The organism is Streptomyces kunmingensis (assembly GCF_039533535.1).
GTDB lineage: Bacteria > Actinomycetota > Actinomycetes > Streptomycetales > Streptomycetaceae > Streptomyces > Streptomyces kunmingensis.
Genome location: NZ_BAAATS010000002.1, coordinates 57,672 through 115,225 on the forward strand (window position 1 = coordinate 57,672; position 57,554 = coordinate 115,225).

A 57,554-nucleotide genomic window follows, 5' to 3' on the forward strand; every position below is an offset into this window, starting at 1 on the left:
CTCTTCCACACCTACGACCTCGACCACTACCGGGACACGGTGCGCGGCTTCTACCTCGACTTCGAGGACCACGCGCCCGGCCCGCTGCTCTCCTCGACGGACGAAGTGGTGTCCGCGCTGCGCGAGTTGGACACGGTCGCGCCCCGGCACGCGGCGGCCTACGAGGCGTTCCGCAGCGCCTACTGCGATCTGGACGACGGCGGCGCGGCGGCCCGGGTGGCGGAACGGCTGATGCGATGACCTCGCAGGACGCGCTGACACCACGGCCGGCGGCCACGCTCACCCGCGGAGCGGTCCGAGGCGCGACCGCCCTGCGCGGCGGCCGTTCCTGGCGGCCCACGCCGTTCTTCGTGTGCGGCGGTCTTTTCTGGCTGGTGATGACGCTCGCGTACTGGCGGGTGCCGATGTGCTGCGACTTCGGCCAGCACGCGGCGGTCGTCGAACGCCTCAGGGCGTCCCTGCTCCATCCCCGCCACCCCATGGCCGACCTGCCGGGCGCGGGCAGCCCCTACTACTCCCCGTACGCGCTCGCCCAGGGCGTCTTCGCCCGCGCGACGGGCCTGGCGGGCTGGGAGGTCGTGAAACTGGCGGGCCCGCTCAACCTGCTGGTCCTGCTGAGCGGCCTGAACCGCTTCGTACGCACCCTGACGTCCCGCCCGTGGGCGCCGGTCCTGGCACTGCTCGCGATGGTGCTGCTGTGGGGCACCCGCACGGCCTGGTGGAGCGGCTACCTCGGGCTGCTCTCGATGACGGGCAACCTCGGATATCCGTCCACGTTCGCGATCGGCCTGACGTTCTGGGCGTGGGCGGGGGCGGCGAAGCTCCGGACGGGCGGGCCGTGGTGGGGATACGGCGGTCTGGGCGTACTGATGGGCGTCATCCTGCTGATCCACCCGATCACGTCGGTGGCCGCGCTCATCGGCCTCGGGGCCACAGCGATCCCGCCCCCAGGCACGCGAAACCGCGCGCGCAGCCACAACCGGGCGACACTGTCACCGCTCACCGGATGGCCGACGGCGCTCCTGGCCACAGCGGCGGTCACGTCGATCTGGCCCTACTACGACGTCCTGTCCCTCGTCGGGGACAGCAGCGTCGATCACATCCACCGCCAGCTCTACACCGAGATGCCCGCCCGGTTCTGGCTGGCCCTCATCGGCCTGCCGGCGCTCTGGCTGCGGTTCCGGCGCGACCGGCGCGACCCGCTGGCCGTCATGTTCGCGCTCGACGTCCTCGTGATCGCGTACGGCTGGGTCACGGGCCACTACACGTACGGCCGCATCCTGGGCCTGACGCTGGTCCCGCTCCAGTTCTCCCTGGCCATCGCGCTCGCGGCGCCCCGGCCCTGGGCCTGGCCGCGCCGCACCCTGGGCCTGTGCGCGGCGACGGGCGCGGCGCTCGGCTTCCTCACGGTGCAGGCCGGCGCGGTCGTCCCGCGCGGCTTCGACCAGCCGCCGATGTGGCCGACGTACGTCTGGGCGGCGCAGCACATCCCGCCCGGCGACGTGGTCCTGACCGACGGCTACCGGCCGACCCGCTCGCTGCCGGGCTACGGCCCGAACCTGCTCGCCCCGGCCTGGCCGGACCCGGCCCTGGACGAGCGGGAACGGGAGCGCCGTCTGACCGCGGTGCGCGCGTACCTCTCGCCCGGGTCCACCCGCTCGGAACGGACGGCCGTCGCGCGCCGGTACGGCGTCCGCTGGCTGCTGCTCGACAAGAGCCAGAGGCTGCCCGCGGAGGCGGTGATGGTGGCCTGGAGCCCCCGGACCGGCGAGGTGCTCGCACGGGTCGACGGGGGCTCGCCCAGGGAGAGTCGATGACTACTCGATGACGAGGTCGACGTCGATGTTGCCGCGGGTCGCGTTCGAGTACGGGCACACCTGGTGGGCCTGCTCGACCAGCTTGCGGCCCGTCTCGGCGTCGACCGAGTCGGGCAGCTCGACGCGGAGCACGACCGAGAGGCCGAAGCCCTCGCCCTGCTTGCCGATGGAGACCTCGGCGGTGACGGCCGCGTCGCTGACGTCGACCTTGGCGGAGCGGCCGACGAGCCCGAGCGCGCTGCCGAAGCAGGCCGCGTACCCGGCGGCGAAGAGCTGCTCCGGGTTGGAGCCCTGCCCGTTGCCGCCCATCGTCGTGGGGATGCCGAGCTGGAGGTCGATCACGCCGTCGGAGGAGACGGCGCGCCCGTCGCGGCCGTGGGTGGCGGTGGCGACGGCGGTGTAGAGGGCGTCCATGAGGGGCTCCTTGCGTACGTCCGTGAAGTTCTGACAGCCACAAGTAGAGCACGCAATTCAATTGCGCACAACTAAATGACGCGTTCGGTTACCCTGGAACCATGACCAGCACCCGCCCCGCCGCCGAGGACTTCCTCCGGCTCGACCGGCAGATCTGCTTCTCGCTGAACGCGGCCTCCCGCGCGTTCGGCGGCCTCTACCGCGTCCTCCTCAAGGATCTCGGGCTCACCTACCCGCAGTACCTGGTCATGCTGGCCCTCTGGGAGGAGCCGGAGAGCGAAGGACTCCCGGTCAAGCGCCTCGGCGAGCGGCTGCGCCTCGACTCGGGCACGCTGTCGCCCCTGCTCAAGCGCCTGGAGGCGAGCGGCCTCGTACGGCGCGAGCGCAGCGCGCGCGACGAGCGTTCGGTGAACGTGACACCGACCGAGGCGGGCGTCGCCCTGAAGGAGCGCGCGGTCGAGGTCCCGCGCAGCATCGCGCGGGCGACGGGCTTCGAACTGGACGAGATCGAGGACCTGCGGGAACGCCTGAACCGCCTGACGGAGGCACTGGACACGGCGACGCTCGGTTGAGCCTCCGGGCCCCTCGGGGCCCGGTTGAGCCCGCGGGGGCAACATGGGACATACGCTCCCACATCGTGACAGTCGACACGCGAGAACACTCCACCGCTCTCGAACCGGCCCCCGCCTCCCGGACCCTCCCGTCCCGCGCCGCGCTCCCCGTCCTCTGGCTGCTCACCCGGGCCGCGATGCTCCTCCTGCTCGTCCGGGACGAGACGCATCCGCTCGGGTCCGGCGGCGTCGCCCGCGAGGTCCACGGCCTGTACGCGCGCTGGGGCACCACCCTGGCCGACGGCACCTTCCCCACCGACGACCCGCTGTGGCAGTACCCGCCGGGAGCGGGCCCGCTGCTCCTGGTGCCCGGCCTGCTCCCCGGACTCACGTACTTCCAGGCGTTCGTGACGCTCACCCTCGCCACCGACGCGCTCATCACGTACGTACTGGCGCGCGGCGACCGCGACCCGCGCGGCGCCTGGCTGTGGACCGCGGGCCTCCCCCTCATGCTGCACATCCCGCTCGCCCGCTACGACATCGAGGTCACCGCGTTCGCCGTCCTCGCACTGCTCACCCTGCACCGCTCCCCCCGCCTCGCCGGCACGTTCGCGGCGCTCGGCGCCCTGGTGAAGGTATGGCCCGCGCTGACCCTGCTCGGCGTGGAGCGGGGCCGCACGACACGGCAGGCGTGGGGCGCGGCGCTCGCCGCGGCGGCCGCGATGCTCCTGGTCCTGGCGCTGGCCTTCCGCTCGCCGTTCTCGTTCCTGAGCGGGCAGAGCGGGCGCGGGGTGCAGATCGAGTCGCTCGGCGGGACGGCGCTAGCCCTCGCACGCCGGGCGGGCTGGCCCGGGCGGGTCCGGTACCAGTACGGGGCGATGGAGTACGTCGGACCGTACGTGGGTGCGGTCGCCGCGGCCTCGCTCCTACTGACCGGAGCGGCCTTCGCGGTGCTGTTGTGGTGGCGGCTGCGGGCCCGGCGGCACTCGGCGGCGACGCCGTACGACGCCGCGCTGTGCGCCGTACTGATGTTCACCGTCACCAGCCGCGTGATCAGCCCGCAGTACCTGGTCTGGCTGCTCGGCCTGTCCGCGGTCTGCCTCACCTCCCGGCACACCACGCAGCGCACGGTCGCGCTCCTCGTCCTCGCGGCGGCGGGCGTGAGCGCTCTCGCGTACCCGGTGCTGTACGCGGACGTGAAGGCCGGGACGTGGCTGGGCATCGCGGTGATGGCGGTGCGCAACGGCCTTCTTCTGGCCGGGGTTTGGGTGTCGTTCCGCTCCCTCTGGACTGCCACAAAAGCGTAAAACTCTCCGTATATTGAATAATTACTGGACAATCACCCCAAACCTCTAATATTCACCTTGTGAACTCCCACTCCCACTCCCGCTCCCTCACCGCTCCGGCGCCGACCGTCACCGTGATCGTCATCGGGTACGACGATGCCGTCCATGTCGCCGACGCGGTGCGCTCGGCGCTCGTACAGGGACCGGCCGTGCGCGAAGTGATCGCGGTCGACGACTGCTCCACGGACGGCAGCGGCGCCCTGCTCGACAGCCTGGCGGCCCACGAACCCCGGCTGACCGTCGTCCACCGCGAGACCAACAGCGGCGGCTGCGGCACCCCGCGCAACGACGGGATCGACCGCGCCTCCTCCTCGTACGTGATGTTCCTCGACAGCGACGACGTGCTGCCGCCGGGCGCGGTGGACGCGTTGCTCGACGCGGCCGGGCGGCACGGCGCGCAGGTCGCCGCCGGACTGTGCGTACGGCGCGAACTCCCGTCCGGGCACGAGGTTCCCTGGCAGCCCGAGCTCTACGCGAAGGCCGCCGTGATCGCCGGCCCCGACCGGCACCCGCGCCTCGTCCACGACACCCTCTGCGTCAACAAGCTGTACCGCACCGACTTTCTGCGCGAGCACGGGATCCGTTTCCCCGACGGCCGGTTCGTCTACGAGGACTTCGTGTTCACGGCGCGCGTACTCGCCGCGTCCCCGCGCTTGGCCCTGATCCCCGACCGCGTCTACCTCTGGCACGTACGCCGCACCGCCGAGAAGCTCTCCCTCTCCCTCGACCGGTCCGGCATCGCCAACTGGCAGGCCCGCCTCGACGCCCACCGCCAGTCCGTCACCCTCCTCCTCGACGCCTCGCACAAACGGCTCGCCCGCGCCGCCCGCTCCTACTTCCTCGACCACTCCCTGCGGATGTACGCACGCGAACTCGATCTGCGCGGGCCCGGGTACCGGGCCGAGTGGTGGACGCGGACCCGCGCCTACCTGGAGTCCTTCGACACCGCCGACTTCGAGGCGGCCCCCGCACCGGGCCGCGTCATCGGCCGCCTGATCCTCGCCTCACCGGCCCCCCGCGACCTGCCCCGCGTCAAGGAGATCGCCGCGCGACCGGCCCGCCTGCTCCCCCCGTACGCACGCGCCCCCGACGGGACGCCCGTCTGGTCGCCCGACCTCCCCCAGGTCTCCCTCGAACACCTGCTGCACCGCCCGATGGACCTGCTGCCGGTGACCGTCGACGGCGAACTGCGCCCCCGCGCCCGGGGCACCCGGCTCAAGCTGCTGCTGCACGAGCTGTACGGGCGGGTGGCCGACGCGGGGCCGCGCACGGTGGACGTGGAACTGGTGGACCGGCGACACGGCACGGTCCTCCAGCGCCGGACAGCGACGTTCGCCGCGCTGAACGGTGGCGGCGCGGAGGACGAGCTGTGGCTGGCGACGGCCCTCCTGGACCTCTCCGCGCTCGGCCGCCCCGGCACCTGCGACATCCGGCTCCGCCTGCACTTCGCCGACGGCAGCCACCGCGACGCCACCCCGCACGCCGTCCGCCGCCCCGGCCTGCTGCACCGCACCGCCGTACCGAGCCGCCGCCACGCCCTCCTCCTGGCCCACCCCCACGCCACTTACTCCGGCGCCTTGGCACTGCGTACGGCGGCGGGGTGGAGGGGGGCGCTTTCGGTTGCGCGACGCAGGGTGGCGAGACTGCTCCATTGATCCAGCCCCCAGTTAAGCCCCTCCGGCGATTGAGGAGCGGGGTCCGGGGCAGAGCCCCGCGCCCTCAGCCCCAACCCGCCCCCGGCGCTACCGCTCCAGATAGGCCAGCACGGCCAACACCCGCCGATGCCCACTGTCACTAGGCGGCAGCCCAAGCTTCGCGAACACGTTCCCGATGTGCTTACTGACGGCCCGCTCAGTGACAACCAGCGTCTCGGCGATCACCGCGTTCCCCCGCCCCTCAGCCATCAGCTTCAAAACCTCCAGCTCACGCGGGGTAAGCGTGTCGACAGGATCATCACGGCGCCGGTTGAGCAGCTCGGTGACAACCTCGGGGTCGAGCGCGGTACCACCACCCGCCACCCGCTCCAGCGCGTCCAGGAACTCATCGACCCGCCCCACCCGGTCCTTGAGCAGATAACCGACCCCGCCCGCGCCACCGCCGAGCAGTTCAGTGGCGTAGGACTCCTCGACGTACTGCGACAGCACGAGCACAGGCAGCCCGGGCAAAGCCTTACGGGCTTCCATCGCGGCCCGCAGCCCCTCGTCGCGAAACCCCGGCGGCATCCGCACATCGAGCACCGCGATGTCCGGCCGGTGCCCGAGCAGCGCGGGCAGCACCTCGGGCCCGCTCTCGGCGACGGCCACCACGTCGTGGCCCGCCGATCCGAGCAGCAGGACGAGCCCCTCACGCAGCAAGGCGTTGTCCTCGGCGATCACCACACGCACGGCAACTCCACCTCGATCACGGTCGGCCCTCCGGCAGGGCTCGACACCTTCAGGGTCCCGTCGAGCGCGGCGACACGGCGCCGCATCCCGAGCAGCCCGCTGCCCCCGGCCTCGTCGGCGCCGCCGCGCCCTTCGTCCCGCGCGCGCAGCGCCAACCCGTGTGCGGTGCGGGCGAGTTCGACCCGGGCACCGGCGGCCCCGCTGTGCTTGGCGGCGTTCGTGATCGCCTCGGCCACCACGAAATAGGCGGCCGCCTCCACCGCGGCGGGGGCGCGGCTGCCATCCTCGACGCCGTCGTCGCGCACCTCGACGTCGATGCCGCTGCCGGCCGCGAGGGCCCGCACCGCACCGACGAGTCCCCGGTCGGTGAGGATCGGCGGATGGATGCCGCGCACCACGTGCCGCAGCTCGGCGAGCGCCTCCTCGGCCTGGTCCTGGGCGTCGTCCATCAGTTTGCGCGCGGCGTCGGGATCGTGGCCGTACGCCCGTTTGGCGAGGCCGATCCGCATCGACAGCGAGACGAGGCGGGCCTGCGCGCCGTCGTGCAGATCGCGCTCGATGCGCCGCAACTCGGCGCCGTGCGCGGCCACGGCACCGGCCCGGCTGACGGTCAACTCCTCGATACGTCCACTGAGTTCGACGCCAGGCGCGGGAGCGAGCAGGGCGCTCGACCAGGTCGCGTCGAGCTCGGCGAGCCGGCCCACGAGCGGCAGCAACACGGGCGGCCTCCGCACCACCCCGGCCCACACACCGTCCACCACCACCGCCAGCGCCCACACCAGCAACGAGGCGTAGAACAACACCCATCCGTACACGAAGTGCGCGACGAGCCACCGCAGATCGCGCCAGGTACCCGGGTCGGAGACACCCAGCCGCACCCTCGTCCCCAACGGCCCTTCCAACGCCACGTACGCCTCCGGGACCACCCGCCCCGTCCAGGCGGCCACCCGGCGCCGCTTGAACCCGGCGATCCGGCGCAACAACAGCACGGTCTCGGGCAGCACCCCGGCCCCGACGACGAGCAGCGTCACCACAGCGGTGAACAGAACCAGCGCCACGAACAGATACGACAGGATCGCGAGCCCCGCCCCCACGGCCAACTGCTCCGTGGCACGCCCCGCCCGCCGCACCGTCTCCCCCATGCACCCAGGCTAGATCCTCTCCGCCCGGGTCGGAGGTGTAGCGGGCTACACCTCCAAGCCGGGAGAACACCCCATGGCCCGCACCACACCGGCTACGACATCGTGGATCAGGCAGCGAAGACCGGGCACCGAGCCCACGGACCCCACGGGGAAAGGAACACCACCATGAAGGCCCTGCTCTGGCTCATCCTGAGCGTCGCGCTCATCGTCAACGTCTCCACCAGCTTCGCCTTCGACGGCGTCCAGCAGGTCCTCATCAGCGTGGGCACAGGCCTGGCCGCGCTCGCCTCGGGCGTGGTGCTGTTCGTGACGCGCCGCCGCCGCGACTACGCGTGACCTCAGCCTGCCTCACCGTCGTCCTCCACGAAGAGCTCCGCGACATCCACAGCGGTGACGGAACGGTCGAGCCACAGATCCAGGGTGTCGAGATCAGCACACGAGGCGATCCGCTCCCGAGCCTCATCGCTGACAAGAACGCCCCGCTTCTCAAGAATCCTGAGAACCGCCTTGGCCTCACCCTGGGCACGCCCCTGGGCACGCCCTTGGACGCGACCCTCGTCCCGGATCTCTTCCGACATGTCGGAGTTGTAGAAGGAAAGATCGACAGCCATCAGATGCCTCCACTGTTGTGCTGCGGGGCGCTTGCTCAGGCCCTTCGCAACGAATTCGATGAGCGGGTTCGTCGGGCCCTCGGGGTCGTCCCGCAGGGCGGTGGAGAGTGCTTTCAGTATGGCATCGACTCTCTCATCGGCGGCGTGCGTGATCGCCGAGAACGCCGCGAGTGTCGGATCCTTGCGCGCCTCGGCCGCACTCGTGATGCGAGGCATGTTGTGGGGCCCGATGACAAGGGGCTGAACGGTCAGGCCAGGGATGGCAGGCGGCCCGCTGGACACCGGCTGTGCCGCCCACTCGGCGGTCCGCCGGTCCTGGCACACGACGAGGAGCGTCGTAGGCCGCCGGTACTTCGACCAGAGGTACGCCACGTAGTACGCCCACGTCGCGGGTTTGTCCGGGTGCTTCTTTCCCTGCGCCTCGACCGCGAGAAGATACGGGCCGAATTCCTCTGTCTCCATGTTGAGCAGCGTGTCCACGCGCCGCTCCAGAGGGTCGCCCTCCGTCAGGTCCGTGGGCATGACCGTGACTTTGGTGGGCGCGGGAACCTTCAGTCCCAGCAGCCGTGACACCCGGGTGAAGAGATCCGGGTCCTGCTGGAAAATACGGTGCATCGCCTCATGGGGCGGGCTGACCATGGGTGCTCCAGGGGCCGGTGGCATGTGCCGCGAGCATAGAGATCCAACTCAGCTTTTATGCACATAAGTTGAGCACGTTCACCGCTGGGAGTGAAAGTGCTCCACGAACCGGCGGCATAGGCTGACGCGATGCCACGGAAGTCGCCGCCGTCCCGCCCGCAACGCGCCACCGGGACCGTCATCGGCTCCGCGGTCGGCGACGCCCTCGGCGGACCGTTCGAGTTCGGTCCCGAAGGGGTGTTCTCGGCGCGGTTCCCGCCGGAAGGCGGCCCGGACGCGGGCGAGATGGCCGGGGGCAGCGGCTGGGACCCCGGTGAGGCCACCGACGACACGCAGATGGCGGTCCTGGTGGCCGAGTCGCTGCTCGACAACGGCGGACTGGCACCGGCCGATCTCTTCGCCCGCTTCCAGCGCTGGGCCGCCGCGGAACCCAAGGACATCGGCCTGCAGACCGAGGACGTCCTTGGCAACGGCCTCCCGTGGGACCAGGCCGCCGCGATCCACTTCCAGGTGACGGGACGCGCGGCCGGCAACGGTTCGCTGATGCGGGCCGCGACCTCCGCCGTGTACTTCGCGCCGCACGGCACGGACGCCACCATGGATGCCGCCCGCCGCATCGCCGCCCTCACCCACGGCGACCGCGCCGCCTGGGAAGGCACCGCCGTCCTGCACGAACTCGTGCGCCGCACACTCGACGGCGCCGACCCACTGACCGAACTCCCCGGCATCGTGGCCCTCGTCCACCCCGGCCACCGCGACCGCTACGCCACCGTCCTCGCCGCCGACTGGCACCCGGACCGGGCCACGGAGTTCAACGGGGCGGTCTGGCCGTGCCTGGGCTCGGCGGTGTGGGCGCTGCGCACGACCCGGTCGTACGAGGACGCCCTACGCGCCGCGATCGACCTCGGCGGCGACACCGACACGGTCGCCGCCGTCACGGGAGCGCTGGCAGGCGCGCTGTACGGCGTCGACGCCATACCCGGCCGCTGGACAGCAGCGCTGCACGTACCGTTGCCGGGGTTCGACGGCCGGGTTCTGCGCCTGCCTGAACTCACCAACCTGGCACGGCGGTTGGCCGAACGGAACGCGTGAGGCGGCCTCCCGCCCGCTCCCGGTGGTCCCCAGCACTGTCATCCCATGAGCGCCGCCTCGAACTCCCCGCGCCGGTCCGCCTGCCACGCCTGCAAGCGGTCCCATCCGCCCCAGCCTCCGCGCTGCGCCAGTGCCTCGATGAAGACCGGATCACCGTGCGTCACGCGGCGGGCGACGAAAGCCCGGCAGACCTCCGTGGCCTGCTCGATGACGGCGGGGAGGGCGGCCCGGTCGGCGGCCGGCAGGCCGTAGGCGCCGGCGAGTACGGCCAGCCGCCGCGCCACGTCGAGCCCTTCCGGGTAGGTACCGGCGGCGGAGAGCGGGTCGCGCACCGGGATCCAGTAGCGGGCCGTCATGGCGACGTCCCAGACCGCCCGGCCCGGCGCGGCCGTGTCGAAGTCGATGAGGGCGATCGCGCGGCCGTCCCGGAAGATGACGTTCTCGGGACAGACATCGTTGTGGCACAGGACCGGCCCACCCACCGGATCGGCGAAGTCCCGGGACCAGTCCGCGTCCGCGGGAATCTCCGTCGCCGCGTCGTGCATCCTCCGCAGCAGCACACCGACCGACCGCAACACCTCGTCCGTCATCGCCCACGCCGGGAACGGCGGCAGTGCCACCTCCCCCTTGATGTACGTCAGTTGCTCGCGTCGCCCGTCCGCGCTGCGACCGACAGGCAGCGGCGCCCCGTCGAACCCGCGGCGACGCAGCGCGGCCAAGTGGGCGTGGAGCGCGTCCGCATGCGGTGGCGCCGGCCGGTCCACGACCTGGCCCCGCCGGAACACGGCCCCCGCGTTGGCCAGCCCGCCACTCAACGGTTCCACGTCCCCGGACGCCAGGCCCTCGACGGACGTCATTCCTTCCGCCCGGTGACCGCCACCGTCACACCCAGGCCCACCATCGCCAGGCCGCCCGTCCCGCCGACCATCGCGAGGCGCCGCGGGGAGCGGGCGAACCAGGTGCGGGCCGTGGACGCCGCCAGGCCCCAGACGCTGTCCGAGGCCACCGCGATGACGTTGAAGACCAGGCCGAGCAGAAGCATCTGGAGCGCGGCGTGACCCGCCTCCCGGTCGACGAACTGGGGCAGGACCGCAGCGAAGAAGACGATCGTCTTGGGGTTGGCGACACCGACCACGAAGCCCTCCCGGAGAGTACGCAGCGTCCCGGCACCGGGATCCGCATCGTCCCCGTCACCCTTCTCGAACACCGTTTGCAGCGACCGGCGTTGGCGTATCGCCCTGACGCCCAAGTAGATGAGATACGCCGCACCGACCAGCTTCAGCGTGGTGAACACGACGATCGAGCGTTCCACGACCGAGCCGACACCGAGAGCCACGGCGACGACGAGGGCATACGCCCCGAGCGTGTTGCCGACGACCGTCGTCAGCGCGGCGCGACGCCCCTGAGCGAGGGCCCGCCCGATGACGAACAGGACGCTTGGCCCGGGAACCAGGATGAGAAGAAACGACATCGCCGCGAAGGCGAGCAGACGATCGGTCGACATCAGAGTCATGGCATCCATGGAGCCACGAAACCGTTCGCTGCTCCACTCATATCCCGCGCCCAGGCCGCCTGAACACCCCTGCGGCTCGGCGCTTGCGGCTCGAAGCTCAAACGTTGCAGGTGTGCGCGATGAACGCCGTCCAGGCAGGTGCGGCTGTGGTGAACGTCGGGCTCTGCGGGCCCAGTTTCGAGTCGCGGATGTGGATGCGCTCGGGGGCGCGGGCGGCTTCGAGGCAGTTGGCTCCTTGGCTGTCGCTGTAGCTGGACTTGAACCATGTCAGGCGGTCACTCACAGTTCCTCCGCCACCTTTCTGATGAACTCGGCCGATTCCTCAGGGCTGAGGGCATGCATGCGGATCATGCCATGGGACGTCGCGAGCGAACTGGCCTTGTCACCGTCGGCATACAGCACGCTGGTCTCCGGTCCTTCTACGTACGCGTACCGCTCATGGTCGACCGTCTCCAGCAACGCGATCGCACCGTTCAGCGCCACACCGTACGCACGCCCATACGGCAGCACCTGAATCGTCATGTTCCGCAACTCGTGCCACTTCAGCAGCTGTTCGAACTGCTCCGTCATGGTCTCCCGGCTGCCCACCACCGTACGCAGCACCGCCTCGTACAGCACGAAGCTGAACGCAACGACCTTGCGCTCGGTCAGCGCCGTCTGGCGCTTGATGCGCCCCGCCACACGCTCCTCGACGGTCTCGTCATCAAGCGGTGGGCAGCTGTCGCTGATCAGCGCGTGCGCGTACTCCCGCGTCTGCAACAACCCGGGGATGAGCAGTGGCTCGTACGAGCTGAACGCGATCGCGTCCTTCTCCAGTGCCAGAAACTCTTGCGAGCGCTCCGGGTGCGCATCCGGCTTCAGAAACTCCTGCGCGGCAACGATCTTCCCGCCTGCGCAGCACAGCTGGTCCGCGACCTGGAGAAGCCGGAGCGTGGGTTTACGTCTCCCGTTCTCCATGGACTTCACGTACTCAAGGCCGTAACCGGCCTCGTCCGCCAGCGCCTCACGCGCGACGCCCGCCCCTGTCCGCCACAGCTTGATCTGACTTCCGCAGTAACGCCACGCGTTCGAGTCGGTCGACACGCACACCTCCGCTGGCCCAGTAGGTACTCGACAGGTACAACTACTCGCCGTACATGTGTCGTTACTACCGAGGCTACTCGGCGAACGGAACGGTGGACGCATGCAGACGACAGGCCGCCCCGCGCCGGCCCTCCCCCAGGACATCGAATGGCGCCTGCCGCGTCACGCCCGGAGCGTCGGCCGCGTACGGGCGCTCTTTCGGGAGCAGGCCGCGTCCTGGGCGCTGTCCGACGACGTCACGGACACGGCCGAGCTGCTGCTGAGCGAGCTGACGACGAACGCGTACCGGCACGCAAAGGCCCCCGCGGGGCGGGAGATCTGGGCGCGGGCCGTGTTGACGAACGACCCGGGCCGTCTGCTGCGGCTGCTCGTCACCGATGCCGGTGAGTCTTTCGCCGGGCCGGGGCCCGCGCCTCAACTCCCGGCGCTGAAAGCCGAGTCGGGGCGCGGCCTCGTACTCGTACAGGCGCTGGCGGACGCCTGGGGCTCGGAGCCCCGTCCGCGCGGGCCCGGCAAGACGGTGTGGTGTGAACTGCGCCTGGAACAGGAATGAGGGTCAGACCAGGCGGCGGGCCGTTGCCCAGCGCGTCAGTTCGTGGCGGTTGGAGAGCTGGAGTTTGCGCAGGACCGCCGAGACGTGGGACTCGACCGTCTTCACCGAGATGAAGAGCTGCTTCGCGATCTCCTTGTACGCGTAGCCGCGCGCGATCAGGCGGAGGACCTCGCGTTCGCGCTGGGTGAGGCGGTCGAGGTCCTCGTCGACCGGGGGCGCGTCCGTCGAGGCGAAGGCGTCCAGGACGAAGCCCGCCAGGCGCGGGGAGAACACCGCGTCGCCTTCCTGGACACGGAAGATGGAGTTCACCAGGTCCGTGCCGGTGATGGTCTTGGTGACGTAGCCGCGTGCGCCGCCTCGGATCACTCCGATGACGTCCTCCGCCGCGTCGGAGACCGAGAGGGCGAGGAAGCGGACCGGATTCTCCGCGTCCCCCATCAACGGGGCGCTGCGGCGCAGGACTTCGACCCCGCCGCCGCCCGGGAGATGGACGTCCAGCAGGACCACCTCGGGGCGTGTCGCCGTGATCACCGTGACCGCCTGGTCGACGTCGGCCGCCTCGCCGACCACCTCGACACCCGTCGTCTCCGTACGGCCGATCTCCGCCTGGACGCCCGTACGGAACATGCGGTGGTCGTCGACCAGGACCACGCGGACGTGCCGTCCGGGCTCCTCGGTCGTCGTCTCGGCTGCCTCGTCGCTCATGACGTCTTCTCCGCCCTCTTCATGGTCAGTTCGACCTCGGTGCCGCCGTCCGGCACCGCCCGCAGCCGGGCCGTCCCGCCGTTGCGTTCCATCCGGCCGATGATCGATTCTCTTACGCCCATGCGGTCCACGGGGATGGAGTCGAGATCAAAGCCGGGCCCCCGGTCCCGTACGGACACGAACACCTCGTCCCCCTCGACCTCCGCGAAGACCTGGACGGCGCCGCCCTCGCCACCGTACTTGGCGGCGTTCACCATCGCTTCCCTCGCGGCCTGCATCTGTGCGCGCAGGCCGTCGTCGAGCGGGCAGTCGCCGACGACCACGACCTCCAGGGGCACGCCGTGCTTGTCCTCGACCTCGGCCGCATGCCGCTTGACCGCCTCGGCGACCGTCTCGGGCTCCTGCGGGTTCTCGGCGGCGGCCGGCTTGTACAGCCAGGCCCGCAGGTCGCGCTCCTGGGCGCGGGCGAGACGGCGTACTTCGGAGGGGCTGTCGGCGTTGCGCTGGATCAGGGTGAGGGTGTGCAGGACCGAGTCGTGGACGTGGGCCGCCACTTCGGCCCGCTCCTGGGCGCGGATGCGCATCAGGCGTTCCTCGGAGAGGTCCTGTGTCATCCGGATCAGGTAGGGGCCTGCCAGGAGCGCGATGCCGACCAGGACCGCGAGCGCCGCCTGGAGGATGGAACCGAGGTGCTCGGTGGCGCCCTGCGTGACGAAGATGCCGGTGACGCCCGCGCCGACGAGCACGACGCCCGCCGCCGCGCGGGCCAGGCTCAGGGTGCGTTTGCGGCGGCCGGCCTCCGCCCAGCGGGCCCGGCGCGCGTTGTCGGCCTGGCGCCACACCAGGGCGACGCCGGCGCCGACGAGGACCGTGGGGATCAGATACGCCTTGGTGTTGCCGGTGAGGTTCACGTTCTGCACGAAGATCATCGCGACGATGACCATGAGCAGCAGCGCGAGGATCTGCCCCTTGTCGGGGCGGCGCGCGACCAGGCGGCGGCGCCCGTCGGGGGCCGTCTCCGTGGTGAGCACGGTCGGCCGGTCGGTGCCGACCCCGCCCACGCCCAGCGGTACGAAGAACCAGAACGACGCGTAGAGCAGGGCCCCGAGCCCGTCCGCCATGAACAGGCCCACGAAGACCAGGCGCACCCAGACGACCGGCAGACCGAGATGCCCGGCGAGACCGCGCGCGACACCGCCGAGCCAGCGGCCGTCGCTGCTCCGGTAGAGCTTGCGCGGCGGCCGCGGGTCCCGGGCCCGGGGGTCGCGAGTGCTCCCGCTGTCCCGGGGGTCTTCCGCGAGGGGGACGGTCGCTGCTTCCTGCATGCCCCGATCGTCACACGCCGGCCCAGGTCCGGGCATCAGGGTCGGTCCCGGATACGTCCCTGATCTCAGGGCCGGTACGGGGAGGGGGCGGGGGCCGGGCTCAGGGGCGATCTCAGGGTTCGGCCAGGGTTGTCCCGACTGCCGCGGGCGGCGCGGGCCGGTCACCATGTACGTATGACGGAGCACGCCCCGCACGACGCGGAACCACCTGTGGCCACGGCCCCCGACCCGGAACCGCCCGCCCCGCGCCGCTTCCGCAGGGACCGGCGGTACAAGCAGCTGGGCGGAGTCTGCGCGGGCCTCGGCCGGCACTGCGACATGGACCCGGTGATCTTCCGTATCGGCCTCGCCGTACTCGCCGTGACCGGCGGCGTCGGCCTGATCGCCTACGGGTTCGCCTGGCTCTTCGTGCCCTACGACGACGAGGACGAGAACGAGTTCCGCAAACTCCTCACCGGCCGCGTCGACGGGCCCGGGCTCGCCGCCATCGTCACCGCGCTGGTCGGCTGCGGCGTCTTCCTTTCGATGCTGAACAACGGCGGGGCGCTCACCTTCGCCGCCGTCCTCGCCCTGCTGCTCGCGGGCGCCGGCTACTGGTCGCAGCAGCGCCGCACCGCAGACCCCGACCCCGTCGCCGCGCAGGCCGCCGCCGACGCGCCGCCCGAGGCGCAGGCGCCGCCGGTCTCCCCGGCCCCGTCGTGGTGGCGGGACCCGATCGTCAAGGACGGTACGTCCGTCGGCGGCACCGGTTACTTCTGGGGGCCGTCCGGCAGCGAGGACCTCGGACCGGCGCGGGCCGCCGGACGCGGTTCCCCGGTCAGGCGGCCCGCCGCGCCACCGCAGCCGCGCGGGCCCCGGGGCATCGGCGCCCTCACGTTCCTGCTGGCACTCGTCGCGGGCGCCGCCGGGACCGGGGCGTCCTGGGAGTCCCGCACGTTCGGCGCCAGCCTGCAGGCCGGGCTCGCCTGCGCGCTCGGCGTCTTCGGCCTGGGCATCGCGGTCAGCGCGTTCCGGGGGCGGACCGGCGCGGGCTCGATCATGCTCGCGGTGATCACGACGGGGCTGCTCGTCGCGTCCGCCGCGCTCCCGGCCAACATCGCCACCGAGTGGGTACGGACGGACTGGCGTCCGGCGAGCACGGCGGAGCTGCGGCCGCAGTACGAAGTGGGCTCCGGCGTCGGCACCCTCGACCTGTCGAAGGTGGATGTCGCCGAGGGCCGGACGAAGGCCACGCATCTGGAGATCGGCGCGGGGCAGGCGAAGATCGTGCTGCCGCGCAACGACACGGTGGAACTGCACCTCGAGGTCGGCGTCGGGGACGTACAGCTGCCCGGCGACGAGTCGAACGACGTCGATGTGCGGCCGGGCCTCGAGAAGACGCTCACGCTTGAACCACCGGCCGGAACGAAGGCCTCCGGCGGGGTGCTGCGACTTCATGTCGAGGTCGGTCTCGGACAGGTGGAGGTGTCCCGTGCGGCGTGACGGTCGGCATGGCTTTCATCCCGGGCGGTTGATCGCGGGGGTGGCGGTCGTCGTGGCGGCGGTGGTGTATCTCGGGGACGCGGGGGGTGCGTGGGATGCGCCTTGGTTCGTGGGGATTCCGGTGGTGTGCGGGGGGCTTGGGCTGGCCGGGGCGGTGGGGACGGTTGCGCAGGCGGTGCGGCTTCGGCGGCGTGGCGCTGACGCTGACGCTGGCTGACGATGATTGGGGGCCGGGGTCGAGTGCGGGTCTCGTCGTGGCCGATCGCGCAGTTCCCCGCGCCCCTGAGCACCTTTCACCTGCGCGGCGGTGGGGCTCCTCGCGCAGTTCCCCGCGCCCCTAGGCGTTTTCGTCTGCGGACCGGTGGGGGCTGGTCGCGCCGTTCCCCGCGCCCCTGAGGTGCGCACTTCGTGCGCCACCTCGTAGGCGCACGGCCTCATGGGGCTGCGGCGGAGCCGCATGGCCCAGGGGCGCGGGGAACTGCGCGACCAGCCACGACGCACCCGCACCCGCACCCCACAACGACACCCCGACGCCCCGGCGCCCGCAAACACACCCCGCCCCGCATCCACACCCGCCCAAAAAACCCCGTGTCAACCAAAGCTCGTACAACCTTCGGGCCGATTCAGGCATCTACCCTCCCGTACTCCGCGAAATCCCAGGAGCCCCAGCCGAGCTGGACACCCCGCTACCCGGGCGGCAGCGAGTACGTACCACTGCCGCCAAGCCCGAGGAAAGCGATGTCCCAGCCCCGAGTCAGCGTGATCGTCCCTGCCTACAACGCCCTGCCCGAGCTGACCGAGTGCATCACCTCGGCGATGGAACAGACCATCGGCCTGGACCAGCTAGAGATCATCGCGGTGAACGACGGTTCGACGGACGGCACCGGCAAGGAACTGGACCGGCTCGCCGCGACCTGCCCCGCCCTGCGCGTCATCCACCAGGAGAACTCGGGCACCGCGGCCGTCCCGCGCAACGTCGCCCTCGACGTCGCCCGCGGCGACTACGTCTTCTTCCTCGACTCCGACGACTACCTGGGCCCCGACGCGCTGCGCCGCATGGTGGCCATGGCCGACGAGAACAAGACCGACATCGTGCTGGGCAAAATGGTGTCCGTGGGCGGCCGTTCCGTGCCCACCGCGGTCTTCCGGAGCACCCAGCCGCGTACGGACATCTTCTCCTCGGCCGCCTACCGCACCCTCGGCTGCTGGAAGCTCTTCCGCCGCTCGCTCATCGAACGCCTGGACCTGCGGTTCCCGCCGTTCCGCAACACCGAGGACAAGCCGTTCACGGCTGCCGCGTACCTCAACGCGGACGGCGTCTCCGTCGTCGCGGACTACGACTGCTACTACCACCGCGACCGTGAGAACGGGAACAACCTCACCCTCACCGCGCAGAACCTGAGCCACCGGATGCAGGGCACCCGGATGTGCTTCGAGACGGTCGCCCGCTATCTGAAGCCGGGGCCGCGGCGCGACCAGATCATGCGCCGGCACGTCGAGTGGGAGCTGTGCGGCCCGCTGTGGTGGCTGCTGCTCCGGGAGAGCGAGGAGGACATCCGCGAGCACATCTACCCGGAGATCCGCGACTGGGTGGAGAACTGGGTCACCGACCCGGTCATCGCGCAGCTCGAACCGCGCGACCGGGTGCTCCTGCACCTGCTGCGGGCCGACCGGTTCCAGGAGGTGATGACGGTCATCCGCGACGCCAAGAAGGACGCCGGACGCGGACACGTCATCGACGCGGGGCGGGCCTACTGGGACCATCCGCTCTTCCGTGACACGGCGGTCGGGGTGCCGGACAGCGCGTTCGACATCACCGACCGGCTGCCGGCGCACCACCGGGTCGAGTCGGTGGAGTGGCAGGAGGGCGGCGTACTGCGGCTGACCGGCCACGCCTACCTCGAGAACGTGAACTCCCAGGACACCGTCACCGAGCTGGTGCTGCGCTGCTACGACGCCGACCACCCGGAGGTCCGTGTCCCCACGCGCGTGCACGCCGTCGCCGGGCTCCCGGACGACGAGCGCCACGCGGACGCGGGTTTCGTCGCGGACATCGCACCGCTCACCGCCGTGGCCGGAGCCCCACTGGGCCACGGCCGCTGGAACCTCTTCCTCGAACTGCGGACGCAGGGCATCAGCCGCTCGGTCCGGCTGAAGGGCCCCGGGGCCGGGCGTACCCCGTCCGAGGGGATCACGACGACGGGCCCGGACGGATCCACGGACGGGTCCACGACCACCACCATCACCCCGTACGTGACGAAGTGGGGCAATCTTTCCCTTAATGTCGGCCAGGAACTACCGCGCGACGACGCCCGTTACCGGGTGACCGAGATGTCGTGGCACAGGTCGCGCAGGGGCACGCTGGTGGTCGGCGGCACCCTGGCCGGTGAGGGCACGCGGGACGTCGGGGCGCTGCGCCTACGGGTGCAGAACAGCGCGGGTGACCGCCGGGAGGCGCCTGTGTCCCTCAACGGGAACGGCGGGAGGTTCACGGCGCACCTCCCGGTCAGGACGCTGCGCCCGGGGCGCTGGACGGTGACCCTGTCCCCGCCCGGCTCCTCGTCCGTCGCCGTCCCCCACCTCGCCGGCGTGGGCCGCGCCCACTGGTTCCACCTCGCCCGCCCGTACGCTGCCCGCCCGGTGAAGGCGGCGTCGGAGACGACGCTGGTGATGGAGGTCCACGCGGTGGACGTCCGTCGGGTGGCGCGGCGGAAGTTGCGGAGTGTGGTGCGCAGGGTTCGCCGCCACGCCGCCGCCTGAGGGCCGGCCTCCGCGTCGTCGCTCCGCTCGACGGTGGGTGGGCGCCCGCGGCCCGGTGCGGCTACTCGCGCAGTTCCCCGCACCCCCGAAACGCGCACTTCACCCGCGGCCCGGTGCGGCTACTCGCGCAGTTCCCCGCACCCCCGAAACGCGCACTTCACCCGCGGCCCGGTGGGGCTTCTCGCGCCGTTCCCCGCACCCCCGAAACGCGCACTTCACCCGCGGCCCGGTGGGGCTTCTCGCGCCGTTCCCCGCACCCCTGAGATGCGCACTTCGTGCGCCATCTCGTGGGGCGCAGCCCCGATGGGGCCGCGGCGGAGCCGCATGCCCCAGGGGCGCGGGGAACTGCGCGACCAGCCACGACGCACCCGCACCCGCCGCCGAAACCGCACCCCGCAACGACGCCCCCGCGCCCACAAACACACCCCGCCCCGCATCCACACCCGCACTCGCCGCCGAAACCACCGCCCCCTAACGACGCCTCCGCGCCCGCCACCACCCATCCACCGACCAAACCGCCGCCCCCGCCAGAACCAACGGCACCCACGCCATCAAGTAAGCCAGGTCATTGCCCAGGTAATACGGCTCGGCCGCCCAGCTCACCGTCAGCCACAGGCTCAGCGAGATCAGCACCCCGCCGAGCGCAGCGACCCGCGCCAGCACGCCCAGCAGCGTGCCGATCCCCACCGCCAACTCGCCGAAGGCAATCGCGTAGCCGAAGCCCGCCGGGGACTTGAGTGCCAGGTCGACGAGTTCGGGGATCGCGGAGATGTCGCGCACGTTGCGCATCTGCTCCCCGATGGACCCGGTCCCGTTCGCCCGGAAGAACGCGCTGTCGGTGAGCTTGTCGAGGCCCGCGTAGATGAAGGTGACTCCGAGGAAGACGCGCAGCGGCAGCAGGGCGTACCGCTGGGCGGCCTCACGCCGGCCACCACGGCCCCCACCGCCCCGGGCGTAATTGCTGTGCAGGTCCGTTCGCATACCGTGCGCCATCGCTGGCCCGCCTGCCTCTCGCGCCGGGTGCCTGAATGCCGGGTGCCTGAATGCCTGGTGCCTGAATGCCTGGTGTCTGAATGCCGGGTACCTGAATTCCTGGTGCCTCTACCCGACCATACGTACGAGACGACCCCCCGGCTCACTTCCGACACCGATCAGCCGAGAGGTCACTCGGCCGAGACGCCGGACGCCGAACGCCGAACGCCGGGCCGGACCACACCCCTCAGTCGACGACGTCGATCGCGCAGCGGTTCGTCTCCACCCCGCTCGCGGTGATCACCTGGACCTCGACCCGGCCGGGTTCGACATCCACCGGCACCGGGACGGTCAGCAGCGCGTCCGCCGGGTTGGTGAAGCCGCCGGCGACGGGCACGAGCGGCACATGGACGTGCACGGTGCCGATGCGGACGGCGACCCGGGCCAGTTGGTCGGCGGTGCCCGCGCCGGGCGGCACGAACCCGGCGCCGCGGATCTCGATGTCGTCACCGGTACGGATCGGCGCGTCGAGGTCACCGGCCTCGCGGGCCCGCACGACGGACAGGACGACGGGCCGGCCGCCCTCCGCGTACTTGCCGCAGAGGTACGTCGCCGCGGAGACCGCCACCAGGACGGCGAGGCCCCACGGCAGGTCGGGCAGCTGGTCGGGGCGGCGGGCGAGGCGGGCCACGGCCCACACGAGCGCGGCCGCGCACACGGCGACGTACTGCGTGTCGGTGAAGCTGCCGCGCCCGGAGTCGTCGGTGAGCAGGTCGGCGGCGCGCGGCCGGGTGGCCCGCACCTTCTGCAGACGCTGGGCGAGCACCCGCAGGCCGACGACGCGGCGTACCAGGACAGCGACCGCGCACACCACGGCCAGTACGGTCAACAGGCCTGCTCCGCGCGCGAGTTCGAGGCCGTCGATGAGGTCTTCGCGGGCCTCCGGGCCGGAGGCCGCGGCCAGTTCACCGGCGAGGACGAGTACCGCGTAGACCGCGAAGAGCACGATGCCGCCGGCCACCGCCCGCGACGTGGACAGCCGGTTGTCCTCGCCGATCACGGGCGCGAGGACGCCGCCGCGCGTGCGGTGCAGGGACGCGGCGGCGCTGAGCAGTCCGGCCGTCACGACAGCGGCGATCAGGCCCGCCGTGCGCGCGGCGCTCCAGCCCGCGCCGACCGCGGTGAGCGCCTGCACGAGCAGCAGCGCGGCGACGCCGCCCCACACGACGTACAGGGTGCGCGGCCGCAGGCTCGCGAGCCAGACCGCGCCTTCCTCCCGGCCGCGGTCGGCCACCGCCTGCGCGGACTGGGTGAGTTCGTCGGAGATCCACTGGCGGGAGGCGCCCGCCGAGTGCGCGACGGCGGGCGGCAGTCCGCCCCCGGACGCCAGCTCGTCCCGTTTCGCGAGGAACGCGGCCACGGCCCTGCGATGCCCCTCGCGCGCGCCGTGCGGACAGTCGCCGCAGGCGCATGCGGTCTCGTGTGTGCCCCGGCCTTGTCGCGCTTCCTGCATCGCCACCGCGACGCCCCCACCCTCAGCCTGTGTTCCACTCGTCAACTTCACTGCGTCGACTGGGAATTGTGCCGTACGCGGCGCACGCTCCGGCGCACGGGTCCGGCCCCTCCTGGGTGAACGGTATTCGTCCGCATTGACCGAAGTGTTGACGCGACTGCGAGAATTTCCGTATGGCCGAGATCATCCAGCGTGACGGAACCTGGGCCTTCGACGGAACCACGGTCCGCATCACCCCGGGTCTGCACCGCAGCGTGGCCCTGTTGCGGCAGACGTACGGCGAAATCAGCGTGCCGCTCACGGCCGTCGCCGGGGTCGCCTACGAGCCCGAGCGCAAGCGCGGCCGGCTCCGCCTCACCCTGCGCGAGGCGGCGGACCCGCTCCTCCAGGCCACCGGCGGCCGGCTCCCGGACGCCGCGGACCCCTTCCGCCTTGCGGTGGACGCGGACCGCTCCGGCGTCGCGGAGTACATCGCCGAGGAGATCCGCCAGGCCCTGCTCCTCGAACAGCTACCGGACGGGCCCGCCGACTCGTACCTCGTGCCGGGCCCCGCCGTGCCGGTCTCCGTCCGCTCCAGCGACGGCATGGTCTCCTTCGACGGCAACCGGATCCGCATCGACTGGAGCGACACCTCGGACCGGGTGAAGCGGGCGACGGGCCCGCGCGTCATCGCCCTCGACGCCCTCGACAGCGTCGACTGGGTGCCCAACTCCGGCTACGAGGACGGGGTCCTGAGATTCGTCCTCAAGGACTCGGCGTACGCGAAACTGCCGCCGGAGAAGGACCCGTACGCCCTCGACCTGTGGGGAAACGCCCGCAAGGACCTGCTGACCGCCCTCGTCGCCGCGGCCGTCACGGCCCGCCTGCCGCACCCCTCGACACCCCGCGGCGCACTGGACCGCCCGGCGCCCCTCCACTCCGACCACGACATACTCCTGCGCCGCTTGAGGGAGTTGGGCGACCTGCACCAGCAAGGGGTGCTCACGGACGACGAGTTCGCGATGACGAAAGGGGTGGTCCTGCGCGATTTCCGCTGATGACCCGAGCAGGAGACTCAGGTCAGGCAGATCAGGCAGATCAGGCAGGTCAGGCAGGTCAGGTAGGTCTACGCCAACAGCTCCGGTTCGCTGCGTGTGATGTCCTGCCACATCGACTGGTAGTTGATCCAGGCGACGAGGTCGCCGCCCGTCCGCTCGCGGGTCGCCACCGCCTGGCGCCGGTCGATGAGGACGGGCCGCCCGGCCGCCCGCGCCGCGAGCTGGACCTGGCAGCAGCGCTCCAGGGCGATGAACCACCAGGCCGCCGCGTCCACGGAGTCCCCGACGGTCAGCAGCCCGTGGTTGCGCAGGACGAGGGCCTTGAAAGACCCGAGCGCGACGGCGATCCGCTTGCCCTCCCCCGCGTCGACGGAGACCCCCGTGTACTCGTCGAGCAGCGCGTGGTCCTCGTAGAAGGCGCAGGCCTCCTGGGTGATCGGCTCGACCAGCTCGCCGAGCGCGGCCACCGCGCGCCCGTATGTGGAGTGGCAGTGGGCCACCGCGACCAGGTCGGGCCGGGCCCGGTGCACCTCGGCATGCACCGTGAACGCGGCCTGGTTGACGTGGTGGCGGCCCTCGACGACCTGCCCCTCCCCGTTGGCGAGGACCAGATCACTGACGGTGATGTGCCGGAAGGGCATCCCGAACGGGTTCACCCAGTAGCAGTCCTCGAACTCCGGGTCCCGCGCGGTGATGTGCCCCGACACCCCGTCCTCGTACCCGAGCCGCCCGAAGTTCCGCAGCGCCCCCGCCAGGCGTTCCTTGCGGTGGCGCCGCTCGTCGGCCACGTTCGTGTGCACCGGCGGCATGGCGAAGTGGAGCTGGTCGGTGGGGACGGGGGCGGGGTTCTGCGTCGACATGCTGCGGAAGGTACCTGCGCGGCCTCCAAGGCGACAGGCCCCCGCTGTGAAGAGATCGCGGCGGATCGTCCGCGACAAGCCCCCGACACCGTTGCCCATACCGGACAGAAGGTGTCGGGTTTCCGCGCCAGACTCGGCGTATGACGTCGAACTGGGCAGCCTTCACCACCGCCGAACCGGACCTCGCCAAGACCGTCGAGACCCGGTTCGCCCTGCACACGCACCACGTCCTGGCGACCCTCCGCAAGGACGGCTCGCCACGCACCTCGGGACTCGAAGTCCGTTTCCTGGACGGCGAGTTCTGGCTCGGCATGATGCCGGGCTCCCTCAAGGCCCGCGACCTGCTGCGCGACCCGCGCTTCGCCCTCCAGGCGAACCCGGGCGAGGGCACGGCGATGGGCGGCGGCGACGTACGGATCAGCGGCCGGGCGCTCCTCGTCGGGGACCCGGCGGTCATCGCCCGCTACACCGGCCAGGTCGAGGTCCCCGACCCCGACGACTTCCACCTCTTCCGCACGGAGCTGACCGAGGTCACCCGGACGTACATCGAGGACGACACCTATCTGGTGGCACAGGTGTGGAAGCCGGGCGAGGCCGTGCGCACGATGAAACGGTCGTGAGCTTCGCGCCTACGCAGCCGAAGGCGCCGCCCACCGGAACGGTGGGCGGCGCCTTCATCCACGTACAGCCGTAGTGGGGACTACTCCCACTCGATGGTGCCCGGGGGCTTGCTCGTCACGTCGAGGACGACGCGGTTGACGTCCTTGACCTCGTTCGTGATCCGCGTCGAGATCTTCGCGAGCACGTCGTACGGCATCCGCGTCCAGTCCGCCGTCATGGCGTCCTCGGAGGAGACCGGGCGCAGCACGATCGGGTGGCCGTAGGTGCGGCCGTCGCCCTGGACGCCGACCGAGCGGACGTCGGCGAGCAGCACGACCGGGCACTGCCAGATCTCGCGGTCCAGGCCGGCCGCGGTCAGCTCCTCGCGGGCGATCGCGTCGGCCTCCCGGAGCAGGTCCAGGCGCTCCTTGGTGACGTCGCCGACGATCCGGATACCGAGCCCGGGGCCGGGGAACGGCTGGCGCTGGACGATCTCGTCGGGCAGGCCCAGCTCGGCGCCGACCGCGCGGACCTCGTCCTTGAACAGCTGGCGCAGCGGCTCGACGAGCTGGAACTCGATGTCGTCGGGCAGCCCGCCCACGTTGTGGTGGGACTTGATGTTGGCGGTGCCGGTGCCGCCGCCGGACTCGACGACGTCCGGGTAGAGGGTGCCCTGCACGAGGAAGGCGACCTCGGGGCCGTCCTCCTGGAGGATCTCCAGCTGCGCCTGCTCGAAGACCCGGATGAACTCCCGGCCGATGATCTTGCGCTTCTGCTCGGGGTCGGAGACCCCGGCGAGCGCCTTCAGGAAGCGCTCGCTGGCGTCGACGACCTTCAGGTTCGCGCCGGTCGCGGCGACGAAGTCCTTCTCGACCTGCTCGGTCTCGCCCTTGCGCATCAGGCCGTGGTCGACGTACACGCAGGTCAGCTGGGAGCCGATGGCCTTCTGGACCAGCGCCGCGGCGACCGCGGAGTCGACGCCGCCGGACAGGCCGCAGATGGCGCGCTTGTCGCCGACCTGCTCGCGGATCGCGGCGACCTGCTCCTCGATCACGTTCCCGGTCGTCCAGGTGGGCTTCAGGCCCGCGCCCCGGTACAGGAAGTGCTCCAGGACCTGCTGGCCGTGCGTGGAGTGCATGACCTCGGGGTGGTACTGGACCCCGTACAGCTTCTTCTCGTCGTTCTCGAACGCGGCTACGGGGACGACGTCCGTGGAGGCCGTCACCGTGAAGCCCTCGGGCGCGGCCGAGCAGGCGTCGCCGTGCGACATCCACACCGGCTGCTCGGCGGGGGTGCCCGCGAACAGCGTCGAGTCGGCCTTGGAGACGGCGAGCGGGGTGCGGCCGTACTCACGGGCGCCGTTGTCGTCGACGGTGCCGCCGAGGGTCGTCGCCATCAGCTGGAAGCCGTAGCACATGCCGAAGACGGGGACGCCGGCCTCGAAGATCTCGCGGTCCAGGCTGGGAGCGCCCTCCGCGTAGACCGACGACGGGCCGCCGGAGAGGATGATCGCCGCCGGGTTCTTGGCGAGCATCTCCGCGACCGGCATGGTGCTCGGCACGATCTCGCTGTAGACCCGGGCCTCACGGACTCGGCGGGCGATGAGCTGGGCGTACTGCGCACCGAAGTCGACGACCAGGACGGTGTCGGGGGCGGTGGCAGCGGGGGTCGCTGATGACACGGGTTGCCTTCCGGCGGCTTTAGCAGGGGGTCGTGCCGTCGATTCTAACGGTTCGGGTCAGCTGCACCTGAGGTCACGGGGCTCCGCCCCGGACCCCGCTGCCTCTCGTCCGAAAGGCGGGGCTTGAAAGGGAGGGGCTGGAGCGCAGCGCTATAGTGGGCGCCATGTTCTCGTACGCGACCTTCGTCTTTACCTATGGCAGCCGGCCCGCCGGATGCCATGGTCGTGCTGCTTGAGCAACTGACAAGCGACTTCCCAGGCGCCCCGGGCCGACAAGGCCCGGGGCGTCTGTCGTGTCCGGGGCCTGACGGTCCGGGGCTCCGCCCGACACCGAGAGTGGAGCCCGATCTCATGACCACCACCGCCGCCGCCACGACCACGACCACCACCACTGACACCGCCGATGTGATCTCCGACGCCCGCGCTCGCATCGACTCCCTCGACGACCGGATCATCGGCCTCGTCCAGGAACGCATGGCCGTCTCCGCCGTCGTCCAGGAGGCGCGGATCGCCTCCGGTGGGCGGCGGGTGCATCTGGCGCGCGAGATGGAGGTCCTCGGCCACTACAGGGACGCCCTCGGCAAGCCCGGCACCGCGCTCGCGATGACGCTGCTCGAGCTGGGCCGGGGCCGGATCTGAGGCCCGGATCCCAGTTCGGTTCCGCACTCACCCGTACGGCGCGTGACCCGGACGCGGCGGGCTTCGTTGGTCCCGGTGTCCGTGTCAGCCAGGGGCGGGCCGATCGAACCACGCGTGGCTTTGCTGGAGCGATGAGACGTCACGGTCATGCCGTACGTCGTGGGACCTCGCTCCGGTGCAGTGACCGGACGGCAGGGGACAGCAGCCCGGTCACCCAAGAGAACGGTCGGTTCCGGGGACGCCCGGAACCGACCGGCCTCTTGCGCAGGAAACCCCTACGCCTGCGCGGCAGACCCCCGCTCCACCGGCTTCGTCCGCTCCACCCGCTTTCACCCGCTGCACCCATGAGTTGATCCGAGACTTGCGGCGCTACCCCCCGGCGCCGCTCCGCGGCACCGACGCTGCCCTGACGTCGGAGCCGATGCCGAAGGGCCCCGCAGATCCGTCCTGCGGGGCCCTTCGCCCGTGCCGTACGTGCCCGTGCTGGGCTTGCTCCGGCTATTACTGCTTGGCACCGGCCTACTGCTGCTTGGCACCGGCCCCCTACTGCTTGACGCCGTCCTCCTACTGCTTGGCGCCTGCGACCTTCTCCAGCTTGGCGATCTGCGTCTCGATGATCTCCGCCGGGACCTCGGCCTGCTTCGCGTCCAGGACGTTCATGCCGTAGAAGGCGGCCACGGTCGAGCCCGTGCGCACGACGACGTAGGTCATCGGGATCGTCTCGCCGTCGATCTTCCCGGTCATCGCGTACGAGACGGCCTCGTCGCCCAGAGCCGGGGCCTTACGGGGCTCGATCCCGCTGTACTTGTAGTCCGTGTGCTCGTACGCGTCGCACTTCTCGCTCGCCGCGCGCAGATCCGCGAGCACCTTCTTCGCGTCCGCCTCCTGGTGCGCGAGCAGTCCCATCTGGACCACGGTGGCGTCCGTCTCGGTGAGGCTGGTCACCGAGCGGGCCACACGGGCGGCCGCGTCGGGCTCGGAGCCGAGCAGGAACATGTCGGCGATCGCCTGGCACTCGGCCGGGTCCGCGGGGACGCTCATGTCCGGGATCTCGTCGTCGGGCACCTTGCCGACACTGAAGCCCTTCACGTCCGCCTTGGTGATCGCCGCCTGCGCCAACTGCGCCTCGCTGAGCGGCCGGAGAGCCGTCGGCGCCTCGGACGACGACGTCGCCGCGGGCTTGTCCGCGGGCTTGTCCGCGCTCTTGCCGTCGCTCTTGCCGCCGTCCGAGCCCGAACCGCACGCCGTCGTCGCGGCGAGCGCCGCCGTCACACAGACACCGGCCAGCACGCGGCCCAGACCTGACTTCATGTTCGTTCCCCACCCCATGTGTGCGCCCCCATATGTGCGCGGGCACGTCCGTCGGTCCGGCCGTCCCGAGCGCCATCAAAGCCCGGACCTGCGGCGTTTACCAGTCCTTTGCGCCCGTTCCCCGTAACGATCGGGGCTCGGCGAAATGGTTGTACGGCAGAGGCATGGCAATCCACACACGCAAGCGGGACGCTCGACGGATGACTCCGGAGTGGGGGTTCACGGGGGGCCGGACAAACGGAAGATTCGCCTCATTTTGTGACTCCTGCCACATCAGGCAACGCTCCCCCCGCCGAATGGTCTCAACCAGTGCGCGAGTCGAAGTGGCTCGCCTCCTGGGGGGAGACCACGTGAAGATCGTCTTTCTGCTCAACAACGCGTACGGCATCGGCGGCACCATCCGCGCCACGGCCAACATGTCGGGCGCCCTGGCCACGCGGCACAACGTCGAAGTCGTCAGCGTGCACAGGACCGCCGACCGCACGGGGCTGCCGTTCGACCCGCGCGTGCGGATGAGCACTCTGGTGGATCTGCGCGAGGACAGCCCGGCGTACGCGGGCGACGATCCACTGACCGGACAGCCCTGCACGATGTACCACGAGAAGGGCACGAAGGAGGGGCGGCTGCGCTACACCGCGCTGCACGACCAGCGCCTCGCCGCCTTCCTCGCGGAGACGGACGCGGACGTGGTCATCGCCACCCGCCCGATCCTCAACGGCTACCTGTCCCGCTACGGCACCGACCGCTATCTGCGCGTCGGCCAGGAGCACCTCTCGCTCGCGGGCCACGCCGACGACGTGCGCCGCAACCAGAACGTGGCGATCGGACAGCTGGACGCGTTCGTCACCGTCTCCGAGGCGGACGCCGCGCAGTACCGTGCCGCGCTGCCCCAGGTGCGTACGACCATCACCTCCGTGCCCAACGGGGTGCCCGCCGTCGACGTGCAGCCCTCGCCGCGGGACTCCAAGGTGATCGTGGCGGCGGGGCGGCTCATCCCCGTCAAGCGCTACGACCGGCTCGTCGACGCCTTCGCGAAGGTCGCGGGCGACCACCCCGACTGGACGCTGCGGCTGTACGGCCGCGGCCCCCAGAAGGAGACGCTGCGCGCACAGATCGACGAACTCGGCCTGTACGAACAGGTGTTGCTGATGGGTTCGGTCTCCCCCATCGAGACCGAGTGGGCCAAGGGCGCGATCGCCGCGGTCTCCTCCGACATGGAGTCCTTCGGCATGACCATCGTGGAGGCCATGCACTGCGGTGTGCCGGTGATCGCCACCGACTGCCCGCACGGACCCGCCGAGATCATCACGCACGGGGAGAACGGCCTGCTGGTCCCGAAGCAGGACGGTGACAGCGGCGTCCAGGCGTACGCCGACGCGCTCGGGCTGCTCATGTCCGACGCCGAACTGCGCGACCGGCTCGGCGAGTCGGCGCGGGTCCGCGCCCAGGACTTCGAGCCCGCCGCCGTCGCCCGCCGCTACGAGGAGCTGTTCCGCACCCTGTCGGTCCGGCGCCATGAGGAGAATGCGCCGCAACCCCGGCAGTCCCGGCTCCGGCCGCGGCTGTGGCGCCGGGCCCAGGCCGCCGCGCCCGTCCGGCGGCCCGGGCCGGCCGACGAGCCCGCGCCGCCGGCCCGGCCCGTCGCGTTCATCCGGTCCACCGCCGACGGCGGATGCACGGTGCGGTTCGACGCGGCGTCGCTGCCCCCCGGTTCGCTCGACTTCGTGGTCCGGCTGCGCAAGGACCCCGAGGGGCGGGAGATCCGCGTGCCGGTGCCCGAGGTCGCCACGGCCCCGGATCTCGACGCGATCGGCGTCACCCTCGCGGCCGGCGAGCACACCCTCGCCGAGGGTCGCTGGGACTGCTACGTCGCACGCCGCGGCACCGACCGGCGGACCCGCCTGGTCTGCGGATTCGCCGAGCGGGCCCGGCGCGTGGGCGCGGCGCCGCGGACCGGCCCCGACGGGGTGTCGGCCTGGCTGCCGTACGCCACCATCGACGGCTTCCTCGCGCTGCGCGCCTGGCACCGCCCCGCGCACGCCGAGGTGCTGCGCGTCGACGTCGGCGAGGAGAGCGCCACGATCGGCGCCGTGCTGCTCGGCGGGCACGACACCCTCGACGGGGCGCGCGTGGTGGCCGTCTCGCACGCCGCCGGCAGCCAGGACTTCTCCGTACCGGTGACCCGGCTCGGCGACGACGGCTTCGAGTTCACGCTGCCCTACGCGGAGGCGGCGTCCCGGCTCGGCGCCGAGCGCGACCACTGGGACCTGCGGCTGCACCGCGCGACACCCGACCCGGCGCCGGTGCCGCTCGGCCGGATCGGCGGCGACATCGTCGACCGCAACAAGACCGACATGTTCCCCGAACGCGGCACCCAGGGCGTGCGGGTGTACATCACCGCGGCCAACGATCTGGCCGTGAGCGCACACGTTCAGTGATCCAGCTCACATAAAGATCCGGTGAGGACCGGGACAACCATTCCCGGCCATCACAGGTCACATGTGCGAGACCAACGGCCACGCCTGCGACCGCCACCGCGGGAGGCCCTCACTTCTTACCGATCGAGGTCCAGATGAAGCTTCGCCGCGCACTGGTGACGGCGGCCGCGACGGCCGCCGTGGCGCCGCTCGCGCTGCTGTCCGCCCCGGCCGCGTTCGCCTCCGTGGAGGCACCGGGCACCAGCGCGGTCGCGGGGACCGACCCGTCGGCGTCGCAGACGGCCTCGCCCGGGACGGGCGAGCCGGGTACGACCGAGACCGAGACGCCCCCGGCCGGCGGTTCGTCGGAGGAGGGCGGCTCGACGGAGGACGGCGCGAACACGCCGGACCCGGGCTCCGAGGGGACGACCCCGGACACCGAGACGCCGCCCGTGACCACGCCCGACCCCGAGACGCCCCCGTCCGTCCCGGACCCGTCCGAGACGGACGAGACGGAGCAGCCCGGCGACGAGCCGGGCGACGAGGCCGGTGACGACGAGTGCGTCGACTACGAGGACAGCCCCGGCACCCTCGCCGAGCTGCGCGGACTGCCGTCGAAGATCGTCGCGGGCTCCGGCTGGCACGGCTTCACGTTCCGCGTTTCGAACAAGACGGACACGGCCTTCGAGTCGGTCACCGCGGACCTGTACACGTTCGCCTACGCGTACGACCGGGACACCACGGAGATCACCAAGTACCTGCACGTCCAGCACAAGGACAAGTCCGGCTGGCACAACGTCGACACCGGCATCTACGCCCAGGACACTCTGTCGTTCGGCGAGGCGGGCGCCCTCGCGCCGGGTGAGCACGCCGACCTCCAGCTGCGCATCAAGGTCGACCCGAAGGCCCCGACCGGGATCGGCGGCTCGGTCGCCTTCGCCACCAGCGTGAACACGGACGGTCTCTGCGGCTTCAACGTCCCCGAGGACCAGGAGTACCGCTTCGAGATCCTGGCTGCGGACGCGAAGCCCGGCAAGGTCACCCCGGCCACGAGCGCGCCACGGCCGAGCAACACCCCGGCACCGCAGGCCAGCAGCACCCCGCTCGCGGGCTCGCTCGCCGAGACCGGTGCCGACTCGACGCTGCCGACCCTCGGCTTCGCAGGCGGCCTCGCCGTGGTCGCCGGTGCCGGTGTCGTCTACTCCGTGCGTCGCCGCAAGGTGAGCAACGAGGCGTAAGCGCCCCGCGCACGTACGCGAAGGACCCGCACTCGGAGGGGGGTGCGGGTCCTTCGTGATTCACCGCCAACTGGCTTGCCGCGACAGCTGGTTACCGCTTCTTGGCCGGCACCGCCGGTATGCCCAGGAACGGCAGCTTCAGCGCGCCGAACGCCTCCGCGGGCACCGCCGGGCTCTTCGGCTCGACGGGCGCGAGCCGCGTGTAGGCCGTGCCGGCCCGCGGGCGCGGATCGTCCTCGCCCTTGTTCGGCCAGTACGACATCGCGCGCTCGGCCTGCGCCGTGATCGTCAGGGACGGGTTCACGCCGAGGTTGGCCGAGACCGCGGAACCGTCGACGACGGAGATGCCCGGGTGACCGTAGACCCGGTGGTAGGGGTCGATCACCCCCGTCTCGGCGCTGTCGCCGATGGGGCAGCCGCCGAGGAAGTGGGCGGTCAGCGGGGTGCCCATCAGCTCACCGACGTTCGACCCGGGGAAGCCGTTGATCTCGGCGGCGATGGCGGCAGCGCCCTCCGAAGCCGCCTTGATCTGCTTGGGGTTGGGGGCGCCGTGGCCCTGCCCGGCGGTGAGCAGCCCCTTGCCGACGCCGTCCGGCTTCAGGTACGTGGTCAGCGAGTTGTCCAGGGACTGCATGACCAGGCCGATGATGGTCTTCTCCGACCAGCGGCGGTTGGAGAGGGAACGCATCAGCAGGGTCGGATGCTTCGCCGCGTTCACCAGCCAGCCCGCGACCCGCGACGACTTGTCCGCGTAGGGGACCTGGAGGATGGACAGGCCGCCCATCGCGTTCGAGCCCTTGCCGTAGCGGACCGGCTCGATGTGCGTGTTCGCGTCCGGGTGGATGGACGAGGTGATCGCGACGCCCTGGGTGAAGTCGGCCTTCGCGCCGTGCCGCTTGCGGTAGCGCCGGTCGCTGGTCTGCGCGCCGACCAGGGCCTCGGAGTTGGTACGCGTCAGCTCGCCCAACTTGGCCGACAGGTGCGGGAGTTGTCCGCTCACCTTCATACGGTGCAGCAGCGTCTGCGTCCCGTACGTGCCCGCCGCGACGACGACCTTGCGGGCCTTGAAGACGCGGCCCGCCGACTTCTTCCTGTCGTCGGTGGGCAGCGTCGCGACCGCGTAACCGCCCTGCGAGTCGTCGGTCACCGACACGACGCTCGTCATGGGGTGGACGACCGCGCCCGCCTTCTCGGCGAGGTACAGATAGTTCTCGTTGAGGGTGTTCTTGGCGCCGTGCCGGCAGCCCGTCATGCACTCGCCGCACTCCATGCACGCCTTGCGGGCGGGCCCGGCCCCGCCGAAGTACGGGTCCGGGACCTGCTGCCCCGGCCGCGCCTTCGCGGTGCCGTCGGCGTCGTCACCGTCGCCGAAGAAGACGCCGACCGGCGCCATGTGGAAGGTGTCACCGATGCCCATGGACTGGGCCGCCGCCTTCAGATGCACGTCGGCCGGGGTCATCGTCGGGTTGAGCCGCACCCCGAGCATCCGCCGCGCCTGGTCGTAGTACGGCTTCAGCTCCTCCTCCCAGTCCGTGATGTCCTTCCACTGCGGGTCCTCGAAGAACGGCTTCGGCGGCACGTAGAGGGTGTTGGCGTAGTTGAGCGAGCCGCCACCGACCCCGGCGCCGGCCAGCACCATCACGTTGCCCAGCAGATGGATGCGCTGGATCCCGTACATGCCGAGCTTCGGCGCCCACAGGTAGTTCTTCACGTCCCAGGAGTTCTTCGGGAGCGTGCCCGGAGCGAACCGGCGGCCCGCCTCCAGGACACCGACCCGGTACCCCTTCTCGGTCAGCCGCAGGGCGGATACGGACCCGCCGAAACCCGAGCCGATGACCACCACGTCATAGTCGTACGCGGAGTCGTCGTTGTCCTCCAGCGCCATTGCCGGTTCTCCTTGCGTGCGTGTGCGGACTGAGAGCCTGTCTTCGAGGGGGAGGGCCGCGCGGGGTTCAGCGCAGCCGGAACTTCTTCATCAGGCCCAGGCTGCGCGTCATGAACTGCGCGTACTTCTCGTCGTCCATCCCGAACGACGGCGCCATCGGCATCAGCCGCTGGTGCGCGACGGTCTGCGCCTCGGTGTACTTCAGCAGGCCCTCGCTGCCGTGCCGGCGGCCGAGCCCGGAGTCCTTCATGCCGCCCATCGGCGACTGCACACTGCCGTACGCGGGCGCGTACCCCTCGTTGATGTTCACGGTGCCGGTGCGCAGCCGGGCCGCGACCTCGTGGCCGCGCTTCGCGTCCTTCGTCCACACCGACGCGTTCAGCCCGTACGGGGTGGAGTTGGCCAGCGAGACGACCTCGTCCTCGTCGGTGAAGCGGTAGAGGGAGACGACCGGGCCGAAGGTCTCCTCGGTGCAGACCGCCATCGGCGCCTGGACCCCGTCCAGGATGGTCGGCTCGAAGAAGTACGGGCCGATGTCGGGGCGCGCGACCCCACCGGCGACGAGTGTGGCGCCCTTGGCGACGGCCTCCTCGACGTGCCGCTTCACGGTCGTCAGCTGCCGCTCGCCCACGAGCGATCCCATGTCGGCGCCGTACGCGAGCGACTTGCCGAGCCGCATCGCCTTGGTGCGGGCGGCGAACCGCTCGACGAAGGCGTCGGCGACCGACTCGTGGACGTACAACCGCTCGATAGAGATGCAGAGTTGGCCCGCGGAGGAGAAACAGGCGCGGACGGCGCCGGCCGCGGCCTTCTCCACGTCGGCGTCCTTGAGGACCAACATGGCGTTCTTGCCGCCGAGTTCGAGCGAGACACCGATCAGACGGGCGGCCGCACCCTGGGCGACCTCGCGACCGGTGCGGGTGGAACCGGTGAACGAGACGTAGTCGGCGTGCCGGACCAACTCGGGCCCCACGACCGGGCCTTCGCCGAGGACGACCTGGAAGACCTCGGCGGGCAGGCCCGCCTCGATGAGGAGGTCGCGCGCCCACAGGGCGGTCAGGCAGGTCTCCGTGTCGGGCTTCATCACGACGGCGTTGCCCGCGACGAAGGCGGGCAGCGCGTCGCCGACGGACAGTTCGAGCGGGTAGTTCCAGGGCGCTATCTGGCCCACGACGCCGCGCGGCTGGCGCAGCTCGGTCACCTTGGTGAGCGTGGGGACGGCGCCGGTGTGCCGCTTGGGCTTCAGGTACGAGGGGGCCTTGCGGCCGTAGTGGCGGGCCGCGACGGCGACGGCCTGCACCTCCTCGTGGGCGTGCAGGCGGGCCTTGCCGGTCTCCAGCTGGATCAGGTCGAGCACCTCGGCCTGGCGGGCCAGGACCAGGTCGTGGAAGCGCAGCAGCACGGCGGCGCGGCGGCGCACCGGCGTCTTCGCCCACACCTCCTGGGCGGCGCGGGCGCGCTCGAAGGCCGTCGCCACGTCCTCGGGCGTCGACTCCGGCAGATCGGCCAGCTTCTCGCCGGTGAACGGCGTGTGGTTCGCGGTCCGTCCCGAGCCGACCACGCCCCGCACCAGCTGGGCGACCAGCTCGGGCGTGACCACGTCGGCGGCGGTGCGCGCGCCTGCGGGGGCGGCGGCCGACGGATTGGTGCCGGCCTTCGCCGCGGGGGCCGCGGTCTCGGGGCCCGCCGCATCGGCCGTCTCGGCTGCGTCGGCTACGTCGGCTGCGTTCTCGGGGGTGGCCTGCGACTCCGTCATGCAGGGGAGCGTATGCCGAAGCGCACGCTTTCGGTACCCATCAGTAACGGGCTTTCACCGACTACACACACTGCGCCAGTGATCGCTGGCAGCAAAGCCGCTGATCAGCGGCTTTGCGGCAGCGTTGCGTACCGTTGATCAATTTTCGGCGATGTCGAGGTTGGTGAGGACGTCGTCGGCGACCTCGCGGCCGCGGTCGGTGAAGTCGCCCGCGCCGGGATAGCCGACCGACACCCGGTACATGTCCCCCGCCTTGTTCTTGAAGTAGAAGAACCGGACCTCGCGCGGCAGAGGATTCTCGGTGTCGTCCGTCTTGTAGACGACGGTGTTCCGCGCGGCGTCCTGCTCCTTGTACTTGGCATTGGCGTCCGGGGTGGTCTCGGCGCCCTCCGGCATGTCCAGATCGGAGTCGCCGGACTCCTTGAACTTGGTGTCGTCGTCGTACATCTGGGCGCGCGCGGAGCCCTTGATCTGGCTCAGCGTGTCGTCCTTCTTGCGCGACACGTTCACGCCCACCCGGATGCTGCCGCTCCAGTCGGTGTACGTCACCCAGTTCTTGTCGGTGTCGGTCTCGGTCGGTCTGCCGGTCTGGTAGTCCTCCGGCACGGCGACCGTCACGCCGAGCGCCTTCTCGGAGTGCTTCTCCCACCCGTCGGGCAGCGGCCCGGCGAACGGGTTCGCGACCACCAGATACGCGGCCACGGCCAGGGCCACGACCCCCGCCCCGATCCCGGTCAGCGCCTTGCGGCCGAGCCGGAGGCCGCCCTGGGCGGAGCCGATCTGCACAACCTGGGTGGGCTGCGGGGCGGGCGGCTCGGCGGCGCGCTCCAGGAGGGCGCGGACCTGCGCCGCGTTCGGGCGCCGCGCCGGGTCCTTCTGGAGCAGCCCGTTGATGGCGTCGGCGAGCGGGCCCCGCGCGGAGGCGGGCGCGGCCGGGGTCGCGTTCAGCACGGACTGGAGCGTGGCGGGGGTGTTGTTGCGGCGGAACGGGGAGACGCCCTCCGTCGCCGCGTACAGGACGACGCCCAGCGACCACAGGTCGGAGGCCGGTCCCGGGCGCTGGCCCAGCACCCGCTCGGGCGCGATGAATTCGGGCGAGCCGACGAAGCCGCCGGTGTCGGTCAGGTTGGTCTCGCCCTCGATCTGGGCGATGCCGAAGTCGGTGAGGATCACGCGGTCGTGCCGGCCGAGCATGACGTTGTCCGGCTTCACGTCGCGGTGCAGGATCCCGGCGGCGTGCGCGGCCTCCAGGGCTCCGAGCACTTCGAGACCGACGCGGGCGGCGTCCCGCACGCCGAGCGTGCCCTCCTGGAGCGCGGCGCCCAGCGAGCGGCCCTGGACGAACTCCATGACGATCCACGGCTGGCCGTCCTCGACGGCGACGTCGTGCACGTTCACCACCGCCGGGTGGTCGAGGCGGGCCGCCGCGCGCGCCTCGCGCCGCATCCGCTCGAAGACGTTCGCCCGCTCCCGGTCCGGCAGATGGTCCGGCACCCGGGGTTCCTTGACGGCGACCTCGCGGCCCACCGTCTCGTCCGTGGCCCGCCACACGGTGCCCATGCCGCCGTGGCCCAGCTTGCTCAGCAGCCGGTAGCGCCCGGCCACCAGGCGGCCCGCGCCCGGCTCGGCCTGCTCCGGCACGACCTGCGTGGGCTGCGGCTGCTGGTTCTGGTGTTGATTCTGGTGCTGGTGCTGGTGCTGGGGGTGGGGCTGGGGCTGCGGCGGGGCGGCCGTGGCGTACGGGTTTCCCTCGTGCGGCACGTGCGCGGGTCCCGGCCGCGGCGGCTGCAGACCGAAGCTGGTGGGTTCGTTCGGACCGTAGGAGGGTCCCCCGTTGTCACTCATGGCCCCATCCCTACCTTGCGGACGCCTCCGGTTCCACCGGGGTCACGGACTTGTGACCGCCCCGGTGCCTCACCTGCCGTCATTCCCCCGCAGAAGGGACGAACGTATCGACGGCGGCATCGAAGTACCCACGTGCCTCATCGATTCTGCCGACGGGCGCCGACACCCACACGTGGTACGTCCGGCCGCCCTCCTCCCAGCACAGATCGATGGCGCGCCGGGGCCCCTCGGCGGCACTGAACCCGTCCCGGGTGTACTCCCACAGCGCGGCGTCGTACTCGTCGTGCGAGGTGTCGGTGACCTTCCCGTCCCGGTAACCGGGGGTGGTGCGTGCCCCGGCCGCGGCCGCCCGGCGCTGCGCGGCGGCGGGCCCGTCGTCGAGCGGCCCGGTGATCCGTATGCCTAAGCGGAAGGTGCTGTCCGGCGACAGGTACAGCACCCGGGACCCGTCGAGCGAGCGGGAGAACCCTTTCGGCACCGCGAGGGTGAACCCCTTCGGGTCCTTCACGGTCCGGTACCCGGACGGCGCGGTGGGCGAGGGCGTCGCGGTGCGGGTCTCCGAGCGGGTGACGGTGACGGTCGGCGTGGGCGAACCCGAGGGCGAACCCGAGGGCGTCCCCGACCCCGTCCCGGTACGCGACGGGGCGGACGACGAACTCGGCGGCTTCTGCGGGGTGTTGTCGTCCCGCCCCGCGAGCAGCGCGGCGGCGGAGATGCCTGCCCCGGCGACCGCCGCGACGAGCGCCGCGGCCACCAGCCACACCCGCGTCGGGACACGGCGGCGGCGCGCCACGGCCGCGTCCTTCCCGGACGGGGCGAACGCCGCGCGGGGCGGGGCCGCCTGCGGGGTCGCGCCCGTGGCGATGTAGGCGCGCAGCAGCCGCTCGGCCTCGTCGAGCCCCATCCGCCGCGTGGGCTCGCGCTCCAGCAGGCCCTGGATCACCGGGAGCAGCGGGGCGGCCTCGGCGGGCGGGCGGATCTCCTCGTAGACGACGGCGTGCAGGATGCCGCCCATCGAGTCGCGCCGGAACGGGGACTCGCCGGAGAGCGCGGCGCACAGCAGCGCGCCGAGCGACCACAGGTCGGCGCCGGCGCCCGCATGGTCCCCCGCCATCCGCTCCGGCGCGGTGTACTCGGGCGAACCGACGAAGCCACCGGACTCGGTCAGCGTGGTGGCGCCCTCGACCTGGGCGATGCCGAAGTCGGTGAGCACGATCCGGGCGGTGCCCGATTCCAGGAGTACGTTCGCGGGTTTGAGGTCGCGGTGCAGTACCCCGGCGGCGTGGGCGACGCGCAGCGCGCCGAGGAGGGCGAGGCCTATCCGCGCGGCGTGCAGGGCGTCCACGGGCCCGTGCCGGGCTATCCGGTCGGCGAGCGATCCGCCGCTCACCAGATCCATGACGATGTACGGTCGGCCGTCGTGCTGCACCACGTCGTGCACGACGATGATGTTCGGGTGCCGCAACTGGGCGACGGCCCGCGCCTCCCGCAGCATCCGCTCCCGCTGCTGGCTCGCCTCGTCGTCGGAGAGCGACTCGTCGATGGCGAGCTCTTTCACGGCGACCTGTCGCGCTAGCAACGTGTCGGTGGACTGCCAGACGACCCCCATGCCGCCCCGACCGATCCTGGCCTCCAGCCGATAACGTCCGCCGATCACACGGACGTTGCCCCCCTCGGTCCCCATGCGCCCCATCATGCCGCACGCATGCGAGCGGGGACTGTCCGGTTCCGGTCAGCAACGGTTACGAAGCGGGCTGCCATCCACGCAAAATAGCGTCGAACTGCTCCCGTGCCCCGTCCCAGTCGGCCGCCGGCACAGAAAGATAAATGGCGTACTCCGTACCGTCGGTCTCCCGGTACGTCTCCTCGATCGCGTGCCGCGCGCCGGACGTGGCGTCCTGCGTCCCCGCCGTCCAGGTGAACTCCCACAGCGAACCGGGCCGGTCCCGGAACGTGTTGGAGTCGAGCATCACCCGCTGGTAGTCCGGCAGCTTGACCTTCAGGTTCTTCTCCAGATCCAGCTGGTGCTGGTACGAGTCCGGCCACTGGGAGGACTTGTCGATGGCGATGCGCACGAAGCTCTCGCCGCCGTCCGGCGTGTAGTCGATCTGCTGCCCGTTCGCCTGGCGCTTCCAGCCGGGCGGCAGCCGCAGGGTGAACCCCTCGACGTCCTTCACCTCCACCCAGTCCTCGGGTATCGCCCCGGACGCGACCTCCTGGCCGTCCTCGTCCTTGCCCGTGCCCTTGTCCGTGTCGGCGGACCCGTCCTGTCCGGCGGTGCTCTGCCCGGACGAGATGCCGCTGCCGTCGCTGCGGTAGTCCATGTAGTACTTCGCCGCGACGACGCCACCGCCCCCGATGGCCAGGGCGGCGACCACCGCGATGAGCATCCGCGGCCAGTGCCGCCGCTTCGGGTCGGCCGGTGCGGGCACGGACGCGGCGGGGGGCCGCACGGTCGTGTCCGTCTGCGTCGGGCCCGGCGCCGGCACCACCTGCGTCGGCACGTAGGCCTGCGCCGCGTGGGAGCGCCGCCCTTCCGCCGCCTCGGCGAGCATCACCTCGGCCTCGTCGGCCGTGGGCCTGGCGGCCGGGTCCTTGCGCAGCAGCGCGCTGATGACCGGCCCCATCGCCCCGGCGTACTCGGGGACTTCGGGCTCCTCCTCGATGACGGCCTGCATCGTGCTGATCGGCGAGGTGCGCCGGAACGGCGAGATGCCCTCGATGGCCGTGTACAGAGTCGCGCCGAGCCCCCACAGATCGGAGGCGGGTCCCGGCTCGGACCCGCTCACCCGCTCCGGGGCCAGATAGTCCACGGACCCCACTATCTCGCCGGTCCGCGTGATGGTGGAGTCGCCCTCGACCTGCGCGATCCCGAAGTCGGTCAGCTTGACCCGGCCGTCCTTGGACAGCAGCACATTGCCCGGCTTCACGTCACGGTGCAGCACACCCGCGGTGTGCGCGGCCCGCAGGGCCCGCAGCGTCCACAGGCCGATGCGGGCGGCCTCCTCGGGCACGATGCGGCCGTGCTCCTTGACCGCGTCGGCGAGCGAGGGGCCCTCGACCAGCTCCATGACGATCCACGGCCGGTCGTCGTGCTCCAGCACGTCGTGCACGGTCACGACCGCGGGGTGGTTGATGCGCGCGGCGGCCCGCGCCTCCGTCTGCGTCCGGGCAAGCAGGATCGCCCGGTCGGCCTCGGACACCCACTGAGCGGCCGTCAGCTCCTTGACGGCGACCGCCCGGTGCAGCACTTCGTCATGGGCGCTCCACACGCGGCCCATGCCGCCGCGGCCGATCGATTCACCGAGCCGGTAACGGCCCGCGAGGAGCTGGCCCTGCATCTGATTCACGTTCCCACCCATGGTCTTGACAGGGCCACACTAGGGAGCGGGGGCCTCTCAAGGAACAGGCGGGGTGCCATGGAGACAGCACTGTGACGCGTGTCGCGTCCGGTACCTCCCGATTCAGCCGCCGTACTGGTAAGTAGCCGACGCCTGGTCGTACAACCGGGTCACCTCGTCGCGCTCCGCCTCCGGCCCGCGGACCTGAACGACGTGGTACTTCCCGCCGACGACCATGGCCAGATTTCGCACAAACACTTCACGTCCGTCGGAACCTTCCCACGTGAACTGCCCCTCGGCCATGGCCCGCCCGCCCACGTTGATGGACTTCATGCCGCTGGACGTGGCCCAGGTGGAATCGCGGAACGACTGCAACTCGCGCTCGTCCTCCCGCTGGTACTTCATCGGGTCACTGCCGTACGTGGCGGTGGAGTCGCGCCCGGGGACCAGGAGAAGCTCGAACTTCCCCCGTGTGTACAGGACCTGGCCCCGCCCGTTCTTCGCCTGCCGCTGCCAGCCCTTGGCGACGGCGACCTCGAAGCCCTCGGGGTCCTTGCGGAGGGTGAACCCGGCGGCGATGTCGGACTGCGGCTGCGTACTGGACGGGTCGGAACTGCTCTTGCCGTCGGGGGACGCGGAGGACCCGGGCGCGGACGGCTCCCCGGCCCCCTTGCCGTCGGACGCGGACGGCGTGCGCTCGGGCGCTCCGCCCACCGAGTTCGCGTTCTCCTTCGTCCCCGAACCGGTGTCGTCCTTCGGCAGGAAGACCACCGCGTACGCCACCGCGCCGACGAGCCCGACCAGCACCAGGACCAGCAGCCGCCGGCCGAGCGACCCGGGCGGCCGCGCCGCTTTCTGGGGCCGGGGCGCCCGCGGCGCCCGCGGTGTTCTCATCGCTTCCGGCGCGGCAACTCCGGTCGAGGCGTTGGCCGCCCTCGATAACGGCTGCGCCTTCTGCGGCCGCGGCGCCTTCTGCGCCCGCTGTGCATTCTGTGGTTTCTGCGGCTTCTTTGCTTTCGGCGCGCGGCCGCGCTTGTGCCGGGCGTGCCTGCGGACGAGCTCGCCCCGGCGGCGCACGATCGGCAGCCGGGCCGCATCGAACGGCGGCGCCGGCACGACGTTCGCCCCCGCCTCCGGCTCGGGCGCGGACCGCACCAACGAGCGCAGCCAGCCCCCCAGTTCCTCGAAGTCGAGCCGCTCCGTGGGGTCCTGCCGCAACAGCGACTCCACGACGGGCCGCAGGGGCCCGCACTCCTCGGCGAACGCGGGCGGCTCCGCGCACACCATCTGTACGAGCTCCGGCGTGGACTCCTCCGGATACGGCGCATGCCCCTGAACGGCCCGGAAGAGCAGCGCCCCCAGGGCCCACAGATCCGTGGCGGGCCCCACGGGCGCCGCCAACTGCCAGCTCTCCTGCACGGGATAAGCCTGCTCAGGCGCCCACCGCTCGGTAACGGGCCCCACCACAGTCATCCGCACCTGCCGAGCCCGCTCCGCGGCAACCCCGGTCAACGGACTCCCACCCCGATCCGGCACAAACCCACCCCGGTCCGGCGAAAACTCAGCCCGGTCCGGCACGAATCCAGCCCGGTCCGGCAAAAATCCAGCCCGGTCCGGCGAAAACTCAGCCCGGTCCGGCAAAAATCCAGCCCCTCCGGCGATTGAGGAGCGGGGTCCGGGGCGGAGCCCCGTGTCTTCAACACCAGCCCCGGCCCCGGCATCCGCATCGGCATCCGCATCCGCATCGGCCCCGGCAACCAACTCATTCCACCGAGCAGGCCGCACCCCACCCTCAGGCCCCGCCTCAACCTCCCGCCCGGCCCGAGGCCCAGCCCCATGCCAAGCCTCCCCACCCGCAGCAGCCCGCGCCCCCGCGCGATACGCCGCGATCGCCCCCGCCCGAGCAGCCCGAAAATCCCCAGGATCCGCCTCGACCTCAGACGCAGACGCAGACGCAGACGCAGAAAACGGCTCAGGCAACGCCTCAGGCGAAGAGGCCGGATCCACCTCCCCCCCAACAGAAGAAGCCGCGGGCCGCGGGTCATACCCGCACAAGGCCTCCTCGGCCGCCCCCGCCGCCATCCCGGTCAGCACAACACGCCCGTCGTCACAGACCAGTACGGTCCGCGCGGTGATGTTCCGGTGCACCCACCCGTGCGCATGCAGCGCCCGCAGCGCGGTCAGTACGTCGGAGGCGACCTCGGCGGCCCGGTACGGACTGAGCGGCGCCTCGGCCAGCACCGCCGCCAGCGGCCGCGCCGCGACGACCTCGCTCACGACCCACAGCGAACCGCCCTCGGCGAACACGTCGAAGACCTGGTCCAGCCGGGGATGGTCGGGTATCTGCGCGGCAGCCTGCGCGGCCTCGATGGCCCGCGCCACGGCGGGCTCGGCGGCCCCCCGGGCGGCAGGTCCTCCGGGTCTGAACCCCTCCGGCAGCCCGTCCGCGTCGAGCACCTCGGCCTCGACGACCTCGGGCAACGGCACCTGCCGGACCAGGACTTCCTGCCCGCTGTAGGTGTCGAAGGCCCGGCTCTCCGCGAACTCGTACGCGTCGGCCGCCGGCACAGGCAGACGGTAACGGTCGGCGAGCACCCTTCCCGCGTACTCGTCCACGGCGCCTCCCTGTCCCGCCCGGCGGTCAATTCCGTTCGCCATGTGCCCAGTTATGCGAACTGTTGCGTCACGACGCCTCCTGATACGGCTGCGTACGGTCCGCAAGCACTCACGATACGTGCCGAAGGCCCTCCAGGGTCAGGACTCTTGAGCTTTCCCGACAAGCGCCCCCACGACATGGGCTTTCAGCAGGCTCACGACTTGGGCTTGAAGGACTCCGTGAACGTCTTCCACGTCGACTTGCGCCGCTCCCCGCTCCAGTCGGCGTCCTTCGCGGTGTACATCAGCCCGTACCCCAGCGAACCGTTGACCACGAACCCACGGTCTATCGAGCGGTACTTGGTGCCCCCGTCGACGTACGTGAACTCCCAGTCCGCCGTGTTCCAGCCCCGGTAGTCGACCGCCGCTATGCGGATACGGTCGTACTGGGAGCGCCGCATGTAGCTTTCCTGGTTCTGCCAGTCCTTGACCGGGTCGGACTTCGGCGTACCGGTCCAGCCGACCAGCAGCTTCTGCCCGCCGGGGCCGGTGAAGCGCGCACCGGCGGAGCTGGTGGACGCGTACTTCCACCCCTTGGGCAGATCGATGGAGAAGCCCTGGGAGTGCTTGTACGTGGTGGCGTCGGAGTCGGCGCCGGAGCCGTCGCTGCTGGGCGAGGCGCCCTGCCCGGAGCCGCTCGCGCCGCCCTCGTTCTCGTCCGGCTCGTCCTCGTCCGGCTCGTTCTCGTCCTCGCCCGAACCCTTGCCCTTGTCCTGTTCCTTGTCCTGGCTGCTGCCCGCTTCCTTGTCCTTGTCCTTGCTGCCCGCTCCGGCGGCTCCCGCGGCCCCGGCGCTCGCGGCCTTGTCTCCGCCCTTGGCGCCACCGGCGTTGCTGTCGTCGCCGCCGAGGGCGATGCCGAGGATGACGCCGATGACGGCGAGCACGACGATGGCCGCGATGATCGCGAGCGTGCGGCGCGGCACGACATCGGTGATCGAGGCCTTGGCGGGGCCCGTGCGCGGCGGCCCGCCGGGCTGCGCCGGGATCCGTCCGGACGCCGCCGGCGCCGAGGCGGAGGCGGCGGTGGTGGTGGTCGCGGCGGGCTTCTCCCGGGCGGCCGTGGCGGCAGCGGCAGCCTTGCGCACCGACTTGAGCGCGCCGCGCAGCTTCTCCGCGGCTTCCTCGCTCCTGGCGGCGACGGCCGAACCGCCCTTGCCCTGCGGCTTCTCCAGGCGCGGCACCGGCGGCAGCGGCACGACCTTGGTGGCGTCGGCCGGCTCCGGCTCGGGGGCCGGCTTGGGCGTGGGGGCGTGGATGACCTCGTTGAGGAGCGCGCGGGCACCCGCGTCGTCGAGCCGCTGCGCGGGATCCTTGGCGAGCAGCCCGTAGATCACCTTCTCCAGCGGGCCCGCGTTGGTCGGCGGGTCGACCGGCTCGGTCATCACGGCGGTCAGCGTCGCGATCGCCGACCCCTTGTCGTACGGGGGCACACCCTCGACGGCCGCGTACAGCAGACCGCCCAGCGACCACATGTCGGCGGCGGGACCGGGCTTGTGCCCCCGGGCCCGCTCGGGCGAGATGTAGGAGGGCGCGCCGACGAGCATGCCGGTGGACGTGATGGAGGGGTCGCCCTCGACCTGAGCGATGCCGAAGTCGGTCAGCACGACCCGGCCGTCCTCGGCGATCAGCACGTTCGACGGCTTCACGTCACGGTGCAGGATGCCTTCCCGGTGCGCCGAGCGCAGCACGTCGAGGACGGCGAGGCCGACCTCCGCGGCGCGCTTCGGTTCGAGCAGTCCGTCCTCCCGCACGGCCTCGGCGAGGGACTTGCCCTCGACGAGCTCCATGACGATCCACGGCCGGTCGTCCTCGTCGACGACGTCGAAGACGGTCACCGCGCCGTTGTTGCGGATCCGGGCGATCGCCTTCGCCTCGCGCAGGGTGCGCGTGATGAGGCGCCGCTTCTCCTCCTCGTCGATGCTCGACGGGAAACGCAGTTCCTTGACCGCGACCGTGCGCCCGAGCGTCTCGTCCTTGGCCCGCCACACGGTGCCCATGCCGCCCCGGCCGAGCACGTCGCCGAGGCGGTACCGCCCGGCGAGCAGCCGCCCGGTCACGTTCCGGCCGGAAGTGGACTCCGAACCGGCGGACCCCTGCCCGTCCCGATCGTCGCCTACGTCCGACACGTCCTTGCTGGACGAGTCCTGACGAGCGCTCTTGTCCTGACGGGTCTCGCCCGCCCGCTCCGCCTCCGACATGCGTCCCCTCTGCAACCCGCCCTGACAGAGCCTTCATTGTCCCTCACGCGAGGACCGTCCGACGCCCAGGGTCGCCCCTCGGACGCCGTTCGCAGATACGTCCCGTCTGATGGACCGCGCCGGCGAAGGGACCGTCATGCCCGCACTTGGGACACTCCCGGCCATACCTGTGACCGCGGTTCTTTCCGTGTGGATCCGGGCAGCACGCCGCCCGTTGATCCTTCTGTGGAGGCCACTCTTCCGCTGCTCGTCACCAAGGGCAAGGCCCTGGCCGTAGCCCTCTTGACCAGCGGGAGCGCGCCGAGGCACAACACCCGCCCCGCGCACGGCGACCACGGCGGCTCAGCGGACCGTCACAACGGTGCGATGTCGGGCGCCCCGAGCCGCGCCGCGTCGGCCGTGAGGTCGTCCGGCTGCAACTGGGACTCGCGCTCCGCCTCCACCCGCTTCTCGTAGTGCGCGACCTCACGCTCCACCTGGTCCTTGTCCCAGCCGAGCACGGGCGCCATCAGTTCGGCCGCCTCCCGCGCGGACCGGGTCCCGCGGTCGAACGTCTCGATGGAGATACGGGTCCGCCGGGTCAGCACGTCGTCGAGGTGCCGGGCCCCCTCGTGCGAGGCCGCGTACACGATCTCCGCCCGCAGATAGTCGTCGGCGCCGCCCAGGGGCGCCCCGAGACCGGTGTCCGCGGCGATGAGTTCCAGGACCTCCTGCGCCAACGCCCCGTACCGGTTGAGGAGATGCTCGATGCGCACCACGTGCAGTCCGGTGCGCGCGGCGATCCGGGCCCGCGCGTTCCACAGCGCCCGGTACCCCTCGGCGCCCACCAGCGGCACGTCCTCGGTCACGCATTCGGCGACCCGCTGGTCGAGCGCGTGCACGGCCTCGTCCACGGCGTCCTTCGCCATGACCCGGTAGGTCGTGTACTTCCCGCCGGCGACCACGACGAGCCCCGGCACGGGGTGCGCCACGGTGTGCTCGCGCGACAACTTGCTGGTGGCGTCGGACTCCCCGGCGAGCAGCGGCCGCAGACCGGCGTACACCCCTTGTACGTCGTCGCGTGAAAGGGGCACGCCCAGTACGGAGTTCACGTGTTCAAGGAGGTAGTCGATGTCGGCGCTGGACGCCGCCGGATGGGCCTTGTCGAGGTCCCACTCGGTGTCCGTCGTGCCGACGATCCAGTGCCGGCCCCACGGGATCACGAAGAGCACGCTCTTCTCGGTGCGCAGGATCAGTCCGGTGGTGGAGTTGATGCGGTCCTTCGGCACGACGAGGTGGATGCCCTTGGAGGCGCGGACGTGGAACTGGCCGCGCTCGCCGACCATGGCCTGCGTGTCGTCGGTCCACACACCGGTGGCGTTGACGACCTGCCTGGCGCGGATCTCGTACTCGCCGCCGCCCTCCACGTCCTGCACGCGCGCCCCCACGACCCGCTCGCCCTCGCGCAGGAATCCGGTGACCCGCGCCCGGTTGGCGACCTTCGCGCCGTACTTTGCGGCGGTCCGCACCAGCGTCGCGACGTACCGCGCGTCGTCCATCTGGGCGTCGTAGTACTGCAGGGCGCCGACCAGCGCGTCCTTCTTCAGGCAGGGCGCGACCCGCAGCGCGTGGCGCCGCGACAGATGCCGGTGCGTGGGCAGCCCGCGCCCGTGCCCGCGCGCCATGGACATGGCGTCGTACAGGGCGACGCCCGATCCCGCGTACAACCGCTCCCAGCCTTTGTGCTGCAAGGGGTACAGGAACGGCACGGGCTTCACGAGATGCGGTGCGAGCCGCTCCAGGAGCAGCCCCCGCTCCTTCAGCGCCTCCCGTACGAGGGCGAAGTCCAGCATCTCCAGATACCTGAGCCCGCCGTGGATCAGCTTGCTGGACCGGCTCGATGTGCCCGAGGCCCAGTCCCGCGCCTCGACGAGGCCGGTGGACAGGCCCCGCGTCATGGCGTCGAGGGCGGTCCCCGCGCCGACCACGCCTGCGCCCACGACAAGAATGTCCAGCTCCCCCTCGGCCATCGCCGCAAGAGCCTGTGCGCGCTGCTCGGGTCCCAGTGTCGCTGCCTTCACTGCTGCCTCCCGCTGTCGTCGGCGCCCTAGGCACTCACCGGCAGGTGTACCCGGGCTCACGGGACGCAAGCAGGACCCCGGAGGCGACTTGTCCCGATTCTTCACCCAGTACCCCGTTACGGCCACTACGAGGTCGAGCCAGGGTGCGGCGCAACACTCCGCGGCCCATCGCGGCGCAATACCGCATATCGGTCATATTTACTCCTAGTGTGACAGTGCGCTCGCCCGTCCTGTCCACCGGGCTTGCGCACTCGTCCCGCTCCGGCTAAAAGCCGGGCCGCCTCCCGGGAAGGACGGCACCAGCCATGCCCGCAGATCTCGCCGTCGTCGGCCTCGGCCACCTCGGTCTGCCGCTCGCGCAGGCCGCCGTCGCCGCAAGGATCGCGACCGTCGGCCACGACCCGGCCCGCGCCCAGGACCTCGCCGCGGGCCGCGTCCCGGGCGACGGCGACGACGCGGCCCTGACCGCCGCCGACGTCCGCCGCATGCTCGCCGGCGGCTTCCGCCCCACCGCGAACCCCGCCGAACTGGGCCGCGTACGCACCGCCGTCATCTGTGCCCCCACCCCGCCCGGCGCCGACGGCGCCCCCTCCCTCACCCCCGTCATCGAGGCGACCCGCACCCTCGCCGCCCACCTGCGCCCGCACACCACCGTGATCATCGAGTCACCGGTCCCCCCGGGCACCACCGAGAACGTCCTGCTCCCCCTCCTCGAAGAGGGCTCGCGCCTGCGCGCCGGCCGCGACTTCCATCTCGCCCACGCCCCCGGCCGGCTCGACCCCGGCAACCGCACGCAGCCCTACGCCTCGACCCCCAAGGTCATCGGCGGCTACACCCCCGCCTGCACCGAGTCGGCGGCGACCTTCTACAGCCGCCTCACCGACAAGGTCGTCCGCGCCCGCGGCCCCCGCGAGGCGGAGACGGTCCACCTCCTGGAGACCAACTACCGCCACGTCAACATCGCCCTGGTCAACGAGATGGCCGTGCTCTGCCACGACCTGAACGTCGACCTCTGGGACGTCATCCGCTGCGCCGAGACCAAGCCGTTCGGCTTCCAGGCCTTCCGCCCGGGGCCCGGCGTCGGCGGCCACGCCCTCCCCCAGGACCTCACCTCGCGCCACCTCCCGACCCGCCCCCTGCGCATGGTGGAACTGGCCCGCCAGGTCAACGACCACATGCCGGCCTACGTCGTCCAGCGCGCGGCCACGCTCCTCAACGAGCACGGCAAGTCCGCCCGCGGCGCCCGCGTCCTGCTCCTCGGCATCACGTACAAGCCCGACCTCGCCGACCGGCAGGGTGCCCCCGCCCAGGAGATCGCCACCCGCCTCATGCAACTCGGCGCGGCCGTCAGCTACCACGACCCCTACGTCCCGTCCTGGAACGTCCTGGACCGCCCGGTCCCGCGCGCCGACTCCCTCTACGAGGCCGCGGCCGACGCCGACCTGACGATCCTGCTCCAGCACCACCGCACGTACGACCTGCAAGGTCTCGCGGTGAAGGCCCAGCTCCTCCTGGACACCAGAGGAGCGACCCCGGCGGGGGCCGCACACCGCCTCTGACTGCTACTGTGCGGGCTTTCTGGGCACACCCGTGCCCACGTTCACTCCACGGGGGGACCGCATGACCCAGCCGCCACCGCCACAGGACGCCAATCCGTACGCCCAGCAGCAGCCGCCCCAGCAGCCGCCGCAGCCCGGCTACGGCTACCCGCAGCAGGACCAGCAGCAGCAGCCGTACGCCCCGTTCCCGCAGCAGCAGGGCCAGCCGGGCGGCTTCATGCCCCCGCCGCCGGCTCCCGCACGCGGCAACCTGGGCCTCGGCGTCCTCGCCGGTTTCGTGACGATGCTGGCCGCGGCAGGCGCGTACGGCGGCATCATCGGCGGCATCGAGCGCGAGATCGGTTACGCGGCCGTCGGCGTCGGCTTCCTGGTCGGCCTCGTCACGGGCAAGGTAGCGGGGCGCAACCCCGCGGCGCCCGTCGTCGCCGTGATCATGTCGCTGATCGGCGTCTACTTCGGCCAGCTGCTCGGCGAGGCCATCATCGGCGCCAAGCAGCTCCCGGTGACGGTGACCGAGCTGTTCATCGACCACTTCGACATCCTCAACGAGGCGTGGAAGGCCGACTCCGACTTCCTCACCTTCGTCTTCTTCGCCATCGCGGGCATCGCGGCGTTCGGCGCGGCCAAGCGCTCGGCCGGCTGAGCCGACCGGAACGTGAGTGGGGCCCCGCCGATCCGGCGGGGCCCCACTCACATTCTGCTACGACACAGCCTGCTACGACTCAGCGTCAGCGCCGGTGCTGGGAGTCGGCCACCGTGACCTCGACCCGCTGGAACTCCTTGAGCTCGCTGTAGCCGGTCGTCGCCATGGCCCGCTTCAGCGCGCCGAAGATGTTCATCGACCCGTCGGGCGTCGACGAGGGCCCGGTCAGGACCTCCTCGGTGGTGCCCACGGTGCCCAGGTCGACCTTCTTGCCGCGCGGCACGTCCTCGTGGACGGCCTCCATGCCCCAGTGGTGACCGCGGCCGGGCGCGTCCGTGGCGCGGGCCAGCGGCGAGCCCATCATGACGGCGTCCGCGCCGCAGGCGATGGCCTTGGGCAGGTCACCGGACCAGCCCACGCCACCGTCGGCGATGACGTGCACGTACCGGCCGCCGGACTCGTCCATGTAGTCGCGGCGCGCGGCGGCGACATCCGCCACGGCGGTCGCCATCGGCACCTGGATGCCCAGCACGTTGCGCGTGGTGTGCGCGGCGCCGCCACCGAAGCCGACGAGGACGCCCGCGGCGCCGGTCCGCATCAGGTGCAGCGCGGCGGTGTACGTGGCGCAGCCGCCGACGATCACCGGCACGTCGAGCTCGTAGATGAACTGCTTCAGGTTCAGCGGCTCGGCGGCACCGGAGACGTGCTCGGCCGAGACGGTGGTCCCGCGGATGACGAAGATGTCGACGCCCGCGTCCACGACCGCCTTGGAGAACTCGGCGGTGCGCTGCGGGGAGAGCGCGGCGGCGGTGACGACACCGGAGTCGCGCACCTCCTTGATGCGCTGCCCGATCAGGTCGGCCTGGATCGGGGCCGCGTAGATCTCCTGGAGGCGACGGGTCGCGTTGTCGGTGTCCAGTTCGGCGATCTCGTCGAGCAGCGGCTGCGGGTCCTCGTACCGGGTCCACAGGCCTTCGAGGTTCAGGACGCCGAGGCCGCCCAGCTCGCCGATGCGGATGGCGGTCGCGGGCGAGACGACGGAGTCCATGGGCGCGGCCAGGAACGGCAGCTCGAAGCGGTAGGCGTCGATCTGCCAGGCGATCGAGACCTCCTTCGGGTCGCGGGTGCGCCGGCTCGGTACGACGGCGATGTCGTCGAAGGCGTACGCGCGGCGGCCGCGCTTGCCGCGCCCGATCTCGATCTCAGTCACGTGATGTGGGCCTTTCCCTCTTGGTCTGCGTGTCCAGTATCCCCGACACACCAGCGAGGGGCGGCCCCGGCAATCCGGGACCGCCCCTCACCAGGCGTCAGAGCCTGTCTTTGAACCCCCGTCGTCCGCGCGAAGCGCGGGCGCAGCGGCGGTCGGTGCGTGCGATCGGTGTGCGGAGTCCCAGGTCATGTGGCGGAGCCACCTGTCCTGGGGCACCGTGCAGCTTGGGGGAGTGCGTGCCGGGCGTCGGGGCGCTGGGGGCACCTCCCAGCGTTAGCTGGGGGAGGGGGTTCAAAGACAGGCTCTGAGTGTTACTTACGGCTGTAGTTCGGTGCCTCGACCGTCATCTGGATGTCGTGCGGGTGGCTCTCCTTGAGACCCGCGGACGTGATGCGGACGAAGCGGCCCTTGGTCTCCATCTCGTCGACGCTCGCCGCGCCCACGTAGCCCATCGTCTGGCGCAGGCCGCCGACGAGCTGGTGCAGCACGTTGGCCAGCGGGCCGCGGTAGGGCACCTGGCCCTCGATGCCCTCGGGCACGAGCTTGTCGTCGGAGGAGACCTCGGCCTGGAAGTAGCGGTCCTTGGAGTACGAGCGGCCCTGGCCGCGCGACTGCATGGCACCGAGCGAACCCATGCCCCGGTACGACTTGAACTGCTTGCCGTTGATGAACATCAGCTCACCCGGCGACTCCTCGCAGCCCGCGAGCAGCGAGCCGAGCATCACGGTGTCGGCGCCGGCGGCGAGCGCCTTGCCGATGTCGCCCGAGTACTGCAGGCCGCCGTCGCCGATGACCGGGACGCCCGCCGCGCGGGCTGCGACACCCGCCTCGTAGATCGCGGTGACCTGCGGGACGCCGATGCCCGCGACGACGCGGGTGGTGCAGATCGAGCCCGGTCCCACGCCGACCTTGACGCCGTCGACACCGGCGTCGATGAGGGCCTGGGCGCCGTCACGCGTCGCGACGTTACCGCCGATGACGTCGACGCCGACGCTGGACTTGATCTTCGACATCCAGCTCAGCGCGTTGCTGTTGTGGCCGTGCGAGGTGTCGACGATGAGGAAGTCGACCCCGGCCCCGGCCAGCGCCTGCGCCCGCTCCAGGGCCTCGGGGCTCGCGCCCACGGCGGCGCCGACGAGGAGGCGGCCCTCGGCGTCCTTGGCCGCGTTCGGGTACTGCTCGGCCTTCTTGAAGTCCTTGACGGTGATGAGGCCCTTGAGCACCCCGGCGTCGTCGACCAGCGGAAGCTTCTCGATCTTGTGGCGGCGCAGCAGCTCCATGGCGTCGACACCGCTGATGCCGACCTTGCCGGTGACGAGCGGCATCGGCGTCATGACCTCACGGACCTGACGGCTGCGGTCGTTCTCGAACGCCATGTCGCGGTTGGTGACGATGCCCAGCAGCTTGCCCGCCGGGTCGGTCACCGGGACGCCGCTGATGCGGAACTTCGCACAGAGCGCGTCGGCCTCTTCGAGGGTCGCGTCGGGGTGCACGGTGATCGGGTCGGTGACCATGCCGGACTCGGAACGCTTCACGAGGTCGACCTGGTTGACCTGGTCCGCGATGGACAGGTTGCGGTGCAGCACGCCGACGCCGCCCTGGCGGGCCATGGCGATCGCCATCCGGGACTCGGTGACCTTGTCCATCGCCGCGGACAGCAGCGGGATGTTCACCCGGACGTTCCTGGAGATGCGGGACGAGGTGTCGACCGCGTTCGGCAGCACTTCCGACGCGCCGGGCAGCAGCAGCACGTCGTCGTAGGTCAGCCCGAGCGTCGCGAATTTCTCGGGCACTCCGTCGACGTATGCAGTCATGACACCTTCCCCAAATGGCCTTGATCGGTGCGGATGTCCATGCTAACGGGAACAAGAGGTGTCTCATTCCACGATCAAGATCATCGGCTTGGTTTGTACGTTCCCACGGGGGCGGCCGGGCTCTCCACTACTGCTCGGCGAGCGCCCGCAGGCGGCTCAGTGCCCGGTGCTGCGCGACCCGCACGGCGCCGGGTGACATGCCCAACATCTGCCCGGTCTCCTCGGCGGTGAGCCCGACGGCGATCCGCAGAAGCAGCAGCTCCCGCTGGTTGTCCGGGAGGTTCGCTAGGAGTTTCTTGGCCCACTCGGCGTCACTGCTGAGCAGCGCCCGCTCCTCGGGGCCGAGGGAGTCATCGGGCCGCTCCGGCATCTCGTCGGAGGGCACGGCCGTCGATCCGGGCCCCCGCATGGCGGCCCGCTGCAGATCGGCGACTTTGTGTGCGGCGATGGCGAAGACGAACGCCTCGAAGGGCCGCCCGGTGTCCTTGTAGCGCGGCAGCGCGAGCAGCACCGCTACACAGACTTCCTGGGCGAGGTCCTCCACGAAGTGCCGCGCGTCACCGGGCAGCCGGGACAGCCGGGTGCGGCAGTAGCGGATGGCCAGTGGATGGACGTGCGCGAGCAGATCGTGCGTGGCCTGCTCGTCGCCGTCGACGGCGCGGCCGACGAGCGTACCGACGACCCCTTGCGGGGTCGGTGCCTCGTCGTCGCGCATCGGTCCATGGTGCCTTGCCGGCGCGCGGTCCGTGGCACCGCGGTCCTGGTTGTGCACCGAAGCGTTATGAGCAGGTGCGCCGGAACTCATCTCCTGCGCCCTCCCCTCTCGCTGACCCTGCTCGCCCGACTCGTCGTCCCCGAGGAACTCCACACCCTCAAGGATGCGGCATGACTCGCGAAACGAGGGAGGGGCGCGTCTCCCGGCGCCCCTCAGGGACGCGGGGAGCATCCCATCAGCGGCTCCGCCGCGGGGCGCGGCCGGCCACTACGAGAGCTGCCCACCACCACCGGCCCCACGCGGCAAACCCGGTGGAGGGCGCTACCGAACGAGCCCCCAGCGGAATCCGAGCGCGACCGCATGGGCCCGGTCCGACGCCCCGAGCTTCTTGAACAGCCGGCGCGCGTGCGTCTTCACCGTGTCCTCGGAGAGGAACAGCTCGCGCCCGATCTCGGCGTTGGACCGGCCGTGGCTCATGCCCTCGAGCACCTGGATCTCACGCGCGGTGAGCGTGGGCGCCGCGCCCATCTCGGCCGAACGCAGTCTGCGCGGAGCGAGCCGCCAGGTCGGATCGGCGAGCGCCTGCGTCACCGTGGCCCGCAGCTCGGCGCGCGAGGCGTCCTTGTGCAGATACCCGCGGGCTCCGGCGGCGACCGCGAGCGCCACCCCGTCCAGGTCCTCGGCCACGGTGAGCATGATGATGCGCGCACCGGGGTCGGCGGAGAGCAGCCGCCGGACCGTCTCGACGCCGCCCAGGCCGGGCATGCGTACGTCCATCAGAATCAGGTCCGAGCGGTCGGCGCCCCAGCGGCGCAGGACCTCCTCGCCGTTGGCCGCGGTCGTCACGCGCTCGACGCCGGGTACGGTCGCGACCGCGCGGCGCAGCGCCTCTCGGGCAAGCGGGGAGTCGTCGCAGACGAGGACGGATGTCATGACCGTCCTCCGCAGCTGATGCGCGTCACCTTGAGCCTCCAGGCTTTGTACGAATCGTCACCTGTGCGGTCGACGCTCTCGGACAGATGCCCGAGCGCTTTTTCCTTCAACCGCCTCCGCACTCTCAACGATGGTCACTCGAAAGAGTTACGGGTCGGACGGCCTCCTTCGGCACTCTACGTGAGGGGCCGGACACAGTGCAGACGCCGCCGCGCACCCTCAACTTTTCATCACAAGCTATGCCCCATTTAGCGGCTTTTCTTCCCTTTTGCTGGTGTCTGTAGCTAGATTCGCAATGAGTCATATTTTCATCTCCTTAGATAGTAGATGTACGGTCATGGGCACCGTATCCGCGTCACAACCGGCTACAAGGGGACAACGCAATGGCAGATTTCTCCCGCCTTCCCGGACCGAACGCTGATCTTTGGGACTGGCAGCTCCTCGCGGCCTGCCGCGGGGTCGACAGCTCGCTCTTCTTCCACCCGGAAGGCGAGCGAGGAGCAGCGCGCAGTGCGCGTGAGAACTCGGCGAAAGAGGTCTGCATGAGGTGCCCGGTCCGCGCGGAGTGCGCTGCTCACGCCCTACAGGTGCGTGAGCCGTACGGCGTGTGGGGCGGGCTGACCGAGGACGAGCGCGAAGAGCTGATGGGACGGGCCCGCAACCGGCTCGTCACGGCGGCGGCGGGGGCCGGCGGGGCCGCGGCCACGGCCGCCCCTCACTGAAGGAACGTTTCTGCGGACGTGGCGACCGTGGGCGCGCCCGGATGCGTTCACGCCGTTGCGGGCGCGGGTGCTTCCGCCCGCGCTCAGCGGGTGGCGGCCGTCGCCAACTGGTCGAGGGTGGCCGCGACCGCCGGTACCTGGGCCAGATCGGGCAGCGTGAGCGCGACGATCTCCCGCCGCACAGGGGGCTCGACGGTCACTGTGCGTGCACCCTTGGGGCGAACGGACTCGATGGCCAGTTCGGGCAGGACGGCAACTCCGAGCCCCGCGCCGACCAGGCCGACCACGGCCGGGTAGTCGTCCGTGGCGAAGTCGATACGGGGCGCGAACCCGGCGCTCCGGCACACCTCGACGAGCTGGCGGCGGCAGCGCGGGCAGCCCGCGATCCACGGATCGTCGGCGAGCGCGTCGATGGTCACCGAGCCCGCGCCGGCGAGCGGGTGCGCCTCGGGGACCAGGCCGACGAGGCGGTCGGCGAGCAGGGGGCGGACGACCAGGTCGTCCCATTCCTCCGCCGTGTGCGCGCCCTCGTACCGGAAGGCGAGCGCCACGTCGCAGTCGCCCTCGCGCAGCATCTCCACCGAGCGCGGGGGCTCCGCCTCCACCAGGGAGACGCGGGTGCCCGGGTGCGCGGCGCGCAGGGCGGCCAGCGCCGTCGGGACCAGGGTCGAGCTGCCGCTGGGGAAGGAGACGAGGCGGACGCGGCCGGCGCGCAGGCCCGCGATCGCGGCGACCTCCTCCTCGGCCGCGGTGAGCCCGGCGAGGATGCCCGCCGCGTGCCGGACGAGGGCCTCGCCGGCCTGGGTCAGGCGCATCTCGCGGCCCGTGCGGATCAGCAGCGGGGTGCCGGCCGAGGTCTCCAGGGCCTTCATCTGCTGGCTGACGGCGGGCTGGGTGCAGCCCAGCTCGCGGGCGGCCGCCGAGAAGGAGCCGGTGGCGGCCACGGCGCGCAGGACACGGAGATGACGGGCCTCGATCATGGTTCAAGCATAAGCGGCGCTTGGGGGAAGCGCCGTTTAATGCGTGGCGACTTTGGTCACGGGTCCCGTAGCGTCCCTGCCATGAAGCTGCTCTCCCTCAATCTCGGCCGTCCCGAGGCCGTCGACTACACCGACCAGCCCGACGGCGTGACCGGCATCGACAAGCGGCCGGTCGAGGGCCCTGTCCGGGTCACCGCGCCGGGAGCGAAGGGGACCGGCGCGAGCGGCCTCGCCGGGGACGCCGTGTGCGACATGCGGCACCACGGCGGCGACGACCAGGCCGTGTACGCGTTCGCGCGGGAGGACCTGGACAGCTGGGAGCGGACGCTGGGCCGGACGCTGCCCAGCGGCACGTTCGGCGAGAACCTCACCACCGAGGGCGTCGACGTGTGCGGGGCGAAGATAGGCGAGCGCTGGCGGATCGGCCCCGATCTGCTCCTCGAGGTGAGCGCCAGCCGCATCCCGTGCAAGACCTTCCAGGGGCACCTGGGCGAGAAGACCTGGGTCAAGCGGTTCACGCAGGAGAAGCGGCCGGGTGCGTACCTGCGGGTGATCGAGCCGGGCGAGATCCGGGCGGGGGACGCCATCGAGATCGTGCGCCGGCCCGCGCACGAGGTGACCGTCGCCTTCGAGTTCCGGGCCCTGATGACCGAGCGCGAGCTGCTGCCGCGCGTGCTGGCCGCCGGGGACGCGCTGCACGGTGAGGTGGAGCGGGTGGCGCGGGAGTACGTCCGGAAGTACGGCGAGCAGGGCAGGTAGGGGAAAACCCTTATGCGGTAAGGGGGTTGAGGTCCGGGGCGGTTCGGGGACCGTCCCCGATGCGGGCGGGGACCGGCCGGCGCCAGGCTCGGCGCATGGCCTCCAAGAAGCGCACCTTCCGGCTCAGGCGTGTCCTTCTCGTCCTCGGCTCACTCGTCGCCGTCATCGCTCTCGCGGTCGGCGGCGGCGTGCTGTGGCTCTGGAACGACGCGAAGGTGAGCACCGTCGGCACGGCGGACTTCCGCAACGAACTGGCGGTGCCGTCGCTCGCCCCGTCGCACGTCGACAAGAAGGACGGCACGCGCGTCTTCGACCTGCGCATGCAGCAGGGCGGCAAGGAGTTCACCCCGGGCCGCACGACGCCGACCTGGGGCTTCAACGGCGACTACCTCGGCCCGACGCTGCGCGCCAGGCGCGGCGAGAAGGTCGCGGTCCGCGTCCGCAACGGGCTCGACGAGGCGTCCACCGTCCACTGGCACGGCATGCATCTGCCCGCCCGCATGGACGGCGGCCCGCACCAGATGATCGGCCCGGGCCGGGAGCGGACGCCGCGCTGGAGCGTCGACCAGCCCGCGGCCACCCTCTGGTACCACCCGCACCCGCACGGGAAGACCGAACGGCACGTCCAGCGCGGGCTCGCGGGAATGTTCCTCGTCGACGACGACAGGAGCGAGCGGCTCGCGCTGCCGAAGACGTACGGGGTCGACGATCTGCCCGTCATCGTGCAGGACGTGCGATTCGACGGAGCGGCGTTCGACCACGGGCACAAGATGATGCGGTCCGCCGGCTTCCTC

The 57,554-nt window shown here is 71.5% G+C and carries 48 protein-coding genes (2 of these 48 cut by a window edge); 20 read left to right on the forward strand and 28 right to left on the reverse strand.

The features are described 5' to 3' along the window. Together ABD366_RS02270 and ABD366_RS02275 are read left to right on the forward strand one after the other, a co-directional pair. Nucleotides 1-240, forward strand: the end of a protein-coding gene (locus tag ABD366_RS02270; protein ID WP_324773310.1) for a bifunctional glycosyltransferase/CDP-glycerol:glycerophosphate glycerophosphotransferase. Its footprint begins 3,243 nt before the window's first position; only the last 240 of its 3,483 coding nucleotides appear in the window; the start codon falls outside the window, past its left edge; its stop codon occupies nt 238-240. Further along, complete coding sequence (locus tag ABD366_RS02275) at nt 237-1,817, forward strand: hypothetical protein (protein WP_324773312.1); 1,581 nt, start codon at nt 237-239, stop codon at nt 1,815-1,817. The genes ABD366_RS02270 and ABD366_RS02275 overlap by 4 nt, the downstream gene beginning before the upstream one ends. Here the strand turns inward: ABD366_RS02275 and ABD366_RS02280 are convergent, their stop codons facing one another. Then, nucleotides 1,818-2,231 (reverse strand): organic hydroperoxide resistance protein, encoded by a 414-nt coding sequence (locus ABD366_RS02280; protein WP_324773314.1) that lies wholly within the window; start codon nt 2,229-2,231, stop codon nt 1,818-1,820. A 101-nt stretch (nt 2,232-2,332) separates the two neighbouring features. Here ABD366_RS02280 and ABD366_RS02285 point away from each other — a divergent pair, with 101 nt between their 5' ends. From ABD366_RS02285 to ABD366_RS02295, 3 genes are all read left to right on the forward strand, one after another. Next, nucleotides 2,333-2,803, forward strand: coding sequence for a MarR family winged helix-turn-helix transcriptional regulator (locus tag ABD366_RS02285; RefSeq protein ID WP_324773316.1), 471 nt, complete (start codon nt 2,333-2,335; stop codon nt 2,801-2,803). Between the two features lie 65 nt (nt 2,804-2,868). Beyond that, on the forward strand, nt 2,869-4,089 hold the full coding sequence (locus ABD366_RS02290) for a glycosyltransferase 87 family protein (RefSeq protein ID WP_411293836.1): 1,221 nt from the start codon (nt 2,869-2,871) through the stop codon (nt 4,087-4,089). Between the two features lie 59 nt (nt 4,090-4,148). Continuing rightward, the gene (locus ABD366_RS02295; protein ID WP_324773318.1) at nt 4,149-5,783 is read left to right on the forward strand and encodes a glycosyltransferase family 2 protein; all 1,635 of its coding nucleotides are present in this window, start codon (nt 4,149-4,151) and stop codon (nt 5,781-5,783) included. A gap of 87 nt (nt 5,784-5,870) precedes the next feature. Here the strand turns inward: ABD366_RS02295 and ABD366_RS02300 are convergent, their stop codons facing one another. Further along, a complete protein-coding gene (locus ABD366_RS02300) occupies nt 5,871-6,512 on the reverse strand; it encodes a response regulator transcription factor (protein WP_324773320.1) in 642 nt (213 codons plus the stop codon). Next, nucleotides 6,500-7,654 (reverse strand): sensor histidine kinase, encoded by a 1,155-nt coding sequence (locus ABD366_RS02305; RefSeq protein ID WP_324773322.1) that lies wholly within the window; start codon nt 7,652-7,654, stop codon nt 6,500-6,502. The genes ABD366_RS02300 and ABD366_RS02305 overlap by 13 nt, the downstream gene beginning before the upstream one ends. Before the next feature lie 165 nt (nt 7,655-7,819). Between ABD366_RS02305 and ABD366_RS02310 the strand changes: the two genes are divergently transcribed. Beyond that, on the forward strand, nt 7,820-7,990 hold the full coding sequence (locus ABD366_RS02310) for a hypothetical protein (RefSeq protein WP_324773323.1): 171 nt from the start codon (nt 7,820-7,822) through the stop codon (nt 7,988-7,990). Nucleotides 7,991-7,992: 2 nt separating this feature from the next. Here ABD366_RS02310 and ABD366_RS02315 read toward each other — a convergent pair whose 3' ends face one another. Further along, the gene (locus tag ABD366_RS02315) at nt 7,993-8,904 is read right to left on the reverse strand and encodes an RpnC/YadD family protein (protein WP_324773325.1); all 912 of its coding nucleotides are present in this window, start codon (nt 8,902-8,904) and stop codon (nt 7,993-7,995) included. Between the two features lie 129 nt (nt 8,905-9,033). Here ABD366_RS02315 and ABD366_RS02320 point away from each other — a divergent pair, with 129 nt between their 5' ends. Beyond that, the gene (locus ABD366_RS02320) at nt 9,034-9,996 is read left to right on the forward strand and encodes an ADP-ribosylglycohydrolase family protein (protein ID WP_324773327.1); all 963 of its coding nucleotides are present in this window, start codon (nt 9,034-9,036) and stop codon (nt 9,994-9,996) included. Nucleotides 9,997-10,034: 38 nt separating this feature from the next. On the opposite strand, the gene ABD366_RS02325 is transcribed toward ABD366_RS02320, so the two are convergent. The 4 genes from ABD366_RS02325 to ABD366_RS02340 all read right to left on the reverse strand — a co-directional run bounded on the left by ABD366_RS02325 (nt 10,035) and on the right by ABD366_RS02340 (nt 12,592). Then, the gene (locus ABD366_RS02325; RefSeq protein WP_324773329.1) at nt 10,035-10,853 is read right to left on the reverse strand and encodes a phosphotransferase; all 819 of its coding nucleotides are present in this window, start codon (nt 10,851-10,853) and stop codon (nt 10,035-10,037) included. Then, nucleotides 10,850-11,518: a LysE family translocator gene (locus ABD366_RS02330; RefSeq protein WP_411293837.1), complete on the reverse strand. Its 669-nt coding sequence runs from the start codon at nt 11,516-11,518 to the stop codon at nt 10,850-10,852. Before ABD366_RS02330 ends, ABD366_RS02325 begins: the two co-directional genes overlap by 4 nt. Nucleotides 11,519-11,606: 88 nt before the next feature. Continuing rightward, nucleotides 11,607-11,792, reverse strand: coding sequence for a DUF397 domain-containing protein (locus ABD366_RS02335; RefSeq protein WP_324773331.1), 186 nt, complete (start codon nt 11,790-11,792; stop codon nt 11,607-11,609). Continuing rightward, nucleotides 11,789-12,592 (reverse strand): helix-turn-helix domain-containing protein, encoded by an 804-nt coding sequence (locus ABD366_RS02340; protein ID WP_324773333.1) that lies wholly within the window; start codon nt 12,590-12,592, stop codon nt 11,789-11,791. The genes ABD366_RS02335 and ABD366_RS02340 overlap by 4 nt, the downstream gene beginning before the upstream one ends. Before the next feature lie 100 nt (nt 12,593-12,692). Here ABD366_RS02340 and ABD366_RS02345 point away from each other — a divergent pair, with 100 nt between their 5' ends. After that, nucleotides 12,693-13,145, forward strand: coding sequence for an ATP-binding protein (locus tag ABD366_RS02345; protein WP_324773335.1), 453 nt, complete (start codon nt 12,693-12,695; stop codon nt 13,143-13,145). Nucleotides 13,146-13,148: 3 nt separating this feature from the next. Here the strand turns inward: ABD366_RS02345 and ABD366_RS02350 are convergent, their stop codons facing one another. Beyond that, nucleotides 13,149-13,850: a response regulator transcription factor gene (locus tag ABD366_RS02350; RefSeq protein ID WP_324773337.1), complete on the reverse strand. Its 702-nt coding sequence runs from the start codon at nt 13,848-13,850 to the stop codon at nt 13,149-13,151. Then, complete coding sequence (locus ABD366_RS02355; RefSeq protein WP_324773339.1) at nt 13,847-15,175, reverse strand: ATP-binding protein; 1,329 nt, start codon at nt 15,173-15,175, stop codon at nt 13,847-13,849. The genes ABD366_RS02350 and ABD366_RS02355 overlap by 4 nt, the downstream gene beginning before the upstream one ends. Before the next feature lie 174 nt (nt 15,176-15,349). On the opposite strand from ABD366_RS02355, the gene ABD366_RS02360 reads away from it, so the two are divergent. Both ABD366_RS02360 and ABD366_RS02365 read left to right on the forward strand, forming a co-directional pair. Next, complete coding sequence (locus tag ABD366_RS02360) at nt 15,350-16,657, forward strand: PspC domain-containing protein (RefSeq protein ID WP_324773341.1); 1,308 nt, start codon at nt 15,350-15,352, stop codon at nt 16,655-16,657. Nucleotides 16,658-17,395: 738 nt separating this feature from the next. Further along, nucleotides 17,396-19,417 carry a glycosyltransferase family 2 protein gene (locus ABD366_RS02365; protein WP_324773344.1) on the forward strand — a complete coding sequence of 674 codons (2,022 nt, stop codon included), beginning with the start codon at nt 17,396-17,398 and terminating at the stop codon, nt 19,415-19,417. A 471-nt stretch (nt 19,418-19,888) separates the two neighbouring features. Here ABD366_RS02365 and ABD366_RS02370 read toward each other — a convergent pair whose 3' ends face one another. Together ABD366_RS02370 and ABD366_RS02375 are read right to left on the reverse strand one after the other, a co-directional pair. Continuing rightward, nucleotides 19,889-20,410, reverse strand: a complete 522-nt coding sequence (locus tag ABD366_RS02370; RefSeq protein ID WP_324773346.1) for a DoxX family protein — start codon at nt 20,408-20,410, stop codon at nt 19,889-19,891. Between the two features lie 226 nt (nt 20,411-20,636). Then, complete coding sequence (locus ABD366_RS02375) at nt 20,637-21,908, reverse strand: hypothetical protein (RefSeq protein ID WP_324773348.1); 1,272 nt, start codon at nt 21,906-21,908, stop codon at nt 20,637-20,639. Nucleotides 21,909-22,075: 167 nt separating this feature from the next. Here ABD366_RS02375 and ABD366_RS02380 point away from each other — a divergent pair, with 167 nt between their 5' ends. Beyond that, nucleotides 22,076-22,939: a DUF4429 domain-containing protein gene (locus tag ABD366_RS02380; RefSeq protein WP_324773350.1), complete on the forward strand. Its 864-nt coding sequence runs from the start codon at nt 22,076-22,078 to the stop codon at nt 22,937-22,939. Nucleotides 22,940-23,007: 68 nt separating this feature from the next. Here the strand turns inward: ABD366_RS02380 and ABD366_RS02385 are convergent, their stop codons facing one another. Next, the gene (locus ABD366_RS02385; protein WP_324773352.1) at nt 23,008-23,799 is read right to left on the reverse strand and encodes a class II aldolase/adducin family protein; all 792 of its coding nucleotides are present in this window, start codon (nt 23,797-23,799) and stop codon (nt 23,008-23,010) included. Between the two features lie 140 nt (nt 23,800-23,939). On the opposite strand from ABD366_RS02385, the gene ABD366_RS02390 reads away from it, so the two are divergent. Beyond that, nucleotides 23,940-24,419: a pyridoxamine 5'-phosphate oxidase family protein gene (locus tag ABD366_RS02390; protein WP_324773354.1), complete on the forward strand. Its 480-nt coding sequence runs from the start codon at nt 23,940-23,942 to the stop codon at nt 24,417-24,419. 80 nt (nt 24,420-24,499) lie between these two features. On the opposite strand, the gene guaA is transcribed toward ABD366_RS02390, so the two are convergent. Continuing rightward, nucleotides 24,500-26,080 (reverse strand): glutamine-hydrolyzing GMP synthase, encoded by a 1,581-nt coding sequence (guaA, locus tag ABD366_RS02395; RefSeq protein ID WP_324773356.1) that lies wholly within the window; start codon nt 26,078-26,080, stop codon nt 24,500-24,502. 351 nt (nt 26,081-26,431) lie between these two features. Here guaA and ABD366_RS02400 point away from each other — a divergent pair, with 351 nt between their 5' ends. Further along, nucleotides 26,432-26,719, forward strand: a complete 288-nt coding sequence (locus ABD366_RS02400) for a chorismate mutase (RefSeq protein ID WP_324773358.1) — start codon at nt 26,432-26,434, stop codon at nt 26,717-26,719. A 564-nt stretch (nt 26,720-27,283) separates the two neighbouring features. Here ABD366_RS02400 and ABD366_RS02405 read toward each other — a convergent pair. After that, nucleotides 27,284-28,030, reverse strand: a complete 747-nt coding sequence (locus ABD366_RS02405; RefSeq protein ID WP_324773360.1) for a hypothetical protein — start codon at nt 28,028-28,030, stop codon at nt 27,284-27,286. A gap of 350 nt (nt 28,031-28,380) precedes the next feature. Between ABD366_RS02405 and ABD366_RS02410 the strand changes: the two genes are divergently transcribed. Both ABD366_RS02410 and ABD366_RS02415 read left to right on the forward strand, forming a co-directional pair. Further along, a complete protein-coding gene (locus ABD366_RS02410; protein ID WP_344440982.1) occupies nt 28,381-30,468 on the forward strand; it encodes a glycosyltransferase family 4 protein in 2,088 nt (695 codons plus the stop codon). Between the two features lie 134 nt (nt 30,469-30,602). Beyond that, nucleotides 30,603-31,685: an LPXTG cell wall anchor domain-containing protein gene (locus ABD366_RS02415; protein ID WP_324769886.1), complete on the forward strand. Its 1,083-nt coding sequence runs from the start codon at nt 30,603-30,605 to the stop codon at nt 31,683-31,685. 91 nt (nt 31,686-31,776) lie between these two features. Here the strand turns inward: ABD366_RS02415 and ABD366_RS02420 are convergent, their stop codons facing one another. The 8 genes from ABD366_RS02420 to ABD366_RS02455 form a co-directional block, all read right to left on the reverse strand. Next, entirely contained in the window at nt 31,777-33,570 is a 1,794-nt protein-coding gene (locus tag ABD366_RS02420; protein ID WP_324769887.1) for a GMC family oxidoreductase, read from the reverse strand. 67 nt (nt 33,571-33,637) lie between these two features. Continuing rightward, nucleotides 33,638-35,326 carry a succinic semialdehyde dehydrogenase gene (locus tag ABD366_RS02425; protein WP_324769888.1) on the reverse strand — a complete coding sequence of 563 codons (1,689 nt, stop codon included), beginning with the start codon at nt 35,324-35,326 and terminating at the stop codon, nt 33,638-33,640. 138 nt (nt 35,327-35,464) lie between these two features. Next, nucleotides 35,465-37,171 (reverse strand): serine/threonine-protein kinase, encoded by a 1,707-nt coding sequence (locus tag ABD366_RS02430; RefSeq protein ID WP_324769889.1) that lies wholly within the window; start codon nt 37,169-37,171, stop codon nt 35,465-35,467. 79 nt (nt 37,172-37,250) lie between these two features. Beyond that, complete coding sequence (locus ABD366_RS02435; RefSeq protein WP_344440985.1) at nt 37,251-38,855, reverse strand: serine/threonine-protein kinase; 1,605 nt, start codon at nt 38,853-38,855, stop codon at nt 37,251-37,253. Between the two features lie 58 nt (nt 38,856-38,913). After that, the gene (locus ABD366_RS02440) at nt 38,914-40,512 is read right to left on the reverse strand and encodes a serine/threonine-protein kinase (protein ID WP_324766873.1); all 1,599 of its coding nucleotides are present in this window, start codon (nt 40,510-40,512) and stop codon (nt 38,914-38,916) included. Nucleotides 40,513-40,635: 123 nt separating this feature from the next. After that, nucleotides 40,636-43,128: a protein kinase gene (locus ABD366_RS02445; RefSeq protein ID WP_324766853.1), complete on the reverse strand. Its 2,493-nt coding sequence runs from the start codon at nt 43,126-43,128 to the stop codon at nt 40,636-40,638. A gap of 194 nt (nt 43,129-43,322) precedes the next feature. Further along, a complete protein-coding gene (locus tag ABD366_RS02450) occupies nt 43,323-45,365 on the reverse strand; it encodes a serine/threonine-protein kinase (RefSeq protein ID WP_324766854.1) in 2,043 nt (680 codons plus the stop codon). Between the two features lie 353 nt (nt 45,366-45,718). Then, nucleotides 45,719-47,425 carry a glycerol-3-phosphate dehydrogenase/oxidase gene (locus tag ABD366_RS02455; protein ID WP_324766855.1) on the reverse strand — a complete coding sequence of 569 codons (1,707 nt, stop codon included), beginning with the start codon at nt 47,423-47,425 and terminating at the stop codon, nt 45,719-45,721. Between the two features lie 305 nt (nt 47,426-47,730). Between ABD366_RS02455 and ABD366_RS02460 the strand changes: the two genes are divergently transcribed. Together ABD366_RS02460 and ABD366_RS02465 are read left to right on the forward strand one after the other, a co-directional pair. After that, entirely contained in the window at nt 47,731-48,984 is a 1,254-nt protein-coding gene (locus tag ABD366_RS02460) for a nucleotide sugar dehydrogenase (RefSeq protein ID WP_324766856.1), read from the forward strand. Between the two features lie 61 nt (nt 48,985-49,045). Then, nucleotides 49,046-49,627 (forward strand): hypothetical protein, encoded by a 582-nt coding sequence (locus ABD366_RS02465; RefSeq protein ID WP_324766858.1) that lies wholly within the window; start codon nt 49,046-49,048, stop codon nt 49,625-49,627. Nucleotides 49,628-49,712: 85 nt separating this feature from the next. Here ABD366_RS02465 and ABD366_RS02470 read toward each other — a convergent pair whose 3' ends face one another. From ABD366_RS02470 to ABD366_RS02485, 4 genes are all read right to left on the reverse strand, one after another. Further along, a complete protein-coding gene (locus ABD366_RS02470; RefSeq protein WP_324766859.1) occupies nt 49,713-50,837 on the reverse strand; it encodes a GuaB3 family IMP dehydrogenase-related protein in 1,125 nt (374 codons plus the stop codon). A 311-nt stretch (nt 50,838-51,148) separates the two neighbouring features. Beyond that, nucleotides 51,149-52,651, reverse strand: a complete 1,503-nt coding sequence (guaB, locus tag ABD366_RS02475) for an IMP dehydrogenase (RefSeq protein WP_324766860.1) — start codon at nt 52,649-52,651, stop codon at nt 51,149-51,151. 127 nt (nt 52,652-52,778) lie between these two features. Beyond that, nucleotides 52,779-53,366, reverse strand: coding sequence for a sigma-70 family RNA polymerase sigma factor (locus tag ABD366_RS02480; RefSeq protein ID WP_324766861.1), 588 nt, complete (start codon nt 53,364-53,366; stop codon nt 52,779-52,781). Nucleotides 53,367-53,687: 321 nt separating this feature from the next. Beyond that, nucleotides 53,688-54,299 (reverse strand): response regulator transcription factor, encoded by a 612-nt coding sequence (locus ABD366_RS02485; protein ID WP_003948568.1) that lies wholly within the window; start codon nt 54,297-54,299, stop codon nt 53,688-53,690. Between the two features lie 383 nt (nt 54,300-54,682). Between ABD366_RS02485 and ABD366_RS02490 the strand changes: the two genes are divergently transcribed. Then, nucleotides 54,683-55,021 (forward strand): WhiB family transcriptional regulator, encoded by a 339-nt coding sequence (locus ABD366_RS02490; protein ID WP_324766863.1) that lies wholly within the window; start codon nt 54,683-54,685, stop codon nt 55,019-55,021. Between the two features lie 83 nt (nt 55,022-55,104). Here ABD366_RS02490 and ABD366_RS02495 read toward each other — a convergent pair whose 3' ends face one another. After that, complete coding sequence (locus tag ABD366_RS02495) at nt 55,105-56,001, reverse strand: LysR family transcriptional regulator (RefSeq protein WP_324766864.1); 897 nt, start codon at nt 55,999-56,001, stop codon at nt 55,105-55,107. A gap of 81 nt (nt 56,002-56,082) precedes the next feature. On the opposite strand from ABD366_RS02495, the gene ABD366_RS02500 reads away from it, so the two are divergent. Both ABD366_RS02500 and ABD366_RS02505 read left to right on the forward strand, forming a co-directional pair. Further along, nucleotides 56,083-56,760, forward strand: coding sequence for an MOSC domain-containing protein (locus ABD366_RS02500; protein ID WP_324766865.1), 678 nt, complete (start codon nt 56,083-56,085; stop codon nt 56,758-56,760). 95 nt (nt 56,761-56,855) lie between these two features. After that, on the forward strand, nt 56,856-57,554 hold the beginning of the coding sequence (locus tag ABD366_RS02505; protein ID WP_324766866.1) for a multicopper oxidase family protein. The gene runs 852 nt beyond the window's last position; 699 of the gene's 1,551 nt are visible here — the first part of the coding sequence; its start codon is at nt 56,856-56,858; the stop codon falls past the right edge of the window.

Coding starts and splice junctions, on each gene's coding strand:
- ABD366_RS02345 (WP_324773335.1), top strand. CDS start 12,693: ATGCAGACGACAGGCCGCCCCGCGCCGGCCCTCCCCCAGGACATCGAA.
- ABD366_RS02415 (WP_324769886.1), top strand. CDS start 30,603: ATGAAGCTTCGCCGCGCACTGGTGACGGCGGCCGCGACGGCCGCCGTG.
- ABD366_RS02460 (WP_324766856.1), top strand. CDS start 47,731: ATGCCCGCAGATCTCGCCGTCGTCGGCCTCGGCCACCTCGGTCTGCCG.
- ABD366_RS02330 (WP_411293837.1), bottom strand. CDS start 11,518: ATGGATGCCATGACTCTGATGTCGACCGATCGTCTGCTCGCCTTCGCG.
- ABD366_RS02320 (WP_324773327.1), top strand. CDS start 9,034: ATGCCACGGAAGTCGCCGCCGTCCCGCCCGCAACGCGCCACCGGGACC.
- ABD366_RS02325 (WP_324773329.1), bottom strand. CDS start 10,853: ATGACGTCCGTCGAGGGCCTGGCGTCCGGGGACGTGGAACCGTTGAGT.
- ABD366_RS02370 (WP_324773346.1), bottom strand. CDS start 20,410: ATGGCGCACGGTATGCGAACGGACCTGCACAGCAATTACGCCCGGGGC.
- ABD366_RS02450 (WP_324766854.1), bottom strand. CDS start 45,365: ATGTCGGAGGCGGAGCGGGCGGGCGAGACCCGTCAGGACAAGAGCGCT.
- ABD366_RS02440 (WP_324766873.1), bottom strand. CDS start 40,512: ATGCAGGGCCAGCTCCTCGCGGGCCGTTACCGGCTCGGTGAATCGATC.
- guaB (WP_324766860.1), bottom strand. CDS start 52,651: ATGACTGCATACGTCGACGGAGTGCCCGAGAAATTCGCGACGCTCGGG.
- ABD366_RS02405 (WP_324773360.1), bottom strand. CDS start 28,030: ATGAAGTCAGGTCTGGGCCGCGTGCTGGCCGGTGTCTGTGTGACGGCG.
- ABD366_RS02390 (WP_324773354.1), top strand. CDS start 23,940: ATGACGTCGAACTGGGCAGCCTTCACCACCGCCGAACCGGACCTCGCC.
- ABD366_RS02360 (WP_324773341.1), top strand. CDS start 15,350: ATGACGGAGCACGCCCCGCACGACGCGGAACCACCTGTGGCCACGGCC.
- ABD366_RS02400 (WP_324773358.1), top strand. CDS start 26,432: ATGACCACCACCGCCGCCGCCACGACCACGACCACCACCACTGACACC.
- ABD366_RS02385 (WP_324773352.1), bottom strand. CDS start 23,799: ATGTCGACGCAGAACCCCGCCCCCGTCCCCACCGACCAGCTCCACTTC.
- ABD366_RS02355 (WP_324773339.1), bottom strand. CDS start 15,175: ATGCAGGAAGCAGCGACCGTCCCCCTCGCGGAAGACCCCCGGGACAGC.
- ABD366_RS02500 (WP_324766865.1), top strand. CDS start 56,083: ATGAAGCTGCTCTCCCTCAATCTCGGCCGTCCCGAGGCCGTCGACTAC.
- ABD366_RS02350 (WP_324773337.1), bottom strand. CDS start 13,850: ATGAGCGACGAGGCAGCCGAGACGACGACCGAGGAGCCCGGACGGCAC.
- ABD366_RS02365 (WP_324773344.1), top strand. CDS start 17,396: ATGTCCCAGCCCCGAGTCAGCGTGATCGTCCCTGCCTACAACGCCCTG.
- ABD366_RS02285 (WP_324773316.1), top strand. CDS start 2,333: ATGACCAGCACCCGCCCCGCCGCCGAGGACTTCCTCCGGCTCGACCGG.
- ABD366_RS02495 (WP_324766864.1), bottom strand. CDS start 56,001: ATGATCGAGGCCCGTCATCTCCGTGTCCTGCGCGCCGTGGCCGCCACC.
- ABD366_RS02490 (WP_324766863.1), top strand. CDS start 54,683: ATGGCAGATTTCTCCCGCCTTCCCGGACCGAACGCTGATCTTTGGGAC.
- ABD366_RS02420 (WP_324769887.1), bottom strand. CDS start 33,570: ATGGCGCTGGAGGACAACGACGACTCCGCGTACGACTATGACGTGGTG.
- ABD366_RS02310 (WP_324773323.1), top strand. CDS start 7,820: ATGAAGGCCCTGCTCTGGCTCATCCTGAGCGTCGCGCTCATCGTCAAC.
- ABD366_RS02430 (WP_324769889.1), bottom strand. CDS start 37,171: ATGAGTGACAACGGGGGACCCTCCTACGGTCCGAACGAACCCACCAGC.
- ABD366_RS02305 (WP_324773322.1), bottom strand. CDS start 7,654: ATGGGGGAGACGGTGCGGCGGGCGGGGCGTGCCACGGAGCAGTTGGCC.
- ABD366_RS02435 (WP_344440985.1), bottom strand. CDS start 38,855: ATGGGGACCGAGGGGGGCAACGTCCGTGTGATCGGCGGACGTTATCGG.
- ABD366_RS02425 (WP_324769888.1), bottom strand. CDS start 35,326: ATGACGGAGTCGCAGGCCACCCCCGAGAACGCAGCCGACGTAGCCGAC.
- ABD366_RS02280 (WP_324773314.1), bottom strand. CDS start 2,231: ATGGACGCCCTCTACACCGCCGTCGCCACCGCCACCCACGGCCGCGAC.
- ABD366_RS02315 (WP_324773325.1), bottom strand. CDS start 8,904: ATGGTCAGCCCGCCCCATGAGGCGATGCACCGTATTTTCCAGCAGGAC.
- ABD366_RS02480 (WP_324766861.1), bottom strand. CDS start 53,366: ATGCGCGACGACGAGGCACCGACCCCGCAAGGGGTCGTCGGTACGCTC.
- ABD366_RS02275 (WP_324773312.1), top strand. CDS start 237: ATGACCTCGCAGGACGCGCTGACACCACGGCCGGCGGCCACGCTCACC.
- ABD366_RS02485 (WP_003948568.1), bottom strand. CDS start 54,299: ATGACATCCGTCCTCGTCTGCGACGACTCCCCGCTTGCCCGAGAGGCG.
- ABD366_RS02465 (WP_324766858.1), top strand. CDS start 49,046: ATGACCCAGCCGCCACCGCCACAGGACGCCAATCCGTACGCCCAGCAG.
- ABD366_RS02380 (WP_324773350.1), top strand. CDS start 22,076: ATGGCCGAGATCATCCAGCGTGACGGAACCTGGGCCTTCGACGGAACC.